The organism is Enterobacter sp. BRE11 (assembly GCF_031844285.1).
Classification (GTDB): Bacteria; Pseudomonadota; Gammaproteobacteria; order Enterobacterales; family Enterobacteriaceae; genus Pantoea.
Genome location: NZ_JAUZUX010000011.1, coordinates 55,982 through 111,388 on the forward strand (window position 1 = coordinate 55,982; position 55,407 = coordinate 111,388).

Below are 55,407 nucleotides of genomic sequence, written 5' to 3' on the forward strand. Positions count from 1 at the left end.
GCGCGTTACGACGAAGCCCTCCTGTTCCAGCGCGTCGGCCAGCAGCGCGCTGGAGCGGACTTCGGCAAAGCGGGTTTCCGGCGTGTCCCAGATGGCGTCGCTGAGGGCGGTAAAGCGCGCCTGATGGGCGTCGATATAGTCGGCCAGGAAGTCAGCGTTCATCGAGCGCCTCCAAATTGCGCCTGATTGAGCGCCAGCGTCGCCAGCGTCTGCACCGCTTTGCCCATCACGCTTTCGTCAAAGTCGAAGCGGGCGTTATGGTGGCCCGCCGCCAGATCGCAGCCGAAGATGGCGTAGGTCGCCTGGCCGCCGCGCTGCTTAACGCGCTCCATCATATAGGTGGCGTCTTCTGAACCGGCGGCCTGCGCCTTGCGATCTACCACCGAGTCGAAGATGCCGAGCGCCTCCGCCTGCTGGTGGAGGAAATCGACCCAGGGCTGGGTCGGCGTGCAGCTGCGCGCCGCGCCCATCAGTTTCACCTCATACTCGACGCCGTACATCGCCGCGGCACCGGCGATCACGCGCAGCGCCTGCTGGTAGATGTCGTCGTTAACCTGGTTGCTGACGCCGCGCGTCTCAACCTTCATCAGCGCGGTATCGGCCACCACGTTGCGGCCGGTGCCCGCCTGCAGCACGCCGACGTTGACGCGCGCGACGCCGCCGCTGTGCTGCGGCAGGCCGTGCAGCCCCAGCGTGGCCTGCGCCGCCGCCAGCAGCGCGTTGCGCCCCTCCTCAGGCCTGCCGCCCGCATGGGCGCCGACGCCGATGAAATGCACATCCAGCTTGGTGGTGGCGAGGAAGCTGTCGCTGCCGCACACCAGCTCGCCAGCGGGCACGCCGGTGCCGAGATGGATGGCGGTAAAGAGATCGACATCGTCGACCACGCCCGCCTCCACCATCGCCTTCGCGCCGCGCACCCCCTCCTCGGCAGGCTGGAAGATCAGCTTGATCGTGCCGCTCAGCTGCGACTTCATCGCCATCAGCACGCTGGCGAGCGCCAGCCCGATAGTGGTATGGCCGTCATGGCCGCAGGCGTGCATCATGCCGGGATTGCAGGAGACAAAACCCTCGCGCTGCGGCAGGTGATCGGGCGCCTGGCTCTCGTTAAGATCGAGCGCGTCCATATCGACGCGGAATCCCATCACCGGGCCGGGACGACCGGTCTCCAGCGTGGCGACAACGCCGCAAAAGCCGCCGGAGAAAGAGGGCAGCCACTGCGGCAGCGCACCCTGCTGCAGCGCGCGCGCCTCCTGCTGTTTCAACACGTCAGCGTCGGGGAGTCCCATACGCGCCTCGGCGTTAATCACCTCACGACCCAGCTGTAGCTGATAGCCCAGCTTATGCAGCACGTCGGCCACGCGCGTCGCGGTGCGAAATTCCAGCCAGCCGGACTCGGCAAACTGATGGAGATCGCGCCGCCAGCTTTGCATCTGCGGCGCCAGCGCCTGAACCTGCTCAGAGAGGGTTGTCATAGGAGATCCTTATTGATGGTTTTTTATGCACGCTCCCGAATTTACACAAGCCGTGCAGGCCGCATAAGATGCGAATATCTTTCTCCTGATAAACAGTGGTTATCATGCCGTCACAGCTAAAATTGCATCAGCTACGCGCCTTCGTTGAGGTTGCGCGTCAGGGCAGCATCCGCGCCGCGAGCCGTCTTTCCGGGCTTTCTCAGCCGGCGCTGACCAAAGCGATTCAGGAGCTGGAGCAGGTTTTAGGCGCAAAACTCTTTGTTCGCCGCCAGCAAGGTGTGGTGCTGACCGACGTGGGTGATAACTTTTTTCGCCATGCCAGTCTGGTTTTGGAAGAATTACGTGTGGCGCAGGAGGATATTCAGCAGCGGCTTGGACTGGCGGGCGGCCAGGTGAATATCGGCGTGGGCGGCAGCGTGGCGCGCACCATCATGCCGCAGGTTATCACCCAGTTTCATCGCGAGTATCCGCTGGTTAAGGTGCGGATTGTGGAAGGCCAGCTGGTATCGATGATCCCGGAGCTGCGCCAGGGCGAGCTCGATTTCACCATCAATACCTACGATCAGAGCCATCTTGACCAGGAGCTGAGCTTTGAAAAAATGATGCAGCGCGACTACAAAGTGGTGGTGCGCAGGGGGCACCCGATGGAGAAGGCGCGGTCGCTTAAGGCACTTCAGCAGTGCAACTGGACGATGCCGACGCCGAAGGGCAGCTACTATCGCCTGCTGCACGATCTCTTTGCCGAGCGCGGCATGGCGCCCAAAATTGTGGTCTCCTGCGAAACCTTTATGGCCTGCACCAGCCTGGTGGCGCAGAGTGATTTTGTCAGCATTCTGTCGGTTGATGTCATCAATGATGCGGTGCTCGGCCAGCAGCTGGTGGCGCTGGATCTGGACGAGCCCTTGCCGAAGGCAACCTTCTATTTGATCCAGCGAAAGGAGACGGCGCTGACGCCGATGAGCGCCTATATGGCGCAGCTCTTTCGTCGTTATTGTCAGTAAAAACAAAGGATAAAGTCGATCGTCTACACTCTTAGAGTACTGTAAGAAATCCAACCGACAATACAGAGGTGAAGATGCAAGTCAGCCCTTATCTGTTTCTCTATGGCCGTTGTGAAGAGGCTATCGACTTTTACCTGCAGGCTACCGGTGGAGAGTTAATCTCTAAAATGACGTTCGGCGATATGCCGGATCAGGGTGAGCAGGTGGGCGATCAATCTGCAGCGCCGCAGCCGCCAGAAAAAATCATGCATGCGCAACTGCGCATCGGCGACGGTGAGCTGATGCTGAGCGACGGCAATACCGAGAAGCCGCCGGCATCGGAGCACGCCGGTTATGCGGTCAGCCTGTCGACTAACGACGTCGAAGAGGGTAAAGCCTGGTTCGAGAAACTGTCGGCGGGCGGCAAGGTAACGACGCCGTGGCAGGAGACCTTCTGGTCGAACGGCTTTGCGATGTTTATCGATAAGTTCAACATCCCGTGGCGTATCAACGTAGAGAAGCCGCAGGAATAAGTCGGTTCAGGGAGTGTGATGGCGCGGCGAGCCTGATCCGATTGCAAAGTCGCTCAAGGCCTCCATGCTCGCCTGGCCCGCGCGGATACGCACCTCGTCCCTGAGGTGCGTCCGTAAACGGGCCAACGCGCTGCGCTGTTCAAAAACGCTCCCGGCGCTTTTGTCTCTGTCGCGGGACGCTTTGCTCTTCGGCTCAGCCTCGCCGCTCTGTAAAATCGGTGCTGTTAGCCCGATTCATCAGAAGTTATAACCCGCCACCAGGTAGTAACCCCAGCCGGTCGATTTCACTTCAAACGGCCCACGGCCGAAGTTTAGCTCCTGACCGTCCGCCCACTGGCCGCCGTTGTGGAAATAACGCGCCACGGCGGAAATATGCCAGTGGTCGTAGCCCAGTGACAGAATATGGCTGGAGGCGATGGAGTTGCTGGTGCGCGACGCGTCTGATTTGTCACGCAGGTCTGAACCCCAGTCAAAATTGGTAAAGCCGATATAGCTGAGGTTGCCGCCCCACAGCGTACCGATCGGCACCATATATTTCACCTTGAAGCGATAGCCATCCCAGCTGTTCTCATTCGCCGCGCCGTAGTTTTCCCACTGATATTTGGCGTAGACGTTAAGCGACAGGCCGACGTCGCTGTGCGTGTCGATGTCGGTGCCAAGACCCATATACCAGGTGTTCTGACGGTTATCGCTGTTGCGGCCCATATCGTAGATATAGTTGTTGGCGAAGTACCACTCTTTGAACGGACCGAAGGCCAGGCTGGTGCCGGTCAGCTTATCGATAGAGAAGCGCGGCTCGATTTCCATAAACATCGGCGAACCGTGGTCGAAAATGCCGTTGGCGTTGCTGTTGCCCATGCCGAAAAAGTTGGTCAGATCGAGGTAGCCGTAAAAATCGAACCAGTCTTTTTTCGCGAAGGCTTCATATTCCAGATAGACGTCGTTATTGAACTGCGGTCCGAAGCGGGTGTGATAGCTGCCCACCACGTTGACGCTCTGGTGCCACCAGTCGGAGAGATATTGCGGATCGCTTTCGGCGGCCTGCGCGCCGCTGCTCAGGGAGGTTGCCAGCAAGGCGCCTGCTATCAAGGTTTTAAATTTCATTATCATTAACCACATGCTTTTGACCGCGCAGGAACGCAGTCAGAGTGAAATCGATCCCAGAGTGGGCGGCGAAGATGTAACCGTTTTTTACAGCCGGTTTTTGACCTGCGTAGCCTGACCGTTACGAGGCGATAGAAAATAGATTTTGCTCACGTTTGTCAAAATGTGTTGCATTGCATTTACGTGAAAATGTGAAGCGCATCACGAAAATAAGCCGTAGCGAACGGAACGCCGCAACCGTTTACGTTGTCGGCATCGCGCGCGAACGTGAAAATCAGGGCAGGGTGACGCGAACCTGTAAACCGCAGATAGCGCCCTGGGAATTAAGGCAGTTGGAGAGGGAAACATGGATATGGTGCTTTTGCGCCACGCTGCGCACGATCGACAAACCTAAACCGCTGCCCTGCGCCTTCACCGTCGGCGAGCGGGTAAAGCGGTCAAAGGCGCGATCGATAAACGCCTCCGGCATGCCGGGGCCGTTATCGACAATATCGACCACCGTGCGATCGCCGACGCGATGCAGCAAGACGTCCACCAGGCTGCCTTCCGGGGTATGCAGCATGGCGTTGCCGATCAGATTATCAAACAGGCTGCGCAGCTCGGAGCGGCTTGCCTGCAAACGATAGTGCGTCGAGCCGTTGAAGCCGATATCGATGCCGCGCTTGTCGGCCACCACCATCAGCTGCTCGATGCTCTCTTTCAGCAGATCCTCCAGCTCGATATTCTCTACCGAAGCGACCACGGTTTTATCTTCCTGGCGCGAGATATTGAGCAGCTGCGTCACCAGATGACGCGTGCGCGTTACGCCCGCTTCCAGCTGATCGAACTGGCGGCTCGCTTCGCCCGGCTGAATATGCTGGCGCAGATTCTCCAGCTGCAGCGTCACCGCCGTGACCGGGGTGCGCAGCTCGTGCGCCGCATCCTCCAGAAACTGACGCTGCGACGACCAGGCGGCGCGCAGCTTGTTGAGCAGCGAATTGTAGGCCTCGACCAGCGGCAGGATCTCATCCGGCAGCCCTTCAGGCGACACCAGGTGTGGATGCAGCGTCTCCTGCGCGGCGATTTCGCGCGAGGCGACGCGCAGGTCGCGGGTGATCTTGCGCACCACCAGCCAGATCACCAGCAGCGAGAGCGGCATCATCAAAATCAGGGGAATAATCGCCGCCAGCGCGCGCCTCACCATCTCGGCACGCATATGGCTGAGGTTATGCATCACCTGGATGGTTTTAATCTCGCTGCCCGGCTCGCCGGGCCGGGTATAGATACGCCAGGCGCACTCGTCGCACTCGCCGACGTCGTTATCATGCCAGCCCTTTTGCGCCTGCAGCGGCGCATGCAGCGCCGGCCAGGAGCTGGCGCGCAGCCTGCCGTTGCCGTCCCACAGCTGCACAACGTAGGCGCTTTTCATTTTATCGGCGTGCAGCATCAGCGGCATCAGCGCCGGGATCTCTTTATTGGTGGCCCAGGCGTCGGCGATTTTCGACAGCTGGTCATCCTTCATGGTGCCGATCATGTCGCCGTAGCAGCTGAAGAAATACCAGGTCACGCCGCCGATCATCAGCAGATGGATAATCAGCAGCGTGCTCAGCAGCTTATTGCGCAGGGAGCGCATAAAAGCGAAAGGTTTCATAGCGCGGGCACGCGCCAGCCGAGTCCGCGCACGTTGCGGATGGCGTCATTATCGAGCTTACGGCGCATGCCGTGGATCAGCACATCTACCGCGTTGCTGGTCACCTCTTCGCCCCAGCCGTAGATGCGGTTCTCCAGCTGCTCGCGCGACAGAATGGCGCCGGGACGCTCCAGCAGGGCGTAAAGCAGCGCATATTCGCGCGCGGTAAGCTGCTCGCGCTGGCCCTTATAGAGCACTTCGCGCGTCATCATATCCAGCTGAACGTCGCCGCTGCCGAGCAGCGAGTCCGCCGCGCCGTGGCGACGTCGGGTTATTGCACGCATGCGCGCCAGCACCTCTTGCAGGTCGAAAGGTTTCAGAAGGTAGTCGTCGGCGCCGCTGTCGAGCCCTTGCACGCGCTGTGCCACCGTGTCGCGCGCCGTTAAAATCAGCACCGGCGTGGTGTCGCCGCGGCCGCGCGCGCGCTTCAGCACCTGCAGCCCGTCGTCGCGGGGCAGGCCGAGGTCGAGCAGCACACAGGTGTAGTCGCCTTCATGCCAGGCGTGATAGGCGAAGACGCCGTCGCGCGCCCAGTCAACCGACCAGCCAGCGGCTTCCAGCGCCTGCTGCAGATTGGCACCGATCATTTCATCATCTTCAACCAAAAGTACGCGCATGGAAGATCGCCTCGTCAGTTACTGGCGGCAGTGTACGCCGGGATTATTAGCACAGAATTAAAGGCCCCGCACGGCGAGGCCTGCCAGACGCAATGCTAATTCTGCGCTAATTTTTCGCTAATTAAGGGATAAATTTTCCGCGCTAAAGTGGGTTCACTGGACATCATGCCGTATCGGGAGGAACTCATGAATCAGCGCGAATTTATTCGTAGTCTGCTGCAGTGGATTGAAAGCAACTTAGGCCAGGATCTGCATCTGGATGAGGTGTCGCGTCGCTCGGGCTATTCCCGCTGGCATCTGCAGCGTCTGTTTCGTCAGCATACCGGCTTTTCGCTGGCGGAATATATTCGCCAGCGCCGCCTGACGGAGTCCGCGCTGCTGCTGCTGAACAGCAACGAGGCGATTCTGCAGGTGGCGATGAACTACGGTTTCGACACCCAGCAAGCCTACACGCGCACCTTTAAAAACTATTTCCGCGTCACGCCGGGGCAGCTACGCCGTCAGCGGCGCGTCGAGCCGGACAGGCTGCTTTTTCCGCTGGCCATGGCGAGCTGACGCCAGCAAACAGATGTAACCGATAGCGGAATTGTTTAGTCTGCGCTTTTCCGGCGGACGAAAACAATTATGGATCACAGCGAAAACTTAACGGCGATGATGATGTTCGCCCGCGTAGTGGAGTGCCGAAGCTTCAGCGAGGCCGCGCGCGCGCTCGGCCTGTCGAAATCCCACGTCAGCCGGGAGATCGCCCGGCTTGAGGTGCGGCTCGGCTTTAAGCTGCTGCACCGCACCACGCGCAATATGGCGCTGACCGAGCTGGGTCAGGCCTACTATCCCTTCTGCACCCGCATGCTGGCGGAGATGCATCGCGCCGACGCCTTTGTGCAGCAGCTGCATCAGAACGTCGCGGGCAACGTACGGCTGCAGGCGCCGGTCACCTACGGCTGCCAGTGCGTGGCGCCCGCGCTTAATCCCTTTCTGCGTCGCCATATCCATATCAATGTCGATCTCGACCTGACCGATCGCGGCAGCGAAGAGCGGGAAAACCCGGCCGATATCGCCGTGGTGATCCGCGCCCGCGCGCCGCAGGCCGCGCACGTCCGGTTGTTAGGCGACATCGAATGGGGACTCTACGCCGCGCCGGACTACCTGGCGCAGCGCCCGCCGGTGACCCATCCCGATATGCTGCCGCGCCACGATCTGCTGATGTTCCACGGGCCGGCGCACACCGCCGCGCTGCCTTTCCGCCGCGACAAGCAGCGGCTGGCGATCGACGTGCGCAGCCGCTTTCGCGCCAATAACAGCATGGCGCTGCTCAACGCCGCGCAGGCGGGCAGCGGCATCGCCTATCTCCCCTCCTATATGGCGCAGGCGGCGCTGGCGCGCGGCGAGATTACCCAGCTGCTGGCGGAGTGGCAGATGGATCGCCTGCAAAGCTATCTGCTGCTAAAAGAGGCGCAGCCTGCCGCGCCGGTCAGCCTGCTGTGCGACGCGCTGGTCGCGGCGCTGGGCGGCTGATTGTTGCTCTCTGGCAACAGTGGGCGGCGCTGAGTAATTATCGCGCCGTGACTGTTGTTCCCGCGTCAACGACGCTAGCCTGAAAGCCAGACAAAAGGAGGGCATGATGGAAGCGATCGCTGCGCCAGACGCGCAAATCTGGAAACGTAACTTATGGGTATGCGTGCTGGGCTCATTCAGCACTATTGTGGCGATGACGCTGCTGTTGCCTTTTCTGCCGCTCTATGTGCGAGAGCTGGGCGTAACGGAACCGGCGGCGATTGCACGCTGGTCCGGGCTGGCCTACGGGGCAACCTTCTTCAGTGCTGCGCTGACCGCGCCGCTCTGGGGCAGGCTGGCGGATCGCTATGGCCGCAAGCTGATGCTGATCCGCGCCAGCCTCGGCATGGCCGTGGCGATGGCGCTGATCGGCATGGCCACTGCGCCCTGGCAGCTGGTGGCGCTGCGGCTGCTGGCGGGGCTGCTCGGCGGCTACGCCTCCGGCTCGACGATTCTGGTGGCGGCACAGACGCCGAAGGCGCAGACCGGCTGGGCGCTCGGCGTGCTCTCTTCCGGCATCATGGCGGGCAACGTTGTCGGTCCGCTGCTGGGCGGCGTGCTGCCGCCGCTGATCGGCATCCGCCACACCTTCTGGTTAACCGGCGGCGTGATTTTCCTCGCCTTTCTGGCGACCGCCTTCCTGCTTAAAGAGCTGCCGCGCCCGCCAGCGGCAACGCGCGCCGCTGGCGATGCGTCCGGCGCCGTCAATCGCGGCGTGGTGAGGCTGATGTGGCTGTCAGGCATGCTGCTGATTTTCGCCAATATGTCGATCGAGCCCATTATCACGCTCTATATCGGGCAATTTGTCGCCGGTGATCGTGCGATCACCGTCACCGCCGGAGTGGTGATGGCGGCTGCCGCGCTGGGCAGCATTCTTTCCGCGCCGCGGCTGGGCAAGCTGGCTGACCGCATCGGCCACTGGCGCGTGCTGAGCGGCGGTCTGCTGATGTGCGCGGCGCTGCTGATCCCGCAGGCGTTTATCACCGCCGCGTGGCAGCTGGTGGTGCTGCGCTTCTTAATGGGTATGGCGCTCGGCGGGCTGCTGCCCTGCATCACGGCGATTATTCGCCATAGCGTGCCGGAAGGGCAGGTCGGGCGCATGCTGGGCTATTCGACTTCCGCGCAGTATATCGGCCAGGTAAGCGGCCCGCTGTTCGGCGGCTTTATCGGCGGCGCGTTCGGCATGCGGCCGGTGTTTTTGCTGACGGCGGCGGTGATGCTGTTGTGCGGGGCAGTGAACTGGCGGGCAAGCCGGAGCAATTAATTTAAATCATTATCCTGAAAACAGGCGAGCTGATACTGTATGCCATAGTTAACATGAAAGCTTGAAGCGTTCCCGATAATGTTAAACGGGAGTAACCTATGAACGTTCAGGAATATATTGCGAAAAGATTGATTGAAGCACGAGCGGATGCGGGATTAAGCGCCGTCGCCGTCGCCGATGCGATTGGCGTAGTAAGGCAAACCTACAGTAAATTCGAGCAGGCGCAGGGTGTGCCGAGCGTAACTCAACTCATTGCGCTCTGTAAGCTTTATAACAAACCAATCGGCTATTTTTATGATGGCGATGAAGGCTCGTTTCGCTTCGCTATGCGGGCGGATAATCCCGCCATGCTGGATACCACGTTGCGCAACGCGCTTATCGGCAAGCTAAAAAATATTTACGCCATTGAAGAGGCCGCCGATGCCAGACAGCCGGAAGATCTGCCCAACTCCATTCCGATTTTTACCGCAAGAGAAGAGGACCTGTTAAGGGTTGAGGATAAAGCCGCAGAAGAGCGCCGTCGCCTCGGCATTGGCGATGCCACCTGCGTTGGCGATATCGTTGCGCTGCTGGAGTCGTTCGATATCCGGGTCATTCCCTTTAGCCATCAGGCTGAAGAAGGGCTGGTTTCCGGTTTTTCGGCATTTAGCGACAAATACGGCACCGCGATCTACGTCAACAATCATCCTTCCGTCTCAGTAGAGAGACAGATTTTCAGCATCTGTCACGAGTACGCGCATATTATTTTCCATCGCGATGACTATACCGGTCCGACTAAAGCCTATAAAACGCGCGGCAAATCAGCGTCGCCTGAGGAGAAGGTCGCGAATCATTTCGCTGCCTGTTTTTTGATTCCTGAGCACGCGCTGCGCAAGCATTTCTTCATGCAGGGCGGCGGATGGGCGTATGAAGAGACGGTCCTTCGGCTGAAAAGCATCTATCGCGTCTCCTTTGCCTGCATGGTCGACCGCCTGAGCAAATGCAGGCTGATATCGCCAAAAAATGCGGCCTGGCTGTGGGGCATTACGCGACATAAAGGCTGGAACAGGAAAGAACCCAATTCGATCGGCGAGCAGCTCAGCTATAAAGGGCGCCTGCTGGTGTTGTCACGCAAGGCGTGGGAGGCCGGAACGGCATCGGAATCTTTCCTGTCGGATCTGCTGGAGCTCAACAGAAAGGAATTAAGCGTGCTGCTGGAAAAATGGTACGCCGATCAGGAGGCTGGCGAGGATGCCTTTTCAATGCCCCAGATGCGTAATTGATACCAATGTCCTTTCCGACTTTTATGAGTGCGGCTGCTTACCGCTGATCTGGCAGCTGTTTCCCGGTGGGGTATGGATCGATCCTTATGTCTGCGAAGAGCTAAAGGTGAAGTATCAGCTTGACGTTCAGCATGCGTTGGCGCACCTGCAGCAGGCGACCTGCCTGTCGGCCGATAACGCGGTTTATAAAACCTGTCAGGAAAGAGGGATAAAAGTTTCCAGACATGGCGGCATTCTGGAAGAAGCCGTTAAACGCAATATGATCAGCAAGACGCAGGCGCTGCGCTTTTTTCAGGCCTTCCTCGATCGCGGCTTAACCATGAAACCTTCTGTTCGCGAAGCGCTGCTGAAAAAATTCTCCTGAAGCGGCAAAAAAAATGCCGGTCACCTCAGGTGACCGGCATCAGCGTTGCATCTTAGCTTAACGAGCGCTTATTCCTCGTCCGGCAGCGCGTAGGCGATCACATAGTCGCCCAGTTTGGTGCCGAAAGAGCCGTGACCGCCCGCCGCGATGACAATGTACTGCTTGCCATTCGCTTCATAGGTCATCGGCGTCGCCTGGCCGCCAGCTGGCAGACGCGCCTGCCACAGCTGCTCGCCGGTTTCGGTGCTGAACGCGCGCAGGTAGTTGTCTGCGGTCGCGCCAATAAAGAACACCTTGCCCGCCGTCGCGATTGGGCCGCCCAGCATCGGCATACCCATCTTGAACGGCAGCGGAACCGGCGCGCTGTCGCGCGTGGTGCCGATACGTTTCTTCCAGACGACTTCATTGGTTTTCAGGTCGACGGCGGAAACGTAGCCCCAGGCCGGCTGCTTACACGGCAGGCCAAACGGTGACAGGAACGGATTCAGCTCAACGCCGTACGGCACGCCATACTGCGGCTGGATACCGGTTTCGGTGCCTGAACCGCCGCTCGCGCCTTCAGGCGGCTCGATCGGATTGCCCGGGCCGCGCGGTACCAGTTTAGAGACAAACGGCAGGGCCATCGGGTTGGCGATAGCGATCTGACGATGCGGATCGACCGCGATGCCGCCCCATTCGAACATGCCCAGGTTGCCCGGGAACACCAGCGTGCCCTGTTCGGACGGCGGGGTGAACGGACCTTCGTAGCGCAGACGCTTGAAGATGACGCGGCATACCAGCTGGTCATACAGCGTCGCGCCCCACATATCCTTGTCCGTCAGATTCTGCTTCGGACGGTAGGTCAGCTCGGAGTAAGGCTGCGTCGGGGAAACGTGATCGCCCTTCGCGGCGCCCTGTGGAACCGGGGTTTCCGGCGCAGGCACGACCGGCTTGCCGGTACGACGATCCAGCACAAAGATGTTGCCGGTTTTCGCCGGGGCGTAGATCACCGGAACGGTATTACCGTCTTTATCGGTGATGTCGGCAAGCGTCGGCTGCGACGGCAGATCCATATCCCACAGGTCGTGATGCACGGTCTGATACGACCACGCCAGCTTACCGGTGGTGGCGTTCAGCGCCAGCACGCTGCTCGCGTAGCGCTCCTGCTCCGGCGTGCGGTTGCCGCCCCAGATATCCGGGGTAGAAACGCCCATCGGCAGGTAAACGATATCCAGTTTCGGATCGTAAACCGCCGGCGCCCAGGAGTTAGGCGAGTTCATGGTGAAGGTGTGTTCATCAGCCGGAATCGCGTTAGGATCTTTCGCGCCCGGATCGAAGACCCACAGCAGTTTGCCGGTGTTGACGTCGAAGCCGCGGATCACGCCAGATGGCTCGCGCGTCGAGTAGTTGTCGGTTACCGCACCCGCCATAACGATGGTGGTATCGGTAATAACCGGCGGCGATGTCGGCTCATACTGGCCCGGCGTGGTGACCGGCTGCTTGTGCTGCAGATCCAGCTCGCCGTTGTTGCCGAAGGCAGGGCAGCGCGCGCTGGTTTCCGCATCCAGCGCGAACAGACGACCATCGTTTACCGGCAGGTAGATACGGCGCGAGCAGAGCGCAGGCTGGCTGTTAGCAGCGTCGGCCGCTGCAGGCACTTCGTGGTAAGAAACGCCACGGCAGGTGACATGCTGGAAAGTCGGATTCGGCTTCATTCCCGGATCGAATTTCCACTTCTGCTTGCCGGTAGCCGCATCGAGCGCGAACAGAATCTGGTGCGGCGAACAGAGATAGACCGTGTCGCGGATCTTAATCGGCGTCACTTCGTCGGTAATTTCGCCCGGATCGTTCGCGGTCTTCAGATCGCCGGTCTGGAACTGCCAGGCCACCTGCAGGTTTTTCACGTTCTCTTCGTTGATCTGCTTCAGCGGGGAGAAACGCGTGCCCTGCTGATCGCGCGCATAGGCGGGCCAGTCAGCGTCGTCGATATTGCTCAGCGGCTGCGCTGGCGCGGCGTTCTGTGCGGTTTCCGGCAGCTTGCCGTTTACCGTCTGCGGATCGTTAAAGACCGCATAGGCCAGTACCAGGGCGCTGGCGATCAGCGCGACGGCCATGCTGCCCAGTGCGGCTTTGCTGCCGGCGTTTACGCTACGGTAAACAAAAGGCAGGATCAGCCAGACGCCGAAAATCACCAGCACGTCGGTGCGCGGCGCCAGGGCCCAGAAGTCAGTGCCGACTTCCCACACGCCCCAGATCAGGGTGCCGATCAGCAGCAGCGCATAGAGTACCAGCGCGGTGCTTTTGCGACGTGACAGCAGCCAGGCGGTGATAAGCATCACCACACCGCCAATAACGTAATACCAGGAACCTCCGATAGCGGCTAACCAACCACCGCCAATCAGCATAAACGCGCCCGTCAGGAATGCGAACAGCACCGTCAGGAAACGAATTACGCCAAAAGATGAGGAACTTTTCCCCATAATGTCGACCTCGTTTTTTGCCATAAAAACACAGAAAACAACGCATTAGGCTGTTTTCACGTTATATAAAGTACGTAAGAAAGCAGGTGTTCAATGCTGCTCTTCCTGTGAGCATCGCAATCCATGTGAGTTAAATTTTATAGTAAAAACGTTAAGAGGTTTGATTTTTTTAGCGCTTTGCGCTTGAGCGCGCAATTAGTACGACATTTTATGGGGTTTACGCTGCGTTATGGCGCTCAGGCTGCGTTCATAACGCCAGCGTTTGGTTTTTCCTCGGTATTTCAGCGGATAAGGCTACCTGCACGACGCTGCTGCTGCCAGCCCGTTATATTGAGCGCCTTCATCACCTCGGCGGGTGGGGCCGGCTGGGCGCTGCGAACAATAACCTTAATTTCCCTTTCAGCAAATGAGGATAATAAGAAGGGGAAGGTAAATTTTTGATAATTAGCGTTAAAGAAATCTTCGCTTAGCACGATGCCGGAAAAGGGGAAAGATTCAATCAGCCGCCAGTCAGCGCCAGGTGGAGCGAAATCGAGCATCCAGAACTGAAAAATATTGGTTATTTCAGGTAAGGCGAGGCGGCACTCTTTTAGTGCGTCGTAGTTAATGGCCAGGCGAATGCGTGAATGCTGCCAGCAAAGATATTGATCCGGCTCGGCAATGATTTGTTTAAGCTGCTTCATAGCGACGGGAATAATCATTAATGCTGCTTCATCTGCACAATGATTTTTCCATGCAACTATATCGTCATTATTGTTGGTTCCCTCTGCATCATCCAGTAAGTAAGGTTTCGAATAGCAAAAACCCAGCAATGTGCCTGCAGGGCTGAAAATATTTTCAGTAACATATGGATTATACAAGCTATTTTCCATGCATCTCTGGTTAAAAGAACAAGTCGGACAAAATTATAACTGTTTCTTAAGGTAACCCTCAGGTTACTGCTGGACTCAATATAAAACGGAATTAATAAAGACGTCACCCTTTTTATTCGCCTTGCTGCGCGGCTATTAAGGTGCATCATAAAGTATACTTTAATAATTAAATGGTCCTAATTTTACCTTTCTGGAAATAAATAGTCTGATAATAGTCAATAATAATTGTGCCGTTGCCTGCTGCATTTTAGCGACGCGCTGAAGCACATCTCAACATTGCCAGCCGATGAGAAATCAAGCACGCTGTGCTGCGCGTTCGCCTGCGCAGATTAAAAAAGAGAGGTTCGCGCAATGACGCGAACCGGCTGAGTCATTAACGGGATAAATTATGGATTCTATGGAACAGACAGCGGATGAGTCGCTGTTAAAGCATCGGGCGTTTGTCGCGTTCTGGCTGGCGCGCACCTGCTCTTCATTTGGTTTTCAGATGTTCTCCGTCGCGATTAGCTGGCAGATCTACGCCCTGACCAACAGCGCGATGGCGCTGGGTATTATCGGCCTGATGCAGTTTTTGCCGTCGGTGCTGCTGGCGCTGCCCGCCGGCCATCTGGCCGATCAGCTCGACCGTCGTCGCATCGTGTTGCTGGGCCAGCTAATCGAGTGCGCCGCGCTGGTGGCGCTGCTGTTTTTAACCCTGTTTAACTGGGCCGGCAAAGTAGAAATCTGGGGGCTGGTGTTTCTTATTTCCGTGGCGAAAGCGCTGGAGTGGCCCGCCATCACCTCAATGCTGCCTTCCCTGGTGCCACCCGCCATTCTCGCGCGCGCCATGGCTTCGACTTCGGTCGGCAGTCAGGCGGCGGTGATTGTCGGCCCTACGCTGGGCGGTCTGCTTTATGTCGCCGGTCCGGACGTGGTCTATGGCGTCTCCGCCGCCTTTTATCTACTGTCGCTTTTCCTGGTAGCTCGCTTGCGCTATGAGCGCCCGCCGCAGCCGCGTCTGCCGATGAATCTGCCAAATCTTTTCGCCGGCGTGCGTTTTATCCGCGATCGCAAAGATGTGCTCGGCGTTATCTCGCTCGATCTTTTCGCCGTGCTGCTCGGCGGCGCGACGGCGTTGCTGCCGATTTTCGCTCAGGATATTCTGCATACCGGTCCCTGGGGGCTCGGCCTGTTGCGCGGCGCGCCGTCGGTAGGCGCGCTGCTGGTGGGGCTGTGGCTGAGCCATAACAAACTGGAAAAGCATGTCGGCATGATCATGTTCGGCTCGGTGGCGGGATTCGGCATCGCGACGCTGGTATTTGCGCTCTCGACTCAGCTCTGGCTCTCCCTGCTGGCGCTGGCCGCGCTCGGCGGATTCGATATGGTAAGCATGGTGATCCGCGGCGCGCTGGTGCAGCTTGATACGCCGGACGATATGCGCGGCCGCGTCAACGCGGTCAATGCCATTTTTATCAATACCTCAAACCAGCTCGGCGAGTTCGAATCGGGCATGCTGGCAGCCTGGTTCGGCGCGGTGCCCGCCGCGGCGATTGGAGGTATCGGCACGCTGGTGGTGGTGGGAGTGTGGATGGCGCTGTTTCCGCATTTACGTAAGCGGCAGAAACTGGAAAACGAAAGCGGCCCGTCATAAAAAAACCGGCCTGCAGGCCGGTTACAGTGAGCTGCCAGTCATACCGCTAATCATAGCCTGAAGCGCGACGGGGGACGGCGCGCTCAGGAGAGGCCGTCAGGCCCCCGCTTTTCCCAGGTTGGCGTCAAAGTTTTGCCAGCTTTCGCGCATATCCACAACGCTACGGGTTTTGCGCGCCTCATCGATTTTTATCGCGGTGAGGCCCGCTTCCAGCGCGTCCACCACTGAAACTTTCAGCGGCGTTCCCTGTTTAATATGTTTCACTATCTCTTCCGCCATCAGCGCATCCGCGCCGTAATGGCCATCGTAGGCGTTGCCGCTGTAGGCGGTCTCAACCTCTTTCTCGCCGCTTCGCGCGTTGTGTACGCGGAAGTAGTTGCGGACGAAATCGCCTTCCGCCATACCGGCGGTGCCCATTACGCAGAAGCGACGAAATTCATCAGGCACGTTGAGATTGGCATGAAAGGCGAGGGTGGCGCCGCCCGCATATTCAATTAGCGCGGTCTGGTAATCGACGATATCGGCATCGCTGTCAAACACCGCATCGGTGCTTGACCAGCCGCTGGGTTTGATGTGGTAGACCTCGGAATCGGCGGTTACAGCGCCCTGCGGCGCGTGTTCGGGGGTAAAAGATTTACGTCCGCCAAAGCTGGCTACCCGCGCCGGACGCTGCTGCAGAAGCCCCTGGTAAAGATCGATGTCGTGGCAGCATTTTTCCAGAATGTAGGGGCCGGCATATTTTTCCAGCCGCCGCCAGTCGCGCTGAAAGAAGGCCCCGTGATAAGGCTTGATATGCTCAGTCGCTTCAATGGACGTTATCTCGCCTAACTGACCGGCGTCGCGCGCAGCCAGCAGATCGTGATAAAGCGGTGAATAGCGCAATACCAGACCAACCAGAATACGTGCCTCGCCATACTGGCGCACCAGCTTCGCCATTTCCATGGTTTGCTCTTCGTTGATGACGACCGGTTTTTCGGTAAAGACGGTGTAACCTGCTGCCAGCGCCTGGCCCACATGTTCGAGATGGAGGAAGTTAGGCGACCCTACCAGCACCAGATCCATTCCGCCGTGTTGCAGCAACGCTTCAATCGAATCGAATGCCCGGCCTGGTTCAATGCCGAAACGGTGCAGGTTGGGCAACCCGGCGGGTGTCGGGTCGTAATAGCCGACGACGGAGAAGGTGCTGTCAGCCTTGTCGAACTCTTTGATAATGTGGGACAGACGAAAGCCGAGACCGATGATGCCTACTTTCATGTTAAACCCCTGATCCTGAAATCGGATGGCGCAGAGCCCGCTCGCTGCCAGGCGCGGCTAATGATTGTGTGACAGCCAACTTATTACGGCGGAAAAACTAATGTCAATATGGTGCTGTGTTTTTTGTGAGCGTATTGCCATTATCAACATGTAAAATAAAGATAAAATCACAAGGCGTTTTTGCTATATTTATTTGTTATTGCGATTTAAGTTTTTTTACCCTATCGTTCGCTCATGATGGCTATCACTCTTAAGCAGCGGGGGCGTGAGGAAGCGCGTGCAGGCACACTATCTCCTTGGTATTGATGGCGGCGGCACGCAGTGCCGCGCGCGGTTAAGCGACCTTAACGGTAAGGTTTTGGCCGAAGCGACGGGCGGGCCAGCCAACGTCTGGTCTGAGTATGATGCCGCGCTGACTCGCGTTGGCGCACTGATCGATAAGGTATTTTTACAGGCTGGTCTCGCCCCGCAGACGCTGGCGCAAACCGCGCTGGTCGCCGGACTGGCCGGTGCCAACGTTTCTTCTGTACAGGCACGGCTGGCTGGCTGGCAACCCGCCTGCGCGGCTTTCCAGGTGTTCAGCGATGTTGAGATCGCCTGCGCAGGCGCGCACGGCGGAGAGCCGGGCGCGGTATTCATTACCGGCACCGGCAGTCAGGGCGCCGCCTGGGACGGCACGCGCTTTACGCTGCTGGGCGGCTGGGGGTTTGCCCTTTCCGATCAAGGCTCGGGGGCGGAGCTGGGGCGGCGCGCGCTGCGTCTGGCGCTGCTGGCCCATGAAGCCGTGGTAGAAAAAAGCGATTTTACGCATCAGCTGATGGCGCAATTTGATCATACTCCGGAAACCATGCTGCTGTGGACCCGCACGGCCGCGCCCGCTGACTGGGCGCGCGTTGTGCCGCAGGTTTTCGCCGCCGCCGACGCTGGCGATCGTCACGCGCAGGATCTGCTGGCGCAGACCGCCGCCGATACCGGCCTGATGGTGCGTCGCCTGATGGCGATAAGCAGCGGGCGCGTGGCGCTGATGGGAGGTTTGGCCGCGCCGATTCGCCGCTGGCTGGCCGCGGATATTCAGGCCTGTCTGGCGACGCCACAGGGCGATGCGTTAAGCGGGGCGCTAAAGCTTGCCGGCGCGCATCCCTCTTTCGCGGGCAGTTGCAATCGCGCCAGGGCTATCACTTGAGGAACTTATGACCGCTCCCAACGTAACCGCGCGCATTCTGCGGTTGATTGTTGAAAACGCGCCGATTAGCCAGTCCGATTTGAAAGTTCGCAGCGGGCTTAGCATGTCGACAGTTTCGCAAGCTACGAATCGCCTGCTGGCGCAAGAGATTGTCCAGGAGCTGGGGCTGCGTCGCGTCTCAATGGGACGGCCTAAAACGCTGCTGGGGCTGAATCCCGACCGCGCCAGCGTGATCGGCATCCAGCTTAACGCAGAGCGTAACCTGATCGTGATGACCGACCTCAGCGGCAACTTGCTGGGCGAGCAGCAAATGCCGTCGGGCACGCTGACGCCGCGCCAGCTGGGCGACGCGCTGGCGAAATTCCTGCGCGGCGTTGAAGAGAAGCGCGTCGGCGCGATCGGACTGGCACTGTCGGGGTTGGTCGATGCCGAAAATGGCTACTGTATCCGCTCAAAAGTGCTCGACTGGGACAACGTGCCGATTGCGCATCTGCTGGAAGAGCGTTTCTCGCTGCCGGTCTTTATCGAGAACGACGCCAACGCGATGGCGATGGCTGCGCTGGTGTTTGGCCAGCTCGGCGCGGCGCAGTCAGCGGTTATCGCCACTTACGGCAAGGGGATTGGCGCAGGCATTATCCTCAATCGCCAGCTCTATCGGGGACGCCACGGCAAAGCGGGCGAGATTGGCAACGGCCTGGTCGGCGACGGCTCGCTGCGGCTGCTGGAGGATGTTGCCTCCTCGCGCGCCATTCTGCAGCGGGTTGCCGCGCAGGAAAGCGTCGAGGGGGTCACCTTACAGGCGCTCGATCAGCGCCCCACGCCAGAGGTGCTGGCCGCGCTGGAAGAGGCGGGGCGCGAGCTAGGAATTTCGCTGGCGAATCTGTCGGTGGCGTATGACCCGGATGTGGTTTATCTGGCGATGGAGCCGCATATGGCGTCGCGTATTTTGCTCGATCACATTACCCAGAGCTTTCAGGCATATCGGCTAAAACTGACGCCGCACATGACGCCGCTGCAGTTTCTGACGGAGTCGAACCGGATGTGGGCGCTGGGCGCGGCCGGTTTCGCCGTTAATCGCCTGCTCGATCTGCTGGCGGCGCAGGCTGATGAAGAGCCGGTCGCCTGAGACTCACCGCTGATAAAAACGGGCGCCGTCGCGCCCGTTAATCTCACTACTTTCCCCTAGCGCAGGCGCTGCCCCTGCTCGTCGAACAACAGGCAGTGCGCGACAGAGAAGCCCAGTTCAACCTGCGTACCCAGATCGCGCGCGGTCGCTTCGCGCTCTTCAACTACCAGCATCTGCTCACGGCCGATGTCCAGGTAGAGGTAGTTGGTGTGGCCCAGCCTCTCGCCATAGGCCAGCTCGCCGTGAAAGCGCTGTGCGGCAGGCGTCTGTGCGGCAGACTGGAAATGTTCGGGACGAATGCCCAGCGTTACGGTCTGGCCTTCGCGGCAGTCGGCGGCGATTTTTAATATCAGCCCCTCAATTTTCAGTTCCGGCACCCGTAGCTGCACTTCACCTTCGCCGGTGGCACCGATCTCCGCCCGCAGGAAGTTCATTTTTGGCGAGCCGATAAAACCGGCCACAAACAGGTTATCCGGGTCGTGATAGAGCGTCAGCGGCGCGCCGACCTGCTCAATGCGGCCCTGACGCAGCACCACTATGCGGTCAGCCAGCGTCATCGCCTCCAGCTGGTCGTGGGTGACATAAATCATCGTGTTACCGAGCGAGGCGTGCAGCCGGGCGATCTCAATCCGCATCTGCAGGCGCAGTTCAGCATCAAGGTTAGAGAGGGGCTCATCGAACAGGAAAATGCGCGGATGACGAATAATCGCCCGGCCAATCGCCACGCGCTGCCGCTGGCCGCCGGAAAGCGCGCGCGGCAGGCGATCAAGCAGTTCGGTGAGGTGCAGGCGCGCAGCCGTCTGCGCAATCGCCTGAGTAATCTCCGCTTTTGACTTTTTCATCACCTCCAGCGGATAGGCCAGGTTGCCGCGCACCGTCATATTGGGGTAAAGCGCATAGGACTGAAACACCATGGCGATGCCGCGCTCGGTGGCGGGCTGGCGCGTCATATCCTGCTCATCAATCAGCAGCTGGCCGCTGCTGATCTCTTCCAGCCCGGCGATCATGCGCAGCAGCGTCGATTTGCCGCAGCCGGAAGGCCCGACAAACACCACAAACTCGCCGCTGTCGACCGTCAGATCGATGCCATGAATCACATTTACGTGCTCGTAAGACTTCTTCACATTCTGCAGGCGCAGGCTGGTCATCGGCTACCTCACTCAGAGTAACTGGCCCATATAGATGGCGTTGCTGCGCAGAATCGGGGTGAACCCCATGCGCGCATAGAAAGCGCAGACCTGCTCGTTCTGCAGGCTGACGCCAAGATGCACGCCGCCGACGCCTGCTGCCCGCAGCGCCGCCAGCTCATGCTCAATCATTTTGCGGCCCCAGCCGCCTTTCTGCGCCGCGGGCAGCAGGTTGATATGCAGATGCGCGGGCCACTGCGTCACCAGGGTGTCAGCGGCCTGGTCGGGATGGCGTATCGCGTCGAGCACCTTGCTGTCGAGCGGCGCGCGGGCGCTGCGGTCGCGATATTTTTCCTGTAGCTGCGGCCACCATTTCGCCTGCAGCTCCGCCTCGAAGGCGCGCGTATCTGGCGCGGCGACCACGTAACCCTGCACCTCGCCCGCCCGCTCCAGCACAAAGGCGAAGTCCGGCGCGAAGCGAGCATAGGGCACGGCAAATCGCTGGCCAGGGTAGTCGGGATCGGAATAGAGCGCACGGGCGTCGCCGCCGGCATCCGCTGTTTCCAGGCAGATGCGGTAGAGCGCCGGATAGTCCGCCGGGGTCGCCGGACGAATGACACCTTGATTCAGCATGGTCAATTCTCGTGAGTGAGCAGGTTAAGGATTGCGCAGTTGTACAGCTGAAAAGTTACGTTAGTAAAAGCGGACTTAGTTTTCAAGATAGAATAATTACTTTATCGCACTAACCCAGCCTGTCCAGCAACCTTTACCCACATTCCCGTGCGCTTCTGTGATCGCCGCCACGCCCTGACGACGGCCTTCCTGAGAATGTTTGCGTCCGCAGAAAAGCAGGAAGTGTGAGCGATATAGGATTTTCATATGTTTTATCATGGCGTTAATTTGCGATTATCACTCCGGTTTTTTGTTCTGCGCAGCGCATGCCTGACGCTATACCGTCACGGTAAAGGGCGCTAAGGGTCGCGCAGTCTGCTGCTTTTCCCGTCATAGCACTGTTTATTTGCGCGCGCTCACAGCGTTGCAATTCCGGCTGTGGGTTGTTTGACTTTATTTTTTTATTAAAGTAAGTATGAGTAAGCGCGTTGCTGTGCGGCGTCAGTCTGCGGGATAGCAGACGGTGAGATGAAGGGATGCCGATCCTGGTCTGAAGAAGGTGAGCATAATGTCTGTTTCCTCCGTTCGTTTATTCCGAATTCGCAATGTGGGTCGGCTGCTGGCGGCGGGCTTGCTGGCAGGCAGCGTTATCCACGCCGCCCACGCTGCCGTGACCCTCAATGAGTGGGATATCTACAACTATCCGCAGCAGACGGCGGCGGTTGACGAGGGGATAAAAGAATTTGCCCAGCAGAACCCCGGTATTGTGATTAACCGTTCGGTTCACTCCTTTGAAGATACGCGCATTCCGCTCAAGCTGGCGCTGACCGCTGGTGACGGCCCGCAGATCGCCCAGGTGAATCAGGGCGGCGGCGATATGGGCTCGCTGGTTAAGGATAAACTGCTGCTGCCGCTCGACAGCTACGCCGCCGACTACGGCTGGACCACCCGTTTCCCTGACTCGATTCTGAAACGCAACCGCTGGTCCGACAGCGGGGAGTTCGGCAGCGGCAAGCTTTACGGTATCGCCAGCCTGGGTGAGATGGTCGGGCTTTACTACAACAAAGCGCTGCTGGATAAAGCGGGTATCGCGCCGCCGAAAACCCTGGCAGAACTTGAGCGCGCGATGGCGAAGCTGAAGCAGCAGGGAACCGCGCCGATGATGCTGGGCCTGCTGGATGGCAACATGGGACAGCAGCTGCTCAGCACCCTGTGGCAGGCGCAGATAGAGAGCCACGACCGCAAGGCGCTGGACGATCTGATTTACGATGTGGGCGGCACCTTCAAAGAGAGCAAGCTGGTCAACGCCGCGACGATGATGAAGAGCTGGACCGACAAAGGCTATTTCTTTCCCGGCTTTCAGGGGATTGGCCATGACGACGCTGCCACCCTGTTCCAGAACGGGCAGGCGGCTTTCCTGGTCAGCGGCACCTGGTACCTGGGGCAGTTTAAAGACAATAAAGATATTCACTTCGCGGCGATGCCGGCAGGCGAGGGCGTGAAGCAGCCGCTGATGGTCGGCGGTACCGATCTCGCCTTCTCCGTAACCAGCACCGCGAAGAGCAAAGCGGAACAGGATGCGGCGGCGAAGTTCATCAACTATATGGTCTCCGATGCCATGGCGAACCGCTGGCTGAACGTCGGTTTCCTGCCCGCAAGCACCAATAAAGCCGCTAAGATGCCCGCCGACAATCCGCTGCTGGCGGAGGCCTATCAGGTCTGGCTGACGCTTAACGACTATGACGGCTTAGGCCACTATGTGGACTGGGCGACGCCTACCATGAACGCCGAGCTGAATCAAAACGTCCAGCTGCTGCTGGCGGGTCGTCAGACGGCCGAGCAGATGGCGGCTAATTTCGATAACAACTATCAACGCTATCTGAAAACCCTGAAGCATTAAGCCGGTGGCCCGGCGTGCCGCCGGGCCTGAGCGTTCTGAGCCACGAGTACGGTTATGTTGAATCTAAGCGGTTGGCGTAATTTTCTCTATGTTCTGCCTGCAGTGCTGATCTACGCGGTTTTCCTGCTGTTGCCGCTGCTCGCTTCGCTGGGCATCAGCTTTACCGAATGGGATGGCACCTCGCTGCCGGTGTTCAGTGGCGTCAGCAACTATCTGCGCATGTTCAGCGATCCGGTGTTCTGGATTGCGCTGGGCAATAACGCCATTCTGATGCTGTTTTATACGCTGCTGCCAATCGGCGTGGGCCTGCTGCTGTGCAGCTTCTTGTATGAGACCCGCAGCAACGGCGAACGCAGCGTGCTGCGTATCCTCTTCTTTCTGCCCTACATCATGCCGATGGCGGTGCTGGGCGTGGTATGGCGCTGGCTCTATAACCCGGCGTTCGGGCCGATCGATCAGGTGCTGCGCGCTGTCGGGCTGCCGCAGCTGGCGATGTCATGGCTTGGCGATTTTACCTGGGCGCTGCCCGCCGTGGGGCTGGTGGCGACCTGGTACTTCTTCGGCTTCTGTCTGGTGCTGTTTATGGCGGGCCTGCAGCGTATGGATCCGTCGCTGCTGGAAGCGGCCGATCTTGACGGCTCCTCGCGGCGGCAGAAGTTTATGCGCATCACGCTGCCGGGGCTGAGGCCTGAACTGCGCATCGCCCTGCTGCTGACGGTAATCGCCAGCCTGAAAGCCTTCGACCTGGTTTACGTCATGACCCAGGGCGGGCCTGGCACCTCCACCATGGTCACCAATATCTTTATGTATAAGCAGGGCTTTGACCTGCACTACTTCGGCTACGCCTCGTCGGTGGCGGTCTTCAGCATGCTGATTGTGCTGGGGATTAACTACGCGATCCATCTGGCCTTAAAGGAGCGTTACTGATGCGAAGTACGCCGGTGATTTCACGCGCGCTAATCTGGATCGTGGCGCTGATGACTATTCTGCCGTTTCTGATGGCGCTGATGACCTCATTCAAAACCCAGATGGAGCTGTTTCAGGGGGTGTTCACGCTGCCCGCCTCGCTGAATTTCAAAAATTATCTCACCGCCTGGCAGCAGGGCCATTTCAACGTCTATTTTCTCAACTCGGTGCTGGTGGTGATCCCGGTGGTGCTGTGTAGCGTGCTGCTGGGCATTCTGGCCGGATTCGGCTTCGCCTGGCTGAAGATCCCTGGCAAAAAGGCGATTGCGGCGATGCTGGCGCTGGGGATGGTGCTGCCGAGCGAGGCCTTTATCATTCCGCTCTATCACGAGCTGCGCTGGATGGGGCTGACCAACACCTATCTGGCGCTGATACTACCGCAGATCGCCCTGTCGCTGCCTTTTACCACCCTGATGATCGCCAGCGCTTTCCAGCAGGTGCCGAAAGAGCTGGTGGAGGCGGCGGTCATGGACGGCGCGTCGCGGATCAAAATTCTCTGGGGCATCCTGGTGCCCGCTATCTGGCCGACGCTGTCGACGCTGGGACTGCTGCTGTTTATCTGGACCTGGAACGAATTTCTGATCCCGCTGATTCTGGTAAACAAAGATGAGCTGCGCACCTTGCCGATCGGCATGATGTTCTTTCAAAACAAAAACACCATCGACATTCCGGTGCTGATGGCGGGCGCGATGATTGTGATCCTGCCGCTGGTGGTGGTGTTCCTGATTTTCCAGCGCAAGTTTATTAGCGGCGTCACTGAGGGGGCCGTCAAATAATCTGTGATATCCCGCACGAAACGGCGTAGTGGCGGCGAGAGAAAGGTTTGCCGCGCCGTAGCGTGCTGCAATTTCTGCCTCTCACTTTTGCTGGAGCCGCATCATGCACCTTTCCCTTGCTGATTTTCATCCTGCCGCCGACGGCGAAACCCTGGACACGGCGGTGTTACAGCGCGCTATCGACCAGATCGCCGCCGCGGGCGGCGGTCGCCTGACGCTGCCCGCCGGGCGCTACCGCAGCGGCTGTCTGAATTTGCCTTCCCATTTTGAGCTGCACCTTGAGGCAGGCGCGGTGCTGCTCGCCAGCCAGCGACGCGCTGACTATCAACCGTTTCAGGCGCTGAGCAGCGCCGAAAAGTCGCATAACGTGCTGCTCTACGCCCTTGGGCAGCGCAATCTCACTATCAGCGGCAAGGGCTGCATCGATGGCGACGGGGAAATCTGGTTCGCCGCCGAGCGCGACGCGCAGGGTTACCGGCTGCCGCACGCCGACAGGCCGCGCATCATCGTATTCGAAGCGTGCGAGCAGGTGACGCTGGAGGGGATCACCATCGTACAGGCGCCGATGTGGACGGTGCATCTGGTGAGCTGCCGCCATGTGCATATCGATCGCCTTACCGTCGATAACGCCATGACGATGCCCAACACCGACGCGCTCGATATCGACAGCTGCGAGGCGGTGTTCGTCAGCAACAGCTACCTCAGCGCGGCGGATGACGCCATCTGCATCAAAACCACCCTGAAACCTGACGCGTTGCGACGCCCCGCGCGTCAGATTACCGTCAGCAACTGCCTGCTGCGCTCTTACAGCTGCGCCTTTAAGATCGGTACTGAAACCTTCGACGACATCGAGGATGTCACCGTGACCAACTGCACCCTGTTTGACTCCAACCGCGGTATCGGCATTCTGTCGCGCGACGGCGGCGCGATGCGGCGGCTGCTCTTCAGCCATCTGACCTTTGTCTGCCGCTACGCGCCACCGTGCCACTGGGGCAAGGCCGATCCGCTGTTTGTGTCGGTGCGTCCGCGCGATCCGGCAGTGCGGCCAGGGCGAGTCGAGCAGCTGCAGTTCACGCAGGCGAGTGGCGTAGCGGAAGGGGCGATCAACCTGCACGCCGCCCGGCCGGGCGACATTCGCGACGTGCTGATCGCCGATGTGCAGCTGCGCCAGGTGGTCAGCCGCGATAGCGCGCAGGGGCAGTTTGATATTCGGCCGCCGTGCAACCCCGACGCGCCGACCGGCATGGGGCTGGATAACGCCTATAAGCTCGATCCTGCCACCGGTGAGGCGTTCGGCGTGGCGCGCTATCCTGGCGGCCTGCCCGCGCTTTTTGCGCGCGGCGTCGAGAATCTGCGCTGGCATCACCTGGCGGTTGAGCGGCCGGAACCGCTACCGCCAGGCTGGAATCCAGAACTTTTCGCGATCGACTAGGCGCTGAGCGCCGCGGCGATCGCCGCGCCGAGCGCGTTGGTGCTAGCTTCGCCGCCCAGATCGCGCGTCAGGCATTCGCCCTGCGCCAGGGAGCGTTCAATGGCGTCGAGCACCGCGTCGCCTGCCGCTTTATAGCCAAGATGCTCCAGCATCATCGCGCCGCACCAGATCTGGCCGATGGGGTTCGCTATACCTTTACCGGCGATGTCGGGCGCGGAGCCGTGCACCGGCTCGAACAGGCTGGGGAAGGTGCGTTCGGGATTGATGTTGGCCGAGGGCGCGATACCGATGGTGCCGGTGCAGGCCGGGCCGAGATCGGAAAGAATATCGCCAAACAGATTGCTGGCCACCACCACGTCAAACCAGTCGGGATGCAGCACGAAGTTGGCGGTGAGAATATCGATATGGTACTTGTCGACGCTGACCTGCGGGTAGTGCTCGCCCATCGCCTCGACGCGCTGGTCCCAGTACGGCATGGTGATGGCGATGCCGTTGGATTTGGTGGCGGAGGTGAGGTGCTTTTTCGGTCGGCTGTTGGCCAGCTCGTAGGCAAACTTCAAGATGCGGTCGACGCCGACGCGCGTCATTACGGTCTCCTGGATCACTACTTCGCGCTCGGTGCCGGGGAACATGGTGCCGCCGACGCTGGAGTATTCTCCCTCGGTATTTTCACGCACAACGTAAAAGTCGATGTCGCCCGGCTTGCGGTTCGCCAGCGGCGCCTTAACGCCGGGCATTAAACGCACCGGCCGCAGGTTGACGTACTGATCGAACTCGCGACGGAACTGCAGCAGGGATCCCCATAGCGAGACGTGATCCGGCACGATCGCCGGCCAGCCCACCGCGCCGAAATAGATCGCATCAAAGGTTTTCAGCTGCGCGAACCAGTCGTCGGGCAGCATCTTGCCGTGCTGTTGCCAGTAGTCGGCGCTGGCGAAGTCGAACCACTCCCAGCGCAGCGTAATGCCGAACTTCTCTGCCGCCGCGTTCATCACGCGAATGCCTTCCGGCATCACCTCTTTACCGATACCGTCGCCGGGGATGACGGCAATACGATGGATTTTTTCAGACACAGGGCACCTCACAGGGTTGATGTTCGAATTGTCTGCGCAGTATAACTTTGCATCAGTGGGAAATAATTAGCCTGAAACGCAAGCCAATGTTGAATCAAAGTAAAGAATCCCGCACATCCACCGACGATCTCGCCTTTTTTGTGCGCATCGCCACCCTTGGCAGCCTGACGGCGGCAGCGCGCGATCTCGGCCTGTCGCTGGCGGCGGTCAGTAAGCGTCTCAGCCAGCTTGAGCGTCGGCTCGGCGTGCAGCTGCTGAAGCGCACCACGCGGCGGCTGGAGCTGACGGCGGAAGGGCGGCGCTATCTGGACGGCGCGCGTCCGCTGCTCGATCAGCTGGCGGCGCTGGAAGAGGCGGTGAGCGGCCAGACCCAGGTGCTGCGCGGCACGCTGAGTATCAACGCGTCGTTCGGCTTTGGCCGCCGCCACGTCGCGCCCTGCGTCTCGGCGTTTGCGGCGCTGCATCCCGAGCTGGCGCTGTCGCTGCAGCTCAGCAGCCAGCCGCTCAATTTTCTTGACGCTAACGTCGATATTGACGTGCGCGTCGGGGAGCCGCCCGATTCGAGGCTGGTGGCGCGTCGGCTGCGCGCCAACCCGCGCATTCTCTGCTGTTCGCCCGCCTATGCCGAGCGCTGCGGCCTGCCGGTTGATATCCATGCGCTGGCGCAGCACAACTGCATTTTGCTGCGCCAGCATGAAGGCGACTTCACCCTGTGGCGCTTTGTGAAGGGCAGCGAGAGCGTCAGCCAGAAGGTGCGCGGCAGCCTGCTTACCAACGACGGCGAGGTGGCGATGCGCATGGCGCTGGATGGCCACGGTATCCTGCTGCGCTCATGGTGGGATGCGCGGCACGCCGTTGAGCGCGGCGATTTGCTGCACGTGCTGCCCGACTGGCAGGCACCCGACGGCGATATTTTCGCGGTATGGCAGGCGCAGCGGCAGCTTCCCGCGCGTATTACCGCCTTCGTGGATTTTTTGCAGGCGCGGTTAAAACAGGCGCAGTGAGGCGGATGGCCGCTTCAGGATGACGTTTACAGTCTGATTGTTAATGAGTATGATTCTCATTCTTTTTGAGCGCTGGCCGCGGTGGCTGAGCCGAACGGAGGCGCTTCATTTCCCAAGGGAGTCATGCATGAAATCTCTGTTCCGTCCACGCAACGCCGCGCTTGCTCTGGCGATCGCCGCCGCTTTCGGCCTGACGGCCTGTCAGGCACCGGCGAAAAAAGCCGAGGCGCCCGCCACCGCCGCCGCCGCGAAGCCTGTCGCCTCTGCGGTGAAACAGCGCGAACTCGGCTTCGGCCTGTATGAGATGGCTTACGTGCCGGGCGCAAACGCGCTTTACGTTGCCAGCGCCGACGCCTTTAAGGATGTCAGCGGAGGCGTAATCTATCGGCTCGATCCCGCCACGCTGGAGACCACCGGCAAAGGCTACACCGATCTGAAAAACTTTGGCATGACCATGAACGAAGATGGCAGCCTGCTCTACGTGACCAACACGCTGGACGGCGGCGTCTCGAAGATCGATCCGGCAAAAGGCAAAGTGCTGGCGCGCACCCTGTTCAGCGAGCGCAATGAGAAGGGCTTCCCGTTCGGCGCGCGCGAGATTCTCCTGCATAACAACCAGCTCTATATCGGCGGCGTGGGCGATCCGGGCGTAATCTGGGTGGTAGACGCGCAGACCATGAAGCTGAAAGCGCGCATCAAGAACGCCGGCAAATGGGTCACCGGCATTATCTATTCGCCGGTCACGGATCGCATTTACGCCGCAAACGGCAGCGGCGAGATCCTGGTGATCAATCCGCGTAGCCATAAGATTGAGAAGCGTCTGACCCCAGGCGACGGCAAAGCCTATCTGCTGTTGAATATGGCGGAAGATCCGGCGACGGGGCGCCTGTTTGTCACCGACAATTCGAAAACGAAAACCACGCTGGTGTTCGACGAGCGCAGCGGCAGGGTGATCAAACGCATTGACGGCGACGCGCTGGGCATTAAATTCAACGCGACGCGCAACGAGATTTATATCAGCCAGCGTGAGTCACAAAAGGTGCTGCAGCTTGACGCTACCACCTATGCGGTGAAAAACAGCTGGTCGTTCGAGGGGCATCCTAACAGCCTGCTGGTCACGCCGGATGGGCAGACGCTCTATGTCACCATCAAGCAGGGCTTCAATAAAGATCACAGCAGCAAAGGGCCAGACAGCGTGGCGCGCATTCAGCTGAACTGACGCTAATAAAGGCGGCCACCGGCCGCCTTATTCATTTTTAAGCGCAATTTATCAGGCTAGTTGTTCGCCAGAAGTTAACAAATATTCTCTTGTTCTGCCTGCCTGAATAGATTCTATTATTAGCAGCGATGTTATATAAGCATAATTTTTTAGCGCGACAAGCTATGTCGATCTTAATGAGTAAAAACAGGGCGGCAGGTTAAGCTGGGGTATTTATTAATTTTAACAGAGTCTGTTTTTATAATTAATCTTACGCTATCTGAAAATTTCAGGCGCGATAGTTGAATGTTTCCTGAAAATGGATGTTTTTACTATTTTTTCCGGCAAATAGATGAGGTAGGGTATCGCGCCAATGGGGTTTATACTTCCGGAATTGCAGTGCTTTAAAATTAAATTTATTAGCAAGGTAAAAATAATGAGAACGCTAGAGCAATATGAACTTCGTGCGGTGAGTGGTGGTGCTGCGGCAACAGCCGACGAGGTCAACGCCTTTTTTGAAGGTATTGTCTGGGGCGCACTGGACGGATTGGCAACTGGCGTTACCGTCGGTGGAAGCGCCAGTCGTGACGCCGTGTTCGGTATCATCGCCCAGGGCGTCGGCGCAATATTAGGCGGTATCATTGGCCCTGTAGCGGGCGCGATTATGGGTGCGATGGTGGGGAGAGATGCGGTCGCCGCCTATGCGGCTGATATCCGGAAGCAATATTCCAGCTAGCGGAAAATATTGCGCCATATCCTCTTCATTAAAAATGGTTTAATGAAGTTTCTCTCAACAATTGTTTATTAATATAAGGAAATTGATGATGCGTGAATTATCTCTGATTGAAATGAATGCGGTTAGTGGCGGGCAATTCGTCTCTTCGCTGGGCGATGCAGTGGAAGGCGCCGTCTGGGGCCTTATTGAGGGCCTGGCGACAGGCGTGACCGTCGGCGGCAGCGCCAGCCGTAGCGCAGTGTTTGGCCCTGTCGCGCAAGGCGTCGGGGCTATTCTGGGCGGCGTGATCGGCCCGGTTGTCTGCGCCGTGATGGGCGCGCTGTGGGGTAAAGAGACCGTTGCCGCCTATGCCGCTGACTTCCGTCAGACTTATGGTACTAACGGCAGCACGGCGATCGTTTAATACCGGGCTTAAAGCGCTGACAGATGTATAGTCCATCAGTCTTATTATCTGTTCGTTTGATGAGCTGGATTTTTATTTAGGCTGTTAAGATAGCTGTCAGCGTGCGCATATAATAAATAAAATCCGTAACTTTCCGCGTTACGGATTTTTTATTTTTTGCAGGTTAGCCTGAAAGCCGTAGCCTGACCGCTACGGCTTATTCAGGCATATTACCGATACGCTGCTACTGCTCTACGCCCTGCACCAGCACCACGCGGTACTCCGCACCTTTCAGGCGATGCTGTTTCGCTTCCTGATATTCGGGGCTGTCATACCAGCCGTGCGCCGCTTCTACCGTCGGAAATTCCAGCACGACAACGCCGTCCGCTTCCGGCCCTTCCAGCGTTTCCAGCGCACCATAAAACGCCAGCGGCGTTATCGGGTGGTCACCGCGCGCTTTGCCTGCCTTTTCGCCGTAAATGGCGAACTCTTCAGGATTGGTAATTTTGTCGCGAATAAAGATGACATATGCGCTCATTGCGGGCTCCTTTACGCCTGACGTTTGTCTTCGGTTTGAGTGTCAAAATCGGATGCGTCGTGGCGCTCGTGCAGCTGGTCGGCCGGATCGCCCATCACGCGGTTCACTTTGCGTCCGCGGATCACCGCCGGGCGTTCGGCAATCTCCTGCGCCCAGCGCACCACGTTTTTGTAGGATTTCGCGTCGAGGAACTCGGTCGCGCCATACTGGTTGCTTAGCACCAGGCCGCCGAACCAGGGCCAGGTGGCGATATCGGCGATGGTGTAGGCGTCGCCGCCAAGGAAGCGGCTTTCCGCCAGACGGCGATCCAGCACGTCGAGCAGGCGCTTGGTCTCCAGCGTGTAGCGGTTAATGGCGTATTCGATTTTCTCCGGCGCGTAGTGGTAGAAGTGGCCGAAACCGCCGCCGACGAAGGGCGCGGCGCCCTGTAGCCAGAAGAGCCAGTTGAGGGCTTCGGTACGGCCCGCCGGATCGTCCGGCAGGAAGTGGCCGAACTTGTCCGCCAGATAGAGCAGGATACTGCCGGATTCAAAAACGCGCTGCGGCGGATTCACCGAATGGTCACTGAGCGCCGGGATCTTGGCGTTAGGGTTGATATCAACAAAGCCGCTGCCGAACTGATCGCCATCGCCGATACGGATCAGCCAGGCGTCATACTCCGCCTCTTTGACGCCGACCGCCAGCAGCTCCTCCAGCAGGATCGTCACTTTCTGCCCGTTGGGCGTGCCGAGCGAATAGAGCTGCAGCGGATGTTTGCCGACCGGCAGCGCTTTTTCATGGGTTGCGCCTGCGATGGGACGGTTGGTTTTTGCGCCGTTGCCTTTGGCTTCCGGATCCCATTTCCAGACTGTTGCGGGCTGATAACTGTTTTCCGACATAGTGTGGGTTCGCCTTGTTGATGAGAATGTGCCAGACGTCTCTGAGTGTAGCAGGGCGAATGATTGCGGTTTAACCCTGCTGGCGTTACCTAATCGACGTTCTCCTGGGTGTAGAGCATAAAATCGACGCGCCCATCCGCATAGGTAGCGAAATCGCCACCTTTTTCCAGCTTTTGCAACAGCAGGTTCAGCGCCAGCTGGGCGTGACGTTGGGTATTCTGGTCGAGCGTTAAGGTCAGCGTGCGCTGCTGTAGCAGGCGGCGTGTGGTGGCATAAAGCTCATGCGTAATGTAAACCACATCGCGCTCGCGGCGGTGGCGCGCCAGCGCTTCGGAAATCTCACTGTTGCCAAGGCCGGTATTGTAGATGCCGACAATCGACGGGGAGGTCACCAGCGCCTTCTCCAGCAGCTTGCTGATACGGGTACGATCCTCCAGACCAGCCAGCGCTTCGCGCAGCGCCAGGTGGGGAAAGCGCTGCTGCAGCACGTCGCGGAAGCCGTCGATGCGCTGGCGATGGGCGCGATAGTCGACGCGACCGCTGATCATCAGTACCTCGCCTGCGCGCGTCAGCATGCTGCCCATCATTAGCCCGGCAGTGCGCCCGGCCTGCAGCTGATTGATGCCCACGTGCAGCAGACGATCGGCGTCGGGCAGATCGGAAACCAGCGTGATCACCGGCACGCCGCGCGCTTTGCAGTCGCTGAGCGCCTGATAAATGGCGGGATGTTCATGCGCAAAGACCATCAGCCCGTCCATTTTGCGGCTGCTGGCGAGGATATGCGCCGCCAGTTTCTCCGGTGCGTTCTCGGCGATAAAGGTGCGCTGCAGGCGCAGCCGGCGATAGCCGAGCGCGTCCGCCAGCTGCTGAAAATCCTGCGCCAGCTGGCGAAAGAAAAAGGCGTCATTGCCGCTGAGGATCACTTCGATTTGCCACGGCTGGCGGTGCTCTTCCGGCAGGATACGGTTAAGCCCCGCCGTACGTGCCGCCTCCAGCACTCGTCGGGTCATCGCCGGCGACACGCCGCCGCGATCGTTAAGCACCCGGTCTACGGTTGCTACGCCAACGCCGGCGGCACGCGCCAGCTTACTGAGCGTCATTCGCTTCATGCTGAGTGGATTCCATCAATTTCCGCATTCAGCCAGCCTGCCAGAACGGGCTATTTTGACAAGGTCAGCTATCCCGAATTGTGAAGAGGAGATCGGAAATGTCCCCTGTAACTCAACGCGTTGCCCTGATTGGCAGCGGTTTTATCGGTCAGGTGCACGCGGCGAATCTGGCGGCGCATCCAGGCGCGCATCTGGCGCTGGTGTGCGACCTCGACGCGGCGCGCGCCGAGGCGCTGGCGCAGCGGTATGATGCGCGCGCAGGCCACTTCAGCGAGGCGCTTAACCGCGACGATATTGATATGGTGCTGATCGCCAGCTCGACGCCGACGCACGCCGATTTTCTGGCGCAGGCGGTAAACGCGGGTAAGGCGGTCTACTGCGAAAAGCCGATCGATCTGTCGCTGGCGAAGGCGCGTGCGGTAGTGGAGAGCCTTGCGCCGCTGAAGGTGCCGGTCACCGTCGGCTTTAACCGGCGCTTTGATCGCAGCCACCAGCAGCTGAAGCAGGCGCTTCAGCAGGGCACCATCGGTGCGCCGGAGCTGATTCAGATGGTGTGCCGCGCCTCTGAAATGCCACCTCTGGATTATCTGCGCGCGTCGGGCGGACAGATGCGCGATCAGGCCATTCACTTTTTCGATCTGCTGCGTTTTCTGACCGGCGACGAGGTTGAAACCGTCGGTGCGCTGGGTGCGGCGCTGGCACAGCCCGCGCTACGCGACTTCGGCGATGTCGACACCTCGGTGCTGATTATGCGGCTGACGCGCGGCGCGCTGGCGCAGCTCGATAATACCCGACGTACCGCTTACGGCTATGACGAGCGCATCAGCGTGGTGGGATCGCAAGGCATGCTGGCGTCGGAGCCGCAGGCAGTGCGCGGCGCGACGCTTTATCAGCAAAGCGGCATCACTCAGCCCGGGCTGTTCCCGGACTGGTTCAGCCGCGTGCGTGATACCTACTACGCTCAGCTTGACGCCTTCCTGCGCCATCTTGGCGGCGAAACGGTGGCGGAGCTGCCTGGCCTGATGGATGGCCTGCAGGCGCAGGCCATTGCCGAGGCGGCGTGCGAGTCGCTGACCAGCGGACGCTTCGTCCAGGTCGAGCGGCTGGCATAATCGCCTATCGGCTCAGCAGCTCGCGCTCGATCAGCTCGCGCGTCTCAACCGCCTGCGTCTTCATCTTCTCCGGATAGCCGAACAGGGCGGAGGCGATAATGGATTCGCCGCCCACTTTATAGGTGCGGTTGGCGAAGTCCATTTCGCGCAGCGTCTGGAACAGCGTATCGAAATCGACCTCGCCTTCGCCGACGCCGACGTGCTGGTGGATAGTCGCGTCTACGCCTGGCGGGTTAACGATATAGCGGCAGTGCTTGGTATGGTTCATGGTATCGGCGATCAGCACATGGGAAAGATCATCACCGGCATACTCCAGCATCGGTCGCACATCGCCCTTGCCGTTGTCGTAGAAAAAGGTGTGCGGCACGCTGTAGACATATTTCACGTTGTCGCTGCGGAACGACTTCACCATGTCGGCGGTTTCGTTGCTGTTTTCGCAAAAATCCCACGGATGCGACTGGATTTCGACGCGGATATTTTCGCGTTCGAAAATCGGCAGCAGCTCCTCCATGGAGCGGTAGAACATCTCTTCGCAAATCTCAGGCTCGTTGGGGTTGCCGGAGAGCTCGGTGTTGATCACCTGCACGCCCATCTCCACAGCAATCTCAATCATGCGCTTCCAGTTCTTTACCGCCGCCTGACGACGCAGCTCGTCCGGACCGGACCAGCGATAAACCACAATAAACGACGAGATCTCCACGCCGGTCGCATTCAGCGCGTTTTTATATTCGCGCATAATTTCGCGGCTGGCTTTCGGGTGCTTATAGAAAGGGTTGATCTGCGGATGAGGCGACTGCTCGATATAGCGGTATCCCCATTCAGCTACCTGATGCACCATGCGGGTAATGCCCATATCTCTGATTACATCCACGTCAAAAGCGATTTTCATTTTTATGACTCCTGGCTTTAGTTAGCGTTCTTCGTTGAATACCACGCCGATCTGCCGACGCGTCTCATCCATTGCGCGCAGCGTCAGCAGCGAGGTCGCCAGCGAGCGCACCGGCGAGTCTGTCAGGCTCTGACCAACGCACCAGGCAAAGTGGTCAATCTCATGGCTGAGCTGCTGATAGCGATTCGCCGGCTCTTCCCAGTGCAGCGTCTGGCGCTTATCGCTGGAGACGAGGCGAAAATTGCCCGGCGCATAGAACTGACCGTCAAGGTAGAGCGTGGCGTCGCGTCCCGCGATGACCGCGGTGCCCGGCGTGTTGCTGAATAGCGTGGTGTGCAGCACCGACTGCATGCCGCGCGCATGGGTAAAGAGCATTGAGGTCTGGCCGTTGACGCCGCCCGGCGCAGGTTCGCCCTGCGCGACGATACGTTCAGGCGCGCCGCCCACCAGGATGCTGAAAGCGATCAGATAGCTGCCGAGATCGAGCATCGGCCCGCCGGCAAGATCGGGGTTGAAAATGCGGTGATCCGGGGTAAAAAATTCGCCGTGATCGGCGATCAGGCTGTGTACGTCGCCCAGCGCGCCATCTGCCAGCAGCTGGCGGATGACGTCATATTTCGGCGCAAAGTCGCACCACATCGCCTCCATACAGAGCCGCTGCGCGCGCTGAGCCGCCTGCTGCAGCGCTTCGCCCTGCTGCGCGTTGAGCGCCAGCGGCTTTTCGATGAGCACATGTTTCCCTGCCTGCAGCGCGCGCAGGCCGTCAGGGAAATGGTGGTTATGCGGCGTAGCAATATAGATCGCGTCGACGTCATCGCGTGCCAGCAGGGCATCAATGCCACCGCACGCATGGGGAATCGACCATTTGTCGGCGAACGCCTGTGCCTTGTCATGGCTGCGCGATGAAACCGCGACCAGTTGCTGATGGGTGTGATGACACAGGGCACTGGCGAAGCGATCGGCGATCCAGCCGGGGCCGACAATACCCCAGCGCAGCACAGGGATGTGGTGCGCATCGGGCAGGCGCGGAGCAGGTAGGGTAGAGGGAAACATAACAACTCCATATTTTTTAGTCTGTTAATGGCCAGCTGCGGCGTGCCGCTGCCTCCGTCAGGCTTTCACTATAGAAAGCCTGAGGCTGCCCTCTCTAACCTTTTACTGATGGAATTCCATCAGCCTTACCGATGGCGGATCGAGGAGGATTTCTAGCAAATGTTTTTTCCGAATGAAAATCATTTAGGAATAAATGTTTCGTTATGCGAAGAGGATCAAATTTATGCGCGCGCTGTTTTATCAAAAGGTCAGGCAGGCGCGCTTGAGCGGTCAGGATAGCGAAAGCGCGAGGTCTCTTGCGGCCGCACGCGCCTGCCGACATCAAGCCGTTTTTCGTTACCCACGGCATCGATGCGGTTGAGCAGGCGGCGCAATCGCTGCGCGAACCGGTGCGGCGCAGAGTGATGCTAATGCGTCACGGGCCGCTGCAGGAAGGTGAACTGGCGCTTACCGACGGGAGCATCACCCTGATGCTGCGTGATAACATTGAGATAATGACCGCCGCGGTGCGGCTTTGCGCTGAGCGTCAGAACGAGCGCGACGGATCATTCTGCCCTTCGAGCTTATCATCGGAGAAAATATATAAATCAGTTAATTACTGATTTAAATGATAAATTTCCTTCATTTTGAGGATAAGAATTACTATGATCGCTATCAAAGAATAAAACTTCCACGGTTGTTTGATATGGAAAATATATTCGATACTCGCGGTAAATGTCCCTGCCTGGAGAGCTATCGTGACCATCCATATCGCCAACGCGCCCTGTAGCTGGGGCGTCGATAATCCCGATAACCCCTTTCTGCCGCCTTGGCAGACGGTGCTGCGCGAAGCGGCGCAGGCGGGTTACCGCAGTATAGAGCTGGGCCCGTGGCGCTATCTGCCTGGCGACCCTGACGTACTCAGCCGCGCCTTGAACCAGCACGGCCTCTCGATCGTCGCCGCCACGCTGTTTGACGACCTGGTCAGCGAAGCGCATTTCCCGTCGATGGTCGACCTGACGCGTAAGCTGTGCCACACCCTGTCCCGCATTCCCACCGCTGAAAAAAACCATGGCAACAACGCGCCCGCGCCTTATCTGGTCATCATTGACTTCGGCAACCCCGAGCGCGCCCGGCTGGCTGGCCAGTCTGAACGCGCGCCGCGCCTCGGGGCGGCTGACTGGCAGCGCCTGATGCGCCATATCACACAAATCAGCGAGATCGCCTGGCGCGACTACGGCGTACGGCCGGTGATCCATCCGCATGCCGGCGGCAGCATCGAGTTCGCCGACGAACTGGCGCAGCTGGTGCGGGATATTCCGCATGAGGTCGCCGGGCTCTGCCTCGATACGGGGCATCTTTACTATGCGGGCATGGATCCCATCGCCGCGCTGCGGCACTACTGGCATCGCATCGACTATCTCCATTTCAAAGACGTTAATGATGCGGTCTGGCGCGATGTGCTGGCGCGCGGCATCGATTTTTTTAGCGCCTGCGCCGAAGGGGTAATGTGCCCCATTGGGCAGGGGGCAATCGACTATCCGGCGGTACGCGCCTTTCTGGCTGAACAGGGCTACCAGGGCTGGATCACGCTGGAACAGGAGCGCGATCCGCGCCAGGCCAGCACCAGCCTGCGCGACGTCAGCGCCAGCCTGAATTATCTCAAATCCGTGGGTTTTTAAGGAGAAGGCGATGATTAACGGTACAAAAGCGGTAGATCGCGCCCTGCGCTGGGGCATGGTCGGCGGCGGCGGCACCAGCCAGATTGGCTATATTCACCGCTCGGCGGCGCTGCGCGACAACAATTTTCAACTGCTGGCGGGCGCCTTTGATATCGATACCGAGCGCGGCCGTGCCTTCGGCATCTCGCTGGGCGTCGCGGCCGACCGCTGCTATCCCGACTACGAGACGCTGTTTGCCGCCGAAGCGGCGCGCGAAGATGGCATCGAAGCGGTTTCCGTCGCCACGCCCAATAACACTCACTTTGCCATCTGCCGCGCGGCGCTCAACGCCGGGCTGCATGTGGTCTGTGAAAAGCCACTCTGCTTTACCAGTCGAGAGGCAGATGAGCTGGAACGGCTATGCGCGGAGAAAAACAAGCTGATCGGCGTGACCTACGGCTATGCCGGACATCAGCTGATTCAACAGGCGCGGGAGATGATCGCACAAGGGATGCTGGGCGAGATCCGCATCGTCAACATGCAGTTCGCTCACGGCTTTCACCATGAGGCGGTTGAGCTGCAAAATGCCAGCACGCGCTGGCGCGTCGATCCCCGCTTCGTCGGCCCCAGCTATGTGCTGGGCGATCTGGCAACCCACCCGCTGTTCCTTGCCGAGACCATGGCGCCGCAGCTAAAGGTCAAACGCCTGCTCTGCGCCCGGCAGAGCTTTGTCGCCACGCGCGCGCCGCTGGAAGATAATGCTTTTGTGATGATGGAGTATGATAACGGCGCGGTCGGCACGCTCTGGGCCTCGGCGGTCAACTGCGGGTCGATGCACGGCCAGAAAATCCGTATCGTCGGCGCGAAGGCGAGTCTGGAGTGGTGGGACGAACAGCCCAACCAGCTGCGCTACGAAGTGCAGGGCGAGCCGGTGCGCATTCTTGAGCGCGGTATGCCTTACCTGGCACCGCGCGCGCTGGAAGAGGATCGCATCGGCGGCGGCCATAGCGAAGGGCTGTTCGACGCCTGGTCGAATCTCTATCGCCGCTTCGCGCAGGCCTTCGCCGCCAGCGATCGTGGCGACGCCGCCTTCCTGAAAAGCTTCTGGTATCCCGACGTTCATGCCGGGCTGGCGGGCGTGCGCTGGGTGGAACAGTGCGTCAAGTCGGCGGAGGCGGGCGCAGTCTGGATCGAGTGTTAGCCATGCGGAACGTTGAGATAAGTGAAGAAGGGCACAAAAGCAAAAACCCAGCCATAAGGCTGGGTTCTCTAATTTGTGGTGCCCGAACCCGGAATCGAACCAGGGACACGGGGATTTTCAATCCCCTGCTCTACCGACTGAGCTATTCGGGCAACGGGGCGCATTAAACCGTAATGGCCGCTTCGCGTCAACGCCTTTCCAGTAAAAAAGCGGGAAAACGTGACTGATTGCCTGCTTTTCAGGCAGAAGCGGCAAAAACCTAGGCCAGCGCGCCGTTAGCGCGGCACAGCGCGATGCGCAGCACATCTTCTGCCAGACGTTTGGCTGTCGCCACGTCCTGCACGTTACGCTTCACCAGCAGCTTGCTGAGGCAGCCCTCCAGAATCAGCTCCAGCTGGTCCGCCACCATCGTTGGATTATCCAGCCCCAGCTCCACCAGAATGCTGTGCGTGAAGTGCCAGGAGGCCTGTTTCTGCTGTTCGGCAATCTGATGCACCGGCTGATCCGGCTGCGGATAAAAGCTGCAGGCGGCGATAAACAGACAGCCGGGGAAGCGGCCTTTCTGCACCTGTTCGCTCAGCACATGATAGCGCGCCAGCAGTTTCTGCTCGCCGTCAAGCTGCTCGCTGAGCAAAACCTGACGCCGCCAGGTGTCGATCTGCTGCCCGTGATAGCGCAGCGCATCGTAAAGCATCGCGTCGCTGTCGGGCCAGAGCGCTTCCAGCTGGGTCAGCGTCATGTCGCTGCTAGCCGCCAGCTGCGGCAGTAATGACGTCGTCGCCGCCAGTCCATTTTTTTCGAGCACGTTCAACGCATGCTCGAGTACCTGTTCACGCTGCAAATGACGTCTCCTCTCTTTACGCATCCGCCTGAGGCGGGGGATTCCAGTGTCGTTCAACGCGCCCGATTCTGCAAATGCGCGCGGAAATCCTCTGCGTTGAGGAAGCCCGTCACGCGCGAGCCGGGAATTTCGCGGCCCTGCGCATCGAAAAACAGAATGGTCGGCAGGCCGAGCACCTGAAGATGCTGCAGCAGCGCGTTATCCGTGGCGTTATTCGCGGTGACGTTCGCCTGCAACAGCTGGTAACGACCGAGCGCCTCACGCACGCCTGGATCGCTAAAGGTATATTTTTCGAACTCTTTGCAGGCGACGCACCAGTCGGCGTAAAGGTCGACCATGGTGACGCGGCCGTTGGCCTGCCGCAGCGCCTCGTCCAGCTGCGGCGCGGAGGCGATATGCTGGAAGGGAAGCTGCGCTGCGGTCTGCGCCGCGGCGGGCGTCCCCCAGACCCACTCCTGCAAGGGGCGCGCGCTGATCAGCGCCGCCGCCAGCATCGCTATCTGCACCAGTCGCCATCTGCCGCCCTGGCCGCGCAGGCTGCTGCAAAAAGCCCAGGCGAAACAGGCGACGCCTAGCGCGCTCCAGAGCCGCACTCCCCACACATCGCCCAGTACGCGCTCCAGCAAAAATACCGGCAGCGCCAGGATCACGAAGCCGAAACCCTGCTTGACTGTCTGCATCCACGGCCCGCTTTTCGGCAGCAGGCGGTTGCCGAACAACGTGACCACGATCAGCGGCAGGCCCATGCCCATGGCGTAGAGCCACAGCGTGCCGGCGCCTGCCCAGAGATTTCCGCTCTGGGCAATATAAAGCAGAATGGCGCTGAGCGGCGCGGTGGTGCAGGGCGAGCAGATTAGCCCCGCCAGCGCGCCCATCAGGAAAACGCCGGGCAGCGATCCGCCCTGCTGGCGGTTGCTCCATAACGTCAGCCGCGTCTGGACGCTGGCGGGAAGCTGCAGCTGGAACAGGCCAAACATCGACAGCGCCAGCAGAATAAAGATCAGCGACAAGCCGATCAGCACATAAGGATGCTGCAGCGCCGCCTGAAAGCGCAGGCCAGCCGCCGCGACCACCACGCCCAGCAGCGTATAGGTGAGCGCCATGCCCAGCACGTAAATTAAGGCAAGGCTAAACAGCCGCAGCAGGGAGCCGCTGCGCTGGCCGCCGAGAATAATGCCGGCGATGAGCGGATACATTGGCAGCACGCAGGGGGTAAAGGCGACGCCGATGCCGATCAGCAGCGCCCAGAGCGGCGAGAAGGGCAGCGGCGCGGCTGGCGCGGGCGAGACGCTGGGCGCTGGCAATGTCGCACCTGCGGCCACCGGCGTCAGCGGAATGGTGCGCGTCTCGGGCGGATAGCAGAAGCCCGCCGCCGCGCAGCCCTGCCAGGTCACGCTGAGGCTGGCGCCGCTGGCGGCCTGGCGCAGCTGCACCGGCACCTGAAGATCCTGCGAATAGATTTCGCTTTTGCCGTAGAACTCATCCTCATGCGGCTGTCCTGGCGGCAGCGTCACCGGCGCGATCTGCGCCTGCTGCGCGCTGACATGAATCTGCTGACGGTAAAGGTAATAGCCCTCTTTGACCTTCCAGCTGAGCGTCAGCTGCCGGCCCTGCTGGCTAAAATCGAAAGCAAACGCCTGGTCCACAGGGACAAAGCGGCTGCTGGCGTTAGGGGAGAAAATCGACGCCTGGGTCGGCAGCGCGATAAACAGCGCCAGCGCAAAGGCGATCAGGCAAGAGATGCGTGCAGCCATGACAAATATTCACTGTCTCCATGTTGAACCGGTAGCGCCAGCAGTTCGGGCACCTCAAAGGGATGTTCGCGCTTCAGCAGATCCATCAGCGCCTGCTGGTGCGTTGTACTGCTTTTTAACAGCAGCTGAACTTCGCTGGCCTGCTCCAGCGTGCCCTGCCAGACGTAAAGCGACGTGGCGCCGGGCAGCAGCGTGACGCAGGCGACGAGCTTCGCCTCCAGCGCCAGGGCGGCGAGCCTTTGCGCGCAGGCTTCATCTGGCGCGGTACAAAGAATGACAACGGCGTTCATCGCGTTGCTCCTCCTGTTGCGGAAAGCGTGGATAATAGCACGCTCGCCGCACCTCAGGTTTTACCGGTTGTAACCGCGCTACAGCACCAGGCCGCCGATCAAAAAGCCGAACAGTACTGACAGCGCAATCGCCAGCACCCCCGGCACGATAAAGGCGTGGTTAAAGACATATTTGCCGATGCGCGTCGAGCCGGTGTCGTCCATTTCCACCGCTGCCAGCAGCGTCGGATAGGTCGGCAGCACGAACAGCGCGGAAACGGCGGCGAAGGAGGCGATGGCGGTATGGGGCGATACGCCCAGCAGCAGCGCGGCGGGCATTAGCGCCTTGGCGGTGGCGGCCTGCGAATAGAGCAGCATCGAGGCGAAAAAGAGCGCCACCGCCAGCAGCCACGGCGCCTGCTGCAGCAAGTCGCCCGCCAGCTGCTGGATCTCGCCGATGTGCGCTTTGACAAAGGTATCGCCGAGCCAGGCGACGCCCATCACGCAGACGCAGGCGCTCATGCCCGACTTGAAGGTGCTGGCGCTGAGGATGGCGCTGGTGTCGATTTTACAGCTCAGCGAGATCAGCGTGGCGATGGTCAGCATAAACACCACGATCGCCTCGTTGCGCGGCAGCGGCGGATCGGCAATCAGGCCGACGCCGTCGCTGATGGCGGTAGCGTAGAGCACCACGGCGATGATGCCGACCAGAAACAGCAGCACTGACCGTCTGGCGCCGGGCTTCTCTTCATAGCGGCTCGCCCCGCGCAGCTTCACCTCGCCTTTGGCGAGGCGCGCCTGATAGACCTCGTCTTCATGCAGCTCTTTGCCGAGGAAGTTGGTGACCAGCGCGGCGAGAAACAGGCCGATCATCGTCGAGGGGATGGCGATCGCCAGCAGGGCGATATAGCCGACGCCGCGCGGCTCCAGCAGCGAGGCGAAGAACACCACCGCGGCGGAGAGCGGCGAGGCGGTAATGGCGATCTGCGAGGCGACCACGGCGATAGAGAGCGGGCGCGACGGGCGCACGCCTTGCTCTTTCGCCACTTCGGCAATGACCGGCAGCGTCGAGAAGGCGGTATGGCCGGTGCCCGCCAGCAGCGTCATCATATAGGTTACCAGCGGCGCCAGCAGCGTAACGTAGCGCGGATGGCGACGCAGCAGTCGTTCCGCCAGGCTGACCAGATAATCCATGCCGCCCGCGACCTGCATCGCGGCGATGGCGGCGATCACCGCCATAATAATTTCAATCACGTCAAAGGGGATGGCGCCGGGCTTCAGCCCGCAGATCAGCGTCAGCGCCAGCACGCCCAGCCCGCCCGCGAATCCGATACCGATACCGCCCAGACGCGCGCCCAACCAGATCGCCAGCAGGACGATCGCTAATTCAACGACGATCATTCGTCACCTCATAAGAGTGAGAAAAAGAGCCGGTTATGTACCAAATAAAAAGGCGCGCCGTGTTGATCGCAGCGCGCCTTTTTTATCATTGTGAAAATTGACCTACTGTTCGTTTTCGTCGGTGTAGCGACGCGCCTTATAGACCGGGTACATCAGGTTCTGCACCGAGAAGATATCGTCCAGCTCGCTTTCGGTCAGCAGGCCGCGCTCCAGCACCACCTCGCGCACGCTTTTACCGGTCTCCGCGCAAATCTTGCCGACGATGTCGCCGTTGTGATGGCCAATGTACGGGTTAAGGTAGGTGACGATGCCGATAGAGTTGAAGACATAGGCTTCGCACACCGCTTTATTGGCGGTGATGCCGTTAACGCATTTTTCCAGCAGGTTGTAGCAGGCGTTGGTCAGGATGCTGATCGACTCGAACAGCGCCTGGCCGATCACCGGCTCCATCACGTTGAGCTGCAGCTGACCCGCCTCCGCCGCCATGGTTAAGGTGGTGTCGTTGCCAATCACCTTGAAGCAGACCTGGTTCACCACTTCCGGCACCACCGGATTGACCTTGGCAGGCATAATTGAAGAGCCTGCCTGCAGTTCCGGCAGATTGATCTCGTTGAGGCCCGCGCGCGGGCCGGAAGAGAGCAGGCGCAGGTCATTGCAGATTTTCGACAGCTTGACCGCCAGACGCTTCAGCGACGAGTGCACCATCACGTAGGCGCCGCAGTCGGAGGTCGCTTCGATCAGATCTTCCGCTGGTACCACCGGCAGGTTGCTCACCTCGGCGAGACGCTGAACCGCCAGCTGCTGATAGCCGTCCGGCGTGTTGAGGCGCGTGCCGATCGCCGTGGCGCCCAGATTCACCTCCAGCAGCAGCTCGGCGGTGCGCAGAATGCTGCGCGTCTCTTCGTTCAGCAGCACGTGAAACGCATGGAACTCCTGGCCGAGCGTCATCGGCACCGCGTCCTGCAGCTGGGTGCGGCCCATCTTGAGAATGGTCTCAAACTCGGCCGCCTTGCGCTCAAAGCCTTCGCCCAGCTCTTTGATCGCGTCCAGCAGCTTCAGGATTGAGCTGTAGACCGCAATGCGAAAGCCGGTGGGATAGGCGTCGTTGGTGGACTGGCATTTATTGACGTGATCGTTCGGGTTGAGGAACTGGTATTCGCCTTTTTGATGGCCCATCAGCTCCAGCCCAATATTGGCCAGCACTTCGTTGGTGTTCATATTGACCGAGGTGCCCGCGCCGCCCTGATAGACGTCGACCGGAAACTGATCCATGCATTTGCCGTTGTTCAGCACCTCGTCGCAGGCCTGAATTATGGTGTTGGCGATATTGCGCGGAATGGTTTGCAGCTCTTTATTGGCGAGCGCGGCGGCTTTTTTCACCATTACCATACCGCGGACGAATTCGGGGATATCGCTGATTTTACTGTTGCTGATACGGAAATTTTCAATCGCACGCAGAGTATGAACGCCGTAGTAGGCATCGGCGGGGACTTCACGCATGCCTAGCAGGTCTTCTTCGATACGAATGTTGTTCGCCATGATAACCTTCTTGTTATTGGCCGCTTGCGCTGGCGCCATCCATCACAGGTGATGTGTTAATTTGTCGTGGAAAGCCGGAGCCGACAGTGTATCCGCCTCGTCCCCGGCGCGCACGATCATATGCTGTCGCCGGGCTAAAGCGCGAGCCTGGTTACGTGTCCCTGCATCAATTATCGCTGCAATAACCGCGATATGTGAGATGACGCACAAATTTAACTCCACTGTAAATATTTGAAAACAGCGGTTGAATTAGCGTTGCGGCAGGCCCATCTCATGGCTATGCCATCTGATAGGGCATTTTCCGCTGCCTGCCTGCCTGACGCAGAGCAGCCCGACTAAAAGGAGAATACGGTGCGCTGGTTACCGTTAATCATTATTTTTGCGCTCGCCTGGATTGAGATCACCCTGTTTATTCAGGTGGCACACGCGCTGGGCGTATTGCTGACCATGCTGCTGGTGATCTTCACCTCGGCGATCGGCGTGTCGCTGGTGAAAAACCAGGGCATGAAAAACTTTATGCTGATGCAGGAGAAGCTGGCGCGTAACGAGAGCCCAGCTGAAGAGATGATTAAAAGCGTATCGCTGATCATCGCGGGTTTTCTGCTGCTGCTGCCTGGCTTCTTTACCGACTTCCTCGGCCTGCTGCTGCTGCTGCCGCCGGTGCAAAAACACCTGACCCTGAAGCTGATGCCGCACCTGCGCGTCTGGCGCGGGCCAGGCGCTGGCCCGGACAGCGGATTTACCGTAGACGGCGAGTATGAACGCAAGGATAGCGATCGCATCGGCCATGACGATCGCCGGAATCGTTAAGCGCGGCGCAGAAAAAAGCGTGACCTGAGGGTCGCGCTTTTTTTATGGGCCAGGGGTGAAGCGGCCCTTCGCGCAAAAAATGGGCAGTTGTCATCGTCAGGTAAAAAAATTGTCCTGGTGCCCTTGAAAGCCATTTTAGCCGCCCCTATCTCTTGCACCACGAGGCCGGAAGCCCTGCAGCCCGGCGTTCAACCCAAAAACTGAATGATTGGACTTCTCAAAGGAGAGCTATCTAATGAAAATTCGTCCGTTGCACGATCGCGTTATCGTCAAGCGTAAAGAAGTTGAAGCTAAATCTGCTGGCGGCATCGTTCTGACCGGCTCTGCAGCAGGCAAATCAACCCGTGGCGAAGTTCTGGCCGTGGGCAATGGTCGCATCCTGGAAAATGGTGAAGTGAAGCCGCTGGACGTTAAAGTTGGCGATCTGGTGATCTTTAGCGAAGGCTACGGCGCGAAAACCGAAAAGATCGACAACGAAGAAGTGCTGATCATCTCTGAAAGCGACATTCTGGCGATTGTTGAAGCGTAATTACGCGGAACTCACTGAACGAAACGAATTTAAGGGACAATTGAAATGGCAGCTAAAGACGTAAAATTCGGTAATGACGCTCGCGTAAAAATGCTGCGCGGCGTGAACGTACTGGCAGATGCAGTAAAAGTTACCCTGGGCCCGAAAGGCCGTAACGTGGTTCTGGATAAATCTTTTGGTGCACCGACCATCACTAAAGATGGCGTGTCCGTAGCGCGTGAGATCGAACTGGAAGACAAGTTCGAAAACATGGGCGCGCAGATGGTGAAAGAAGTTGCCTCTAAAGCGAACGACGCAGCAGGCGACGGTACCACCACTGCAACCGTACTGGCTCAGTCAATCATCACCGAAGGCCTGAAAGCCGTGGCTGCGGGTATGAACCCGATGGATCTGAAGCGCGGTATCGACCAGGCCGTTGTCGCCGCGGTTGAGCAGCTGAAAGCGCTGTCTGTGCCTTGCTCAGACTCTAAAGCTATCGCTCAGGTCGGCACCATTTCCGCTAACTCCGATGAGAGCGTCGGCACCCTGATCGCCCAGGCGATGGAAAAAGTGGGTAAAGAAGGCGTGATCACCGTTGAAGAAGGCACCGGTCTGCAGGACGAGCTGGACGTGGTTGAAGGTATGCAGTTTGACCGCGGCTACCTCTCTCCGTACTTCATCAACAAGCCGGAAACCGGCGCAGTTGAACTGGAATCACCGTTCATCCTGCTGGCTGACAAGAAAATCTCCAACATCCGCGAAATGCTGCCGGTGCTGGAAGCCGTTGCTAAAGCTGGCAAACCGCTGCTGATCGTCGCTGAAGATGTTGAAGGCGAAGCACTGGCAACGCTGGTGGTCAACACCATGCGCGGCATCGTGAAAGTAGCTGCGGTGAAAGCGCCGGGCTTCGGCGACCGTCGTAAAGCGATGCTGCAGGATATCGCTATCCTGACTGGCGGTACCGTTATCTCTGAAGAGATCGGTATGGAGCTGGAAAAAGCGGCGCTGGAAGATCTGGGCCAGGCAAAACGCGTTGTTATCAACAAAGACACCACCACCATCATCGACGGTGTGGGTGAAGAGGCGACGATTCAGGGCCGCGTAACCCAGATTCGTCAGCAGATCGAAGAAGCGACCTCTGACTACGACAAAGAAAAACTGCAGGAGCGCGTAGCGAAACTGGCAGGCGGCGTCGCCGTTCTGAAAGTCGGCGCAGCCACTGAAGTTGAAATGAAAGAGAAGAAAGCCCGCGTTGAAGATGCCCTGCACGCCACCCGTGCTGCGGTAGAAGAAGGCGTGGTAGCAGGCGGCGGCGTAGCGCTGGTTCGCGTTGCAGCACAGCTGGCCGATCTGCGTGGTCAGAACGAAGATCAGAACGTCGGTATTAAAGTTGCGCTGCGCGCAATGGAAGCGCCGCTGCGTCAGATCGTTTCTAACGCCGGCGAAGAGCCGTCTGTTGTCGCTAACAACGTGAAAGCGGGCGACGGCAACTACGGTTACAACGCGCAGACTGAAGAATACGGCAACATGATTGACTTCGGTATCCTGGACCCAACCAAAGTGACCCGTTCTGCGCTGCAGTACGCGGCCTCTGTTGCTGGTCTGATGATCACCACCGAGTGCATGGTGACCGACCTGCCGAAAAGCGACGCGCCTGATTTAGGTGCTGGCGCAGGCGGCATGGGTGGCATGGGCGGTATGGGCGGCATGATGTAATTGCCCTGACGCTTTTGCTCTCTGAAAAACCCCCGATCGGAAACGGTCGGGGGTTTTTCTTTTGCAGATGAAAAGGGTATAAGTAAGGGCGCAAACCTTCGGCTTTGCGGGCTCAGGGCAATGAATGTTCAGAAAAAAGAGATACTTTTCTGCTACGCTGCCGCCCGATACTGATGATAATAAATGGGGATTACAATGCGGATTAACCTCTTGCTCGGACTGGCGGTCGGTACCTTGTTGCTGGCGGGATGTAGCAGCTCTCATCAGCTGAGCGCTGGCGGCGAACGTGTCACCTTCACCGATCAACAACCGGGCAGCGACTGTCAGCTTCTGGGTAATGTCACCGGTTCACAGAGTAACTGGCTAAGCGGTTCCGGCGGCGAGGGCAGCTCGCTGCGCGGCGCAGCCAACGATCTGCGCAACCGCGCGGCGGAAATGGGCGGCAATGTGATTTACGGTGCCACCAGCCCGACGCAAAACATGTGGTCCGCTTTCGCGCCTCTGGACAGCAAAATGAACGGGCAGGTTTATAAGTGCCCGGCAAAAGCTTAATCGAGTTTGCCATGCGGTAGACAACGGCCGGTTTTTGCCGGCCGTTAGTTTTTGGGGCGAGAGGTTGGCCGCTATTCCTGACGCAGCTGCAGGTCGAGTGGCGTTTTGCTCGGCTCGCCGCCAATTTCTCGCGCCAGCTTCGGCACCATATAGCCGGACACCTGCGTCAGCAGCGCGCGTACCAGCGCGCGCGCCTCTTCATCGGAAACGTAAAAGTGCGCTGCGCCCTGCACCTTATCCAGAACGTGCAGGTAGTAGGGCAGAATGCCCGCATCGAACAGCGCGTTGCTGAGTCTGGCGAGCGCCTGAGCGTCGTTGTTGACGCCGCGCAGCAGCACGCTCTGGTTAAGCAGGGTTACGCCGGCCCGCTTCAGCTGCTGCATCGCGGCGACCAGCGAGGCGTCGATCTCCTGCGCATGGTTGATATGGGTCACCATCAATACCTGCAGGCGCGTTTCCGCCAGCATCCGACACAGCCCGTCCGTAATGCGCGCCGGAATCACCACCGGCAGGCGGCTGTGGATACGCAGTCGTTTGAGGTGGGGGATCTGCGCCAGCGCCTCAATCAGCCACGCCAGTTCATGATCTTTCGCCATGAGCGGATCGCCGCCGGAGAAGATGATTTCGTCCAGTTCAGGATGGGCGGCGATATAGTCGATAGCCGTTTGCCAGCTGCGCTTATTGCCAGGGTTATCCTGATAGGGAAAGTGTCGGCGGAAGCAGTAGCGGCAGTTAACCGCACAGCCGCCTTTGACCAGCAGGAGCGCGCGATTTCTGTATTTATGCAATAAGCCCGGCACGACGCTGCTCTGCTCGTCGAGCGGGTCGGCGCTGTAGCCAGGAGCCTGGACAAACTCCTCGCGCTGAGTAAGCACCTGCAGCAGCAGAGGATCCTGCGCATCCCCAGGCGTCATGCGCGCGATAAAGGCGCGTGGCACGCGCAGCGCGAAAAGCTGACGGGCATCGCGACCAGCGGCCAGTTCCGCATGGTGTTCAAGGCCTAAAAGTCGCAGTAATTCATCAGGTTCGGTGACAACATCAGCAAGTTGCTGCAACCAATCTTCTCTGGAAGGGGTTTTTAGGGTTACAATGTGTGCCATTTTTTTGGCTATTACCAGTTCAATATTTACAGAGGGCCTTTATGGCGACTTATCTTAGCAACGATTTTCGTTCCGGTCTTAAAATCATGTTCGAAGGCGAACCTTACGCCATCGAATCCAGCGAGTTTGTTAAGCCAGGTAAAGGCCAGGCATTCGCACGCGTTAAAATGCGTCGTCTGCTGACCGGCACGCGCGTTGAGAAAACCTTCAAGTCTACCGATTCGGCTGAAGGCGCGGACGTTATTGATATGACGCTGCAGTACTCTTACAACGACGGCGACTTCTTCTACTTTATGCATCCGGAAACCTTCGAACAGTACCAGGTTGAGTCGAAAGTGCTGGAAGACGTGCAGAAGTGGCTGCAGGACAACGCAGAGTGTATCGTTACTCTGTGGAACAACAAAGCCATCGCCGTTCAGGCGCCGAACTTTATCGAAGCGGAAGTGATTGAGACCGACCCGGGCCTGAAGGGCGATACCGCTGGTACCGGCGGCAAGCCTGCTAAACTGGCGACCGGCGCCGTGGTTAAAGTGCCGCTGTTCGTTCAGATTGGCGAAGTGGTTAAAGTGGACACCCGCTCTGGCGAATACGTTTCACGCGTAAAATAAGTGCGAAGGCGCATCCTGAGATGCGCCTTTTTCATCTCAGCGCGCCTGCAAGACTTTTCATGGCCGCGACGAAGATGATATCCACCCTGCGGCGCCACTCCGTGCGCGGCAAAGCGTTCCGCCCAATAACCTTTTTTCGGTGTGCTTCAGTACGTTTAGCCATAAGCGGGCTATGCTTAAAGCGCTGTACTTGACTGCAACCACAAAAAGGATATTGCCATGTTAAAGAAAAGTATTGTTGCGATTTTCTCAGTGCTGGTGCTCTCTTCTCTGCTGTCCGCCTGTAATACCACGCGTGGTGTCGGCGAAGACGTAGAAGCGGGCGGCCAGGCTATTCAGCGTACCGCGCAGTAATATCTTCAAGCCGGTACGATCCTGTCGTACCGGTTATTTCTGCTTAACCCAAATCAGATCCTCGACCGGGAAACCGGCCTGCCGCGCCTGTTCCACCAGCTTCTGCTTCACGCCCTCATGCAGCTGCGGCGTGCGCGAGAGAATCCATAAATAGTGACGATTCGGACCGCACACCAGCGCATAGCGGTAATCTTTGTCCAGCGCGATAACGTTATAGCCGCCGTAGAAGGGGCCGAAGAAAGAGACTTTTAGCGCGGCGCGCTGCGGGTCGCCGGTAAAGTACGCCTTGCCTACGCTCTCCTGCCATTTCTGCTTCTGCGGTTTGTAGCCGCGGTTGATCACCTTAAGGCCGCCGTCGTCGCGCGGGCTGTAGGTCGCCGTGACCTGTTCCAGTCCGCGCTCGAAGCGGTGATCGAGTCGCGCGATCTCATACCAGGTGCCAAGATAGCGCTGGCTGTCGAACCCTTCGACGACGGTAACGTTTTTCGGCGGCGTGGTAGAGCAGGCTACTGACAGCATTGAGCCCAGGCCTGCGATGAAGGTTTTCCATGGGGACATAAGCGATTCCTTTGTGGTTGAACAGAGTAAGTATAGTTGCCGCTGCGATTTTTCTCTGGCTCAGGACGGCTGATTGTCTGCCGGAAACAATGCAGGTAGACTTCCACCCCTTATTTGTATAAGGAGTCATCACCATGAGCGAAACGGCAAGCTGGCAGCCGAGCGCACCCATTGCCAATTTGTTGAAACGTGCCGCTATTCTCGCGGAAATTCGACGTTTCTTTGCCGATCGCGGCGTCCTTGAGGTCGATACGCCAGCGATGAGCCAGGCGACCGTCACCGATATCCATCTGGTGCCCTTTCAGACGCGCTTTGTCGGTCCCGGCGCGACGCAGGGACGCGATCTCTGGCTGATGACCAGCCCGGAATATCATATGAAGCGTCTGCTGGCGGCAGGCAGCGGGCCCATCTATCAGATGAGCCGCTGTTTTCGCAACGAAGAGGCGGGGCGCCACCATAATCCTGAATTCACCATGCTGGAGTGGTATCGCCCGCATTACGATATGTATCGCCTGATGAACGAGGTAGACGATTTGCTGCAGCAGGTGCTGGAGTGCGACAGCGCGGAGTCGCTCTCCTACCAGCAGGCATTTATTCGCTATCTCGATCTCGACCCGCTATCGGCCGATAAAGCGCAGCTGCGCGAAGCGGCGGAGAAGCTGGGCGAGGGCGAGCTGGCGAACCGCGAAGAGGATCGCGATACCCTGCTGATGCTGCTGTTTATGCTGGGCGTGGAGCCGAAGATCGGCATCGATAAGCCAGCCTTCGTTTATCATTTTCCTGCCAGCCAGGCGGCGCTGGCCGAAATCAGCACCGAGGATCACCGCGTCGCGGAGCGTTTCGAGGTCTACTATAAAGGCGTTGAGCTGGCGAACGGCTTCCGCGAGCTGACCGACAGCCGCGAGCAGCGTCAGCGCTTCGAGCAGGATAACCGGCGGCGCGCGGCGCGCGGACTGCCGCAGCATCCGGTCGACACTTACCTGCTGGATGCGCTGACGCACGGCATGCCCGCATGTTCCGGCGTGGCGCTGGGGGTGGATCGTTTGATTATGCTGGCGTTGAAGGCGGATTCGCTGAGCGAGGTTATCGCCTTTCCGGTAGATCGCAGCTAAACAAGATAGCGGGACGCTTTCTTCTGGGTAGGGCGATTACGCGAGTAGCGGGAACCGATCGCAAAGTCGCTCAAGGCATCCATGCGCGCTCGGCCCGCGACATCCCTGTCGCGGGACGCTTTGCTCTTCGGTTCCCGCTACCCGCGTTTTAATGCCGGTGCGGCCGGAAAGACGTTCGGTTAATTCCCGCTGTCGGGAAACTCCTGAATGGTCACCGGCAGCGTCAGCTTCCGATCGTTGCGCAGCACTTCGACTTTAATCACTGAGCCTGGGCGAATCTCCGCCACCTGATCCATCGTCTCCTGCGCGGAGAGGGCTGGCTTGCCGTTCACGCTCAGCAGCACGTCGTTGACCTGGATGCCCGCTTTTTCCGCCGGTCCGTCCGGCGTCACCACGCTGACGATAATGCCCTGCACGTGATCGATGCCGCTGCCCTGGTTGTGCAGCGCAGGCAGCTCGCGTCCGGTAATGCCGATATAGCCGCGGATAACGCGGCCGTCGCGGATCAGCTTATCCATAATCTTGCTCGCCAGCGCGGTCGGGATGGCGAAGCCAATGCCTTCCGGCGTTTCGCCGTCATTGCTTTTATCAAAGGTCAGGGTATTGATGCCCATCAGCTCGCCCAGCGAGTTAATCAGCGCGCCGCCCGAGTTACCCTGGTTGATTGAGGCGTCGGTCTGCAGGAAGTTCTGGCGTCCTGATGAACTCAGGCCGACGCGGCCCGTGGCGCTGATAATGCCCTGCGTAACGGTTTGTCCGAGGTTATAAGGGTTGCCGATAGCCATCACCACGTCACCGATATGCGGCACGCGGTGCGGGTTAATTGGGATCACTGGCAGGCTGGACGCGGTAATTTTCAGCACCGCCAGATCGGTCATGACGTCGGAGCCGACCAGATTGGCCTCAAAAAAGCGCCCATCCTGCAGCGCCACGATAATCTGATCGGCGTTATTAATCACATGCTTGTTGGTCAGGATATAACCTTTGGCGTTCATGATCACGCCGGAACCGAGCGTAGTGATGCCGCGATTATTATTGCCGCCGTGGGCGCTACGGTTGTAGACGTTGACCACCGCAGGCACGGCGCGGCGGACGCCGGCGTTAAAGCTGAAAGGCGTCTGGTCTTCGCTGTCGTCACGGTCGAGAAGGGCGCTGGTGCCGCCCATACGCAGTGCGGGCAGGGCCGCAAGCAAAATGCCGGCGACAATCAGGCCCAGCACCACTGAACGCAAAAGTTTAGGAAACATGGTGTTAACTTACGCCAGGGGGAGATCGCAGGGCAGAATAGCACGAGAAAGGCGAACAAACACGCGCTTGTGTTGTTCGCCTGTAGCAGGAATTAACGCAGCAGCAGGTAGATAGACTCGTCGCCGCGCACCACGTTCAGCGCCAGCACCGGCGGTTTGCCTTCCAGCACTTTGCGCATTTCAGCCAGGCTGGTGACGCGCGTGCGGTTAACGCCGACAATCACATCGTCTTTCTGCAGACCGACCTGCTCAGCCGGGGTGCCTTTTTCAATGCTGTCGATCTTCACGCCCTTGTCGCCGGTTTTGGTCGCGCCGTCGCTCAGCATCGCGCCCTGCAGCGCAGGGGACATGAGCTGCGCGCTGGCCGTGGACTGTGCGCTTTGCTCCAGCGTCACCTCTACCGAAAGCGGCTTGCCGTCACGCAACAGGCCAAGCTTCACTTTCTCGCCTGGCGCGGTCGTGCCCACTTTCACACGCAGCTCGGCAAAGCTGGTGATCGGCTTGTCGTTAATCGAGGTGATAATATCGCCTGACTTGATGCCCGCTTTCTGCGCGGCGGACTGCGGCAGCACTTCCGAGACGAACGCGCCGCGCTGTGCATCGACGTTAAACGCCTTGGCGATATCCGCCGTCATCTCGGTGCCTTTGATGCCGAGCTGACCGCGCTTCACTTCGCCATATTTAATCAGCTGCTGCGCCAGGTTCATCGCCATGTCGCTCGGAATCGCAAAGCCGATGCCGATATTGCCGCCGCTCGATGCCAGAATCGCAGTGTTGATGCCGATCAGTTCACCGTTGAGATTAACCAGCGCGCCGCCGGAGTTGCCGCGGTTAATTGCCGCGTCGGTCTGGATAAAGTTCTCCAGCCCTTCGAGGTTTAGTCCGCTGCGACCCAGCGCAGAGATGATGCCGGAGGTCGCGGTCTGACCCAGCCCGAACGGGTTGCCGATCGCCACCGCAAAGTCGCCCACTTTTAGCTGATCGGAGTCGGCGATTTTCACCTGCGTCAGGTTTTTCGCCCCTTCGACCTGAATCAGCGCGATATCGGTCTGTTCGTCATGACCGATCAGCTTTGCGTCATATTCGCTGCCGTCGCCAAGCTGCACGCTGATTTTGTCCGCACCGTTGACCACGTGGTTATTGGTCAGGATATAACCTTTAGCGGCGTCGATAATCACGCCGGAGCCCAGGCCTTCGAACGGCTGTGCCTGATCGCCGCCAGGCCCCTGGCCGAAGAAGCGTTTTAACGGCTCCGGAATATCCTGCGCCTGGCTGGCGGTTTCCGTGCCTTCAACATGGACGCTGACCACCGCCGGCAACACTTTTTCCAGCATCGGCGCCAGGCTCGGCAACGGCTGGCCCTGAATCTGCGCGGGCAAGGTCGCCATCGCCGCAGGCGTGGCGGCCAGGCTCATTCCGATACTCAAGGCTAATGCGCTTAACAGACGTGCTTGTTTTTTCATTGCTAGAACGCTCTCGCTGCGAAAAGTGGGGAGTAAACGTATGTGACAGCTGATTCAGGGTTTGGGTTCGCAAAAATGCGGGGCGCAACCGGATTACGCCCCAATAAGACTAGTCGCGCGCGGCGCGTTCGCCACGCAGCAGGCCAGAGGCGCCCTCGGAGTAGTCGCGCGGGATCTGGACGGGTGCCTGATCGTTATCCGCTTCCGCTTCGGTCAGCTGATAGGCAAAAGGGTTTTTCTCGCCCGGCAGGTTCGGCAGCAGATCGTTCGATCCTTTCGCCATGTGCTGATAGAGCTGGCGGTAATCGCGCGCCATGTTGTCCAGCAGCTCGGCGCTCTGCGCGAAGTGGTTGGTCAGCTCTTCGCGGTAGTCCGCCAGCTCTGCTTTGGACTTCTCCAGCTCGTACTGCATGCTGCGCTGCTCGCGCAGTTTTTTATTACCGAAACGCATGGCAACCGCGCCGACAATAATGCCAATGACTAAACCAATTAACCCGTATTCCCAGGTCATAATGACTCCCATGTAATTTCCGTTGTTTGTAGGGCATCCACCATTTCAATAATAGTCACTATACCCGTTAATCTTATGGATGTGGAACTCTGAGG

55 protein-coding genes and 1 tRNA gene (1 of these 56 running past the window's edge) are annotated in these 55,407 nt (G+C 59.1%); 29 read left to right on the forward strand and 27 right to left on the reverse strand.

Translation table 11 applies throughout. From position 1 onward, the window contains the following. A protein-coding gene (locus Q9R34_RS13230; RefSeq protein ID WP_485894268.1) for a M20 family metallopeptidase crosses the window boundary here: on the reverse strand, positions 1-162 show its 5' portion. Its footprint begins 1,281 nt before the window's first position; the window shows 162 of its 1,443 coding nt (coding positions 1-162); it begins with the start codon at positions 160-162; its stop codon lies off the left edge, out of view. Then, positions 159-1,472 (reverse strand): amidohydrolase, encoded by a 1,314-nt coding sequence (locus tag Q9R34_RS13235; RefSeq protein WP_485894270.1) that lies wholly within the window; start codon positions 1,470-1,472, stop codon positions 159-161. The genes Q9R34_RS13230 and Q9R34_RS13235 overlap by 4 nt, the downstream gene beginning before the upstream one ends. 104 nt (positions 1,473-1,576) lie before the next feature. On the opposite strand from Q9R34_RS13235, the gene Q9R34_RS13240 reads away from it, so the two are divergent. After that, positions 1,577-2,473 carry a LysR family transcriptional regulator gene (locus tag Q9R34_RS13240; protein WP_434124208.1) on the forward strand — a complete coding sequence of 299 codons (897 nt, stop codon included), beginning with the start codon at positions 1,577-1,579 and terminating at the stop codon, positions 2,471-2,473. 74 nt (positions 2,474-2,547) lie between these two features. After that, a complete protein-coding gene (yjdN, locus tag Q9R34_RS13245; RefSeq protein ID WP_434124210.1) occupies positions 2,548-2,985 on the forward strand; it encodes a VOC family metalloprotein YjdN in 438 nt (145 codons plus the stop codon). A gap of 237 nt (positions 2,986-3,222) precedes the next feature. Here yjdN and Q9R34_RS13250 read toward each other — a convergent pair whose 3' ends face one another. From Q9R34_RS13250 to Q9R34_RS13260, 3 genes are all read right to left on the reverse strand, one after another. Continuing rightward, positions 3,223-4,089 carry a nucleoside-specific channel-forming protein Tsx gene (locus Q9R34_RS13250; protein ID WP_485894273.1) on the reverse strand — a complete coding sequence of 289 codons (867 nt, stop codon included), beginning with the start codon at positions 4,087-4,089 and terminating at the stop codon, positions 3,223-3,225. A gap of 274 nt (positions 4,090-4,363) precedes the next feature. Next, the gene (locus Q9R34_RS13255) at positions 4,364-5,719 is read right to left on the reverse strand and encodes a sensor histidine kinase (RefSeq protein ID WP_485894275.1); all 1,356 of its coding nucleotides are present in this window, start codon (positions 5,717-5,719) and stop codon (positions 4,364-4,366) included. Continuing rightward, complete coding sequence (locus Q9R34_RS13260; protein ID WP_485894277.1) at positions 5,716-6,375, reverse strand: response regulator; 660 nt, start codon at positions 6,373-6,375, stop codon at positions 5,716-5,718. Before Q9R34_RS13260 ends, Q9R34_RS13255 begins: the two co-directional genes overlap by 4 nt. A gap of 186 nt (positions 6,376-6,561) precedes the next feature. Between Q9R34_RS13260 and Q9R34_RS13265 the strand changes: the two genes are divergently transcribed. The 5 genes from Q9R34_RS13265 to Q9R34_RS13285 all read left to right on the forward strand — a co-directional run bounded on the left by Q9R34_RS13265 (position 6,562) and on the right by Q9R34_RS13285 (position 10,819). Further along, positions 6,562-6,930 carry a helix-turn-helix domain-containing protein gene (locus tag Q9R34_RS13265; protein WP_033749207.1) on the forward strand — a complete coding sequence of 123 codons (369 nt, stop codon included), beginning with the start codon at positions 6,562-6,564 and terminating at the stop codon, positions 6,928-6,930. Between the two features lie 69 nt (positions 6,931-6,999). After that, positions 7,000-7,890 (forward strand): LysR family transcriptional regulator, encoded by an 891-nt coding sequence (locus tag Q9R34_RS13270; protein WP_485894279.1) that lies wholly within the window; start codon positions 7,000-7,002, stop codon positions 7,888-7,890. A gap of 103 nt (positions 7,891-7,993) precedes the next feature. After that, positions 7,994-9,193, forward strand: coding sequence for an MFS transporter (locus Q9R34_RS13275; protein ID WP_485894281.1), 1,200 nt, complete (start codon positions 7,994-7,996; stop codon positions 9,191-9,193). Positions 9,194-9,291: 98 nt separating this feature from the next. Then, a complete protein-coding gene (locus Q9R34_RS13280; protein WP_485894283.1) occupies positions 9,292-10,455 on the forward strand; it encodes an ImmA/IrrE family metallo-endopeptidase in 1,164 nt (387 codons plus the stop codon). Continuing rightward, a complete protein-coding gene (locus tag Q9R34_RS13285; RefSeq protein ID WP_434124217.1) occupies positions 10,424-10,819 on the forward strand; it encodes a hypothetical protein in 396 nt (131 codons plus the stop codon). Before Q9R34_RS13280 ends, Q9R34_RS13285 begins: the two co-directional genes overlap by 32 nt. Before the next feature lie 68 nt (positions 10,820-10,887). Here the strand turns inward: Q9R34_RS13285 and Q9R34_RS13290 are convergent, their stop codons facing one another. Next, positions 10,888-13,278, reverse strand: coding sequence for a glucose/quinate/shikimate family membrane-bound PQQ-dependent dehydrogenase (locus Q9R34_RS13290; RefSeq protein WP_485894286.1), 2,391 nt, complete (start codon positions 13,276-13,278; stop codon positions 10,888-10,890). Between the two features lie 281 nt (positions 13,279-13,559). After that, a complete protein-coding gene (locus Q9R34_RS13295; RefSeq protein ID WP_485894288.1) occupies positions 13,560-14,150 on the reverse strand; it encodes a hypothetical protein in 591 nt (196 codons plus the stop codon). Positions 14,151-14,538: 388 nt separating this feature from the next. Between Q9R34_RS13295 and Q9R34_RS13300 the strand changes: the two genes are divergently transcribed. Then, the gene (locus tag Q9R34_RS13300) at positions 14,539-15,780 is read left to right on the forward strand and encodes an MFS transporter (protein ID WP_485894290.1); all 1,242 of its coding nucleotides are present in this window, start codon (positions 14,539-14,541) and stop codon (positions 15,778-15,780) included. A gap of 96 nt (positions 15,781-15,876) precedes the next feature. On the opposite strand, the gene Q9R34_RS13305 is transcribed toward Q9R34_RS13300, so the two are convergent. Further along, on the reverse strand, positions 15,877-17,034 hold the full coding sequence (locus Q9R34_RS13305) for a Gfo/Idh/MocA family protein (RefSeq protein ID WP_485894292.1): 1,158 nt from the start codon (positions 17,032-17,034) through the stop codon (positions 15,877-15,879). A 277-nt stretch (positions 17,035-17,311) separates the two neighbouring features. Here Q9R34_RS13305 and Q9R34_RS13310 point away from each other — a divergent pair, with 277 nt between their 5' ends. Together Q9R34_RS13310 and Q9R34_RS13315 are read left to right on the forward strand one after the other, a co-directional pair. Next, positions 17,312-18,217, forward strand: coding sequence for a glucosamine kinase nucleotide-binding domain-containing protein (locus Q9R34_RS13310; protein ID WP_485894432.1), 906 nt, complete (start codon positions 17,312-17,314; stop codon positions 18,215-18,217). A gap of 7 nt (positions 18,218-18,224) precedes the next feature. Next, positions 18,225-19,343: an ROK family transcriptional regulator gene (locus Q9R34_RS13315; protein ID WP_485894293.1), complete on the forward strand. Its 1,119-nt coding sequence runs from the start codon at positions 18,225-18,227 to the stop codon at positions 19,341-19,343. Between the two features lie 56 nt (positions 19,344-19,399). On the opposite strand, the gene Q9R34_RS13320 is transcribed toward Q9R34_RS13315, so the two are convergent. Together Q9R34_RS13320 and Q9R34_RS13325 are read right to left on the reverse strand one after the other, a co-directional pair. Beyond that, positions 19,400-20,491 carry an ABC transporter ATP-binding protein gene (locus Q9R34_RS13320; RefSeq protein WP_485894295.1) on the reverse strand — a complete coding sequence of 364 codons (1,092 nt, stop codon included), beginning with the start codon at positions 20,489-20,491 and terminating at the stop codon, positions 19,400-19,402. Between the two features lie 12 nt (positions 20,492-20,503). Continuing rightward, positions 20,504-21,103 carry a GNAT family N-acetyltransferase gene (locus tag Q9R34_RS13325; RefSeq protein WP_434124224.1) on the reverse strand — a complete coding sequence of 200 codons (600 nt, stop codon included), beginning with the start codon at positions 21,101-21,103 and terminating at the stop codon, positions 20,504-20,506. A 547-nt stretch (positions 21,104-21,650) separates the two neighbouring features. On the opposite strand from Q9R34_RS13325, the gene Q9R34_RS13330 reads away from it, so the two are divergent. From Q9R34_RS13330 to Q9R34_RS13345, 4 genes are all read left to right on the forward strand, one after another. After that, positions 21,651-22,982: an extracellular solute-binding protein gene (locus Q9R34_RS13330; protein WP_485894298.1), complete on the forward strand. Its 1,332-nt coding sequence runs from the start codon at positions 21,651-21,653 to the stop codon at positions 22,980-22,982. 54 nt (positions 22,983-23,036) lie between these two features. Continuing rightward, complete coding sequence (locus tag Q9R34_RS13335) at positions 23,037-23,909, forward strand: carbohydrate ABC transporter permease (RefSeq protein WP_434124226.1); 873 nt, start codon at positions 23,037-23,039, stop codon at positions 23,907-23,909. Continuing rightward, positions 23,909-24,724, forward strand: a complete 816-nt coding sequence (locus Q9R34_RS13340) for a carbohydrate ABC transporter permease (protein ID WP_485894300.1) — start codon at positions 23,909-23,911, stop codon at positions 24,722-24,724. The genes Q9R34_RS13335 and Q9R34_RS13340 overlap by 1 nt, the downstream gene beginning before the upstream one ends. A 103-nt stretch (positions 24,725-24,827) precedes the next feature. Continuing rightward, a complete protein-coding gene (locus tag Q9R34_RS13345; RefSeq protein ID WP_434124228.1) occupies positions 24,828-26,156 on the forward strand; it encodes a glycoside hydrolase family 28 protein in 1,329 nt (442 codons plus the stop codon). Here Q9R34_RS13345 and Q9R34_RS13350 read toward each other — a convergent pair. Then, entirely contained in the window at positions 26,153-27,229 is a 1,077-nt protein-coding gene (locus Q9R34_RS13350) for a tartrate dehydrogenase (RefSeq protein WP_485894303.1), read from the reverse strand. The genes Q9R34_RS13345 and Q9R34_RS13350 overlap by 4 nt on opposite strands. Before the next feature lie 86 nt (positions 27,230-27,315). On the opposite strand from Q9R34_RS13350, the gene Q9R34_RS13355 reads away from it, so the two are divergent. The 4 genes from Q9R34_RS13355 to Q9R34_RS13370 all read left to right on the forward strand — a co-directional run bounded on the left by Q9R34_RS13355 (position 27,316) and on the right by Q9R34_RS13370 (position 30,570). Beyond that, positions 27,316-28,233: a LysR family transcriptional regulator gene (locus Q9R34_RS13355; RefSeq protein WP_485894305.1), complete on the forward strand. Its 918-nt coding sequence runs from the start codon at positions 27,316-27,318 to the stop codon at positions 28,231-28,233. Positions 28,234-28,360: 127 nt separating this feature from the next. Beyond that, a complete protein-coding gene (locus Q9R34_RS13360; RefSeq protein WP_485894307.1) occupies positions 28,361-29,452 on the forward strand; it encodes a YncE family protein in 1,092 nt (363 codons plus the stop codon). Between the two features lie 352 nt (positions 29,453-29,804). After that, on the forward strand, positions 29,805-30,167 hold the full coding sequence (locus Q9R34_RS13365) for a DUF5862 family protein (protein ID WP_434124232.1): 363 nt from the start codon (positions 29,805-29,807) through the stop codon (positions 30,165-30,167). An 88-nt stretch (positions 30,168-30,255) separates the two neighbouring features. Further along, positions 30,256-30,570: a DUF5862 family protein gene (locus Q9R34_RS13370; protein WP_485894310.1), complete on the forward strand. Its 315-nt coding sequence runs from the start codon at positions 30,256-30,258 to the stop codon at positions 30,568-30,570. A gap of 223 nt (positions 30,571-30,793) precedes the next feature. On the opposite strand, the gene Q9R34_RS13375 is transcribed toward Q9R34_RS13370, so the two are convergent. The 3 genes from Q9R34_RS13375 to Q9R34_RS13385 all read right to left on the reverse strand — a co-directional run bounded on the left by Q9R34_RS13375 (position 30,794) and on the right by Q9R34_RS13385 (position 33,074). Further along, entirely contained in the window at positions 30,794-31,087 is a 294-nt protein-coding gene (locus Q9R34_RS13375; RefSeq protein WP_033793244.1) for a DUF1330 domain-containing protein, read from the reverse strand. 11 nt (positions 31,088-31,098) lie between these two features. After that, on the reverse strand, positions 31,099-31,965 hold the full coding sequence (gene yghU / locus Q9R34_RS13380) for a glutathione-dependent disulfide-bond oxidoreductase (protein ID WP_485894313.1): 867 nt from the start codon (positions 31,963-31,965) through the stop codon (positions 31,099-31,101). Positions 31,966-32,054: 89 nt separating this feature from the next. After that, the gene (locus tag Q9R34_RS13385) at positions 32,055-33,074 is read right to left on the reverse strand and encodes a LacI family DNA-binding transcriptional regulator (RefSeq protein WP_434124236.1); all 1,020 of its coding nucleotides are present in this window, start codon (positions 33,072-33,074) and stop codon (positions 32,055-32,057) included. A gap of 98 nt (positions 33,075-33,172) precedes the next feature. On the opposite strand from Q9R34_RS13385, the gene Q9R34_RS13390 reads away from it, so the two are divergent. Beyond that, positions 33,173-34,186, forward strand: coding sequence for a Gfo/Idh/MocA family oxidoreductase (locus Q9R34_RS13390; RefSeq protein ID WP_485894316.1), 1,014 nt, complete (start codon positions 33,173-33,175; stop codon positions 34,184-34,186). Between the two features lie 4 nt (positions 34,187-34,190). Here the strand turns inward: Q9R34_RS13390 and Q9R34_RS13395 are convergent, their stop codons facing one another. Next, complete coding sequence (locus tag Q9R34_RS13395; RefSeq protein WP_485894318.1) at positions 34,191-35,075, reverse strand: sugar phosphate isomerase/epimerase family protein; 885 nt, start codon at positions 35,073-35,075, stop codon at positions 34,191-34,193. A gap of 21 nt (positions 35,076-35,096) precedes the next feature. Beyond that, on the reverse strand, positions 35,097-36,128 hold the full coding sequence (locus tag Q9R34_RS13400; protein ID WP_485894320.1) for a Gfo/Idh/MocA family protein: 1,032 nt from the start codon (positions 36,126-36,128) through the stop codon (positions 35,097-35,099). Positions 36,129-36,424: 296 nt separating this feature from the next. Here Q9R34_RS13400 and Q9R34_RS13405 point away from each other — a divergent pair, with 296 nt between their 5' ends. The 3 genes from Q9R34_RS13405 (at position 36,425) to Q9R34_RS13415 (ending at position 38,969) form a co-directional block, all read left to right on the forward strand. Beyond that, the gene (locus tag Q9R34_RS13405; RefSeq protein ID WP_485894322.1) at positions 36,425-36,730 is read left to right on the forward strand and encodes a hypothetical protein; all 306 of its coding nucleotides are present in this window, start codon (positions 36,425-36,427) and stop codon (positions 36,728-36,730) included. A 135-nt stretch (positions 36,731-36,865) separates the two neighbouring features. Further along, positions 36,866-37,789 (forward strand): TIM barrel protein, encoded by a 924-nt coding sequence (locus Q9R34_RS13410; protein WP_485894324.1) that lies wholly within the window; start codon positions 36,866-36,868, stop codon positions 37,787-37,789. A 10-nt stretch (positions 37,790-37,799) separates the two neighbouring features. Further along, complete coding sequence (locus Q9R34_RS13415; RefSeq protein ID WP_485894325.1) at positions 37,800-38,969, forward strand: Gfo/Idh/MocA family protein; 1,170 nt, start codon at positions 37,800-37,802, stop codon at positions 38,967-38,969. 76 nt (positions 38,970-39,045) lie between these two features. Here the strand turns inward: Q9R34_RS13415 and Q9R34_RS13420 are convergent. The 6 genes from Q9R34_RS13420 to aspA form a co-directional block, all read right to left on the reverse strand. Beyond that, positions 39,046-39,121: transfer RNA gene (locus Q9R34_RS13420), tRNA-Phe, on the reverse strand. Between the two features lie 107 nt (positions 39,122-39,228). Then, positions 39,229-39,810 carry a division control transcriptional repressor DicD gene (dicD, locus tag Q9R34_RS13425; RefSeq protein WP_434124244.1) on the reverse strand — a complete coding sequence of 194 codons (582 nt, stop codon included), beginning with the start codon at positions 39,808-39,810 and terminating at the stop codon, positions 39,229-39,231. Between the two features lie 53 nt (positions 39,811-39,863). Then, the gene (locus Q9R34_RS13430; RefSeq protein ID WP_434124245.1) at positions 39,864-41,564 is read right to left on the reverse strand and encodes a protein-disulfide reductase DsbD; all 1,701 of its coding nucleotides are present in this window, start codon (positions 41,562-41,564) and stop codon (positions 39,864-39,866) included. Then, a complete protein-coding gene (cutA, locus tag Q9R34_RS13435; RefSeq protein WP_485894328.1) occupies positions 41,540-41,854 on the reverse strand; it encodes a divalent cation tolerance protein CutA in 315 nt (104 codons plus the stop codon). The genes Q9R34_RS13430 and cutA overlap by 25 nt, the downstream gene beginning before the upstream one ends. A gap of 78 nt (positions 41,855-41,932) precedes the next feature. Beyond that, positions 41,933-43,234 (reverse strand): anaerobic C4-dicarboxylate transporter, encoded by a 1,302-nt coding sequence (locus tag Q9R34_RS13440; RefSeq protein WP_485894330.1) that lies wholly within the window; start codon positions 43,232-43,234, stop codon positions 41,933-41,935. A gap of 102 nt (positions 43,235-43,336) precedes the next feature. Beyond that, complete coding sequence (aspA, locus tag Q9R34_RS13445; RefSeq protein WP_033793295.1) at positions 43,337-44,773, reverse strand: aspartate ammonia-lyase; 1,437 nt, start codon at positions 44,771-44,773, stop codon at positions 43,337-43,339. A gap of 351 nt (positions 44,774-45,124) precedes the next feature. Here aspA and Q9R34_RS13450 point away from each other — a divergent pair, with 351 nt between their 5' ends. From Q9R34_RS13450 to Q9R34_RS13465, 4 genes are all read left to right on the forward strand, one after another. Continuing rightward, a complete protein-coding gene (locus Q9R34_RS13450; protein ID WP_485894332.1) occupies positions 45,125-45,583 on the forward strand; it encodes an FxsA family protein in 459 nt (152 codons plus the stop codon). Positions 45,584-45,818: 235 nt separating this feature from the next. Continuing rightward, positions 45,819-46,112 carry a co-chaperone GroES gene (locus tag Q9R34_RS13455; RefSeq protein ID WP_033749242.1) on the forward strand — a complete coding sequence of 98 codons (294 nt, stop codon included), beginning with the start codon at positions 45,819-45,821 and terminating at the stop codon, positions 46,110-46,112. A gap of 45 nt (positions 46,113-46,157) precedes the next feature. Continuing rightward, positions 46,158-47,807, forward strand: a complete 1,650-nt coding sequence (gene groL, locus Q9R34_RS13460) for a chaperonin GroEL (protein ID WP_103793737.1) — start codon at positions 46,158-46,160, stop codon at positions 47,805-47,807. 195 nt (positions 47,808-48,002) lie between these two features. Further along, entirely contained in the window at positions 48,003-48,359 is a 357-nt protein-coding gene (locus Q9R34_RS13465) for a DUF4156 domain-containing protein (protein ID WP_485894335.1), read from the forward strand. Positions 48,360-48,430: 71 nt separating this feature from the next. Here the strand turns inward: Q9R34_RS13465 and epmB are convergent, their stop codons facing one another. After that, positions 48,431-49,459, reverse strand: coding sequence for an EF-P beta-lysylation protein EpmB (gene epmB, locus Q9R34_RS13470; protein ID WP_485894336.1), 1,029 nt, complete (start codon positions 49,457-49,459; stop codon positions 48,431-48,433). Positions 49,460-49,500: 41 nt separating this feature from the next. On the opposite strand from epmB, the gene efp reads away from it, so the two are divergent. Together efp and Q9R34_RS13480 are read left to right on the forward strand one after the other, a co-directional pair. Then, the gene (gene efp / locus Q9R34_RS13475) at positions 49,501-50,067 is read left to right on the forward strand and encodes an elongation factor P (RefSeq protein ID WP_033793280.1); all 567 of its coding nucleotides are present in this window, start codon (positions 49,501-49,503) and stop codon (positions 50,065-50,067) included. Between the two features lie 219 nt (positions 50,068-50,286). Then, positions 50,287-50,421, forward strand: coding sequence for an entericidin A/B family lipoprotein (locus tag Q9R34_RS13480; protein ID WP_033749247.1), 135 nt, complete (start codon positions 50,287-50,289; stop codon positions 50,419-50,421). A gap of 33 nt (positions 50,422-50,454) precedes the next feature. Here the strand turns inward: Q9R34_RS13480 and Q9R34_RS13485 are convergent, their stop codons facing one another. Beyond that, a complete protein-coding gene (locus tag Q9R34_RS13485; RefSeq protein WP_485894339.1) occupies positions 50,455-50,979 on the reverse strand; it encodes a lipocalin family protein in 525 nt (174 codons plus the stop codon). A gap of 134 nt (positions 50,980-51,113) precedes the next feature. On the opposite strand from Q9R34_RS13485, the gene epmA reads away from it, so the two are divergent. Then, complete coding sequence (gene epmA / locus Q9R34_RS13490) at positions 51,114-52,091, forward strand: elongation factor P--(R)-beta-lysine ligase (protein ID WP_485894341.1); 978 nt, start codon at positions 51,114-51,116, stop codon at positions 52,089-52,091. A 179-nt stretch (positions 52,092-52,270) separates the two neighbouring features. On the opposite strand, the gene degS is transcribed toward epmA, so the two are convergent. The 3 genes from degS to zapG all read right to left on the reverse strand — a co-directional run bounded on the left by degS (position 52,271) and on the right by zapG (position 55,312). Further along, positions 52,271-53,338 carry an outer membrane-stress sensor serine endopeptidase DegS gene (gene degS / locus Q9R34_RS13495; RefSeq protein WP_485894343.1) on the reverse strand — a complete coding sequence of 356 codons (1,068 nt, stop codon included), beginning with the start codon at positions 53,336-53,338 and terminating at the stop codon, positions 52,271-52,273. Between the two features lie 92 nt (positions 53,339-53,430). Then, the gene (gene degQ / locus Q9R34_RS13500) at positions 53,431-54,801 is read right to left on the reverse strand and encodes a serine endoprotease DegQ (protein WP_434124259.1); all 1,371 of its coding nucleotides are present in this window, start codon (positions 54,799-54,801) and stop codon (positions 53,431-53,433) included. Between the two features lie 109 nt (positions 54,802-54,910). Next, a complete protein-coding gene (zapG, locus tag Q9R34_RS13505; RefSeq protein WP_033749631.1) occupies positions 54,911-55,312 on the reverse strand; it encodes a Z-ring associated protein ZapG in 402 nt (133 codons plus the stop codon). Between the last annotated feature and the right edge of the window lie 95 nt (positions 55,313-55,407).

Coding starts and splice junctions, on each gene's coding strand:
- aspA (WP_033793295.1), bottom strand. CDS start 44,773: ATGGCGAACAACATTCGTATCGAAGAAGACCTGCTAGGCATGCGTGAA.
- Q9R34_RS13260 (WP_485894277.1), bottom strand. CDS start 6,375: ATGCGCGTACTTTTGGTTGAAGATGATGAAATGATCGGTGCCAATCTG.
- yjdN (WP_434124210.1), top strand. CDS start 2,548: ATGCAAGTCAGCCCTTATCTGTTTCTCTATGGCCGTTGTGAAGAGGCT.
- groL (WP_103793737.1), top strand. CDS start 46,158: ATGGCAGCTAAAGACGTAAAATTCGGTAATGACGCTCGCGTAAAAATG.
- Q9R34_RS13485 (WP_485894339.1), bottom strand. CDS start 50,979: ATGTCCCCATGGAAAACCTTCATCGCAGGCCTGGGCTCAATGCTGTCA.
- Q9R34_RS13360 (WP_485894307.1), top strand. CDS start 28,361: ATGAAATCTCTGTTCCGTCCACGCAACGCCGCGCTTGCTCTGGCGATC.
- Q9R34_RS13375 (WP_033793244.1), bottom strand. CDS start 31,087: ATGAGCGCATATGTCATCTTTATTCGCGACAAAATTACCAATCCTGAA.
- Q9R34_RS13265 (WP_033749207.1), top strand. CDS start 6,562: ATGAATCAGCGCGAATTTATTCGTAGTCTGCTGCAGTGGATTGAAAGC.
- Q9R34_RS13285 (WP_434124217.1), top strand. CDS start 10,424: ATGCCTTTTCAATGCCCCAGATGCGTAATTGATACCAATGTCCTTTCC.
- Q9R34_RS13365 (WP_434124232.1), top strand. CDS start 29,805: ATGGGGTTTATACTTCCGGAATTGCAGTGCTTTAAAATTAAATTTATT.
- Q9R34_RS13330 (WP_485894298.1), top strand. CDS start 21,651: ATGTCTGTTTCCTCCGTTCGTTTATTCCGAATTCGCAATGTGGGTCGG.
- Q9R34_RS13480 (WP_033749247.1), top strand. CDS start 50,287: ATGTTAAAGAAAAGTATTGTTGCGATTTTCTCAGTGCTGGTGCTCTCT.
- Q9R34_RS13465 (WP_485894335.1), top strand. CDS start 48,003: ATGCGGATTAACCTCTTGCTCGGACTGGCGGTCGGTACCTTGTTGCTG.
- Q9R34_RS13315 (WP_485894293.1), top strand. CDS start 18,225: ATGACCGCTCCCAACGTAACCGCGCGCATTCTGCGGTTGATTGTTGAA.
- yghU (WP_485894313.1), bottom strand. CDS start 31,965: ATGTCGGAAAACAGTTATCAGCCCGCAACAGTCTGGAAATGGGATCCG.
- Q9R34_RS13415 (WP_485894325.1), top strand. CDS start 37,800: ATGATTAACGGTACAAAAGCGGTAGATCGCGCCCTGCGCTGGGGCATG.
- Q9R34_RS13390 (WP_485894316.1), top strand. CDS start 33,173: ATGTCCCCTGTAACTCAACGCGTTGCCCTGATTGGCAGCGGTTTTATC.
- epmB (WP_485894336.1), bottom strand. CDS start 49,459: ATGGCACACATTGTAACCCTAAAAACCCCTTCCAGAGAAGATTGGTTG.
- epmA (WP_485894341.1), top strand. CDS start 51,114: ATGAGCGAAACGGCAAGCTGGCAGCCGAGCGCACCCATTGCCAATTTG.
- Q9R34_RS13385 (WP_434124236.1), bottom strand. CDS start 33,074: ATGAAGCGAATGACGCTCAGTAAGCTGGCGCGTGCCGCCGGCGTTGGC.
- Q9R34_RS13275 (WP_485894281.1), top strand. CDS start 7,994: ATGATGGAAGCGATCGCTGCGCCAGACGCGCAAATCTGGAAACGTAAC.
- Q9R34_RS13295 (WP_485894288.1), bottom strand. CDS start 14,150: ATGGAAAATAGCTTGTATAATCCATATGTTACTGAAAATATTTTCAGC.
- Q9R34_RS13400 (WP_485894320.1), bottom strand. CDS start 36,128: ATGTTTCCCTCTACCCTACCTGCTCCGCGCCTGCCCGATGCGCACCAC.
- Q9R34_RS13305 (WP_485894292.1), bottom strand. CDS start 17,034: ATGAAAGTAGGCATCATCGGTCTCGGCTTTCGTCTGTCCCACATTATC.
- Q9R34_RS13335 (WP_434124226.1), top strand. CDS start 23,037: ATGTTGAATCTAAGCGGTTGGCGTAATTTTCTCTATGTTCTGCCTGCA.
- degQ (WP_434124259.1), bottom strand. CDS start 54,801: ATGAAAAAACAAGCACGTCTGTTAAGCGCATTAGCCTTGAGTATCGGA.
- Q9R34_RS13255 (WP_485894275.1), bottom strand. CDS start 5,719: ATGAAACCTTTCGCTTTTATGCGCTCCCTGCGCAATAAGCTGCTGAGC.
- Q9R34_RS13370 (WP_485894310.1), top strand. CDS start 30,256: ATGCGTGAATTATCTCTGATTGAAATGAATGCGGTTAGTGGCGGGCAA.
- Q9R34_RS13320 (WP_485894295.1), bottom strand. CDS start 20,491: ATGACCAGCCTGCGCCTGCAGAATGTGAAGAAGTCTTACGAGCACGTA.
- Q9R34_RS13430 (WP_434124245.1), bottom strand. CDS start 41,564: ATGGCTGCACGCATCTCTTGCCTGATCGCCTTTGCGCTGGCGCTGTTT.
- Q9R34_RS13270 (WP_485894279.1), top strand. CDS start 7,000: ATGGATCACAGCGAAAACTTAACGGCGATGATGATGTTCGCCCGCGTA.
- Q9R34_RS13250 (WP_485894273.1), bottom strand. CDS start 4,089: ATGAAATTTAAAACCTTGATAGCAGGCGCCTTGCTGGCAACCTCCCTG.
- Q9R34_RS13290 (WP_485894286.1), bottom strand. CDS start 13,278: ATGGGGAAAAGTTCCTCATCTTTTGGCGTAATTCGTTTCCTGACGGTG.
- cutA (WP_485894328.1), bottom strand. CDS start 41,854: ATGAACGCCGTTGTCATTCTTTGTACCGCGCCAGATGAAGCCTGCGCG.
- Q9R34_RS13455 (WP_033749242.1), top strand. CDS start 45,819: ATGAAAATTCGTCCGTTGCACGATCGCGTTATCGTCAAGCGTAAAGAA.
- Q9R34_RS13300 (WP_485894290.1), top strand. CDS start 14,539: ATGGATTCTATGGAACAGACAGCGGATGAGTCGCTGTTAAAGCATCGG.
- Q9R34_RS13355 (WP_485894305.1), top strand. CDS start 27,316: ATGTTGAATCAAAGTAAAGAATCCCGCACATCCACCGACGATCTCGCC.
- Q9R34_RS13240 (WP_434124208.1), top strand. CDS start 1,577: ATGCCGTCACAGCTAAAATTGCATCAGCTACGCGCCTTCGTTGAGGTT.
- Q9R34_RS13345 (WP_434124228.1), top strand. CDS start 24,828: ATGCACCTTTCCCTTGCTGATTTTCATCCTGCCGCCGACGGCGAAACC.
- Q9R34_RS13340 (WP_485894300.1), top strand. CDS start 23,909: ATGCGAAGTACGCCGGTGATTTCACGCGCGCTAATCTGGATCGTGGCG.
- Q9R34_RS13395 (WP_485894318.1), bottom strand. CDS start 35,075: ATGAAAATCGCTTTTGACGTGGATGTAATCAGAGATATGGGCATTACC.
- efp (WP_033793280.1), top strand. CDS start 49,501: ATGGCGACTTATCTTAGCAACGATTTTCGTTCCGGTCTTAAAATCATG.
- Q9R34_RS13325 (WP_434124224.1), bottom strand. CDS start 21,103: ATGCTGAATCAAGGTGTCATTCGTCCGGCGACCCCGGCGGACTATCCG.
- zapG (WP_033749631.1), bottom strand. CDS start 55,312: ATGACCTGGGAATACGGGTTAATTGGTTTAGTCATTGGCATTATTGTC.
- Q9R34_RS13440 (WP_485894330.1), bottom strand. CDS start 43,234: ATGATCGTCGTTGAATTAGCGATCGTCCTGCTGGCGATCTGGTTGGGC.
- degS (WP_485894343.1), bottom strand. CDS start 53,338: ATGTTTCCTAAACTTTTGCGTTCAGTGGTGCTGGGCCTGATTGTCGCC.
- Q9R34_RS13280 (WP_485894283.1), top strand. CDS start 9,292: ATGAACGTTCAGGAATATATTGCGAAAAGATTGATTGAAGCACGAGCG.
- Q9R34_RS13235 (WP_485894270.1), bottom strand. CDS start 1,472: ATGACAACCCTCTCTGAGCAGGTTCAGGCGCTGGCGCCGCAGATGCAA.